A 57,671-nucleotide genomic window follows, 5' to 3' on the forward strand; every position below is an offset into this window, starting at 1 on the left:
GTGTCAAATGTCCGCCATGTGTCAAGTCCATTCCTAATACGGTGTCTCCAGGTGTCAATAGAGCATTGAAAGCTGCCATATTTGCACCAGAACCTGAGTGTGGTTGAACATTTACATATTCTGCTCCGAAAAGTTTTTTTGCCCGCTCGATAGCCAAATTTTCAATGACATCCACAAATTCACAGCCGCCATAATATCTATGTCCAGGATAGCCTTCTGCGTATTTATTCGTTAAAATACTGCCTTGCGCAGCCAGTACTGCTTCAGATACAAAGTTTTCTGAGGCAATCAATTCAATATTCTGCTCTTGACGATTACGTTCTTTTTCAATAGCATCAAATACCTCATTGTCAAAATTTTTGTTATTCATCATAAACCGACCACATCCTTCAATAGTTTTAAGTTATATTTACTTATCCGCCTAACTGTTTGGTTTTGCGGTTATTCAAAAAAATGATTGCCTGCTGCCTTTTGAAGCCGATTCATGTACGCTTCTCCTAAGCCATTTTGAGTATAAGCTTGGGCTAAAATGACCGTTGCTTGTGTTGCTTCAAAATACCTTAGTCCTGAGTATAACAATCTTGAAGCTTCATTGATATTTTTATTTTCGCCTAATGAATATACAGCAGTTACATCTGCTTGAAATTGGTGCAAAATATCTTGATTTGCTAACAGTCCAATTTTTTCGCCTTGTCTTTTGTAAGTTTCAATGGCTTTTTCCCATACTTTTTTATCACCAGCGACGATCACGACCGGTTCGTTAGGACTGTAATGGGTGTATTTCATACCCGGAGCTTTGGGTGCTTCATCACTTGATATCAAATGTTGATCGACATAAACGTTTCCAATAACCTGTTCCAAGGCTTCTTTTGTCGTTGCACCTGGTCTCAAAATGGTTGGTCTCTCCGGATCAGTAATATCTAAAACCGTTGATTCTAGCCCTACCCCTGTTTCACCATCATCCAGCACACCGGCTATTTTCCCTTTCAAATCATGGAAAACATGTTCTGCTGTTGTCGGACTAGGTTTTCCAGAAGTATTGGCACTTGGTCCAACAAGTGGTTTTCCTGACTCACGGATCAGTTGTAAGGTTAATGCGTTATCTGGCATACGCATCGCTACGCTATCTAAGCCTGCCGTAACGGTGGGTGCAAAGGCTTGCTCCTTAACTTTGAAAATCAACGTCAACGGCCCCGGCCAAAATGTTTCCATCAATTTATCCGCTATTTCAGGCACTTGCTTGACATACTGCCCTACTTCTTCGATTGCCGAAATGTGTACGATCAAAGGATTATCACTCGGTCTTCCTTTTGCTGCATACACTTTTTTTACTGCTGCTTCATTTGTAGCATCCGCTCCTAATCCATAAACGGTTTCTGTGGGGAAAGAAATCAGTTCACCTTGTTGCAGTTTAAGGGCCGCTTTGAGTACGTCTGAAGGTCGATAGATAATAGTCTCCACAATTATTCCTCCGTTCATTTCAAGAAAATTAGTTTACTTATTTAATTGTATTGAATCTTTTCAGCTGGTTTTAACGCGAATCAACCGGTCATTTCCGCTCATATCTTTTTCAATGGTCACTTCAGCCTTTGGGAAAGCTTGTTGAAATATTTCTTGAACTTTTTTTCCTTGTTTAAATCCAATTTCCAAGAAAATTTCACCACCTGGATTTAAAATAGCCGGTGTTTCCTCAGCTAATCTTTGATAAATGGCTAATCCACCATTATCAGCAAATAATGCTAGATGCGGTTCATAGTGTAAAACGCTCTCGTCCATATAGCTGATCTCATCATCTGAAATATATGGTGGATTTGAGATAATGACGTCAAATGTTTCCCCTTTTACAGGTTGAGTTAAGTCGCCTGCTAGAAAACGGACTTCTGCCTGTAATATGGCAGCATTCTCTTGGGCCACACCTAAGGCTCTAGAAGATAGATCAGTCGCAGTCACTTCAAAAAGTGGTCGTTCTTTTTTGATAGTGATCCCGATGATCCCTGATCCAGTTCCAATATCCAAAACCGTTAATTTTTGGTCTGGAGACGTTCCTTTCAAAAAATTATCAACAATTTCTTCTGTTTCCGGTCGCGGGATCAAAGTGTCTTTAGTTACTTTAAATTTGCGCTCGTAAAACCAACCATATCCCAATATTTGTTGCACAGGCATCCCAGAGCCATGGTTCGACACATCTTGCAACAGCTGGTGTTTCACATCTGAAGGCATCTCTTCATTTAAATGCATCATGATGTCTGTTTTAGTCCAGTTCAGACGCTCTTTCAATAAAAGCTCAGCAGCAGTGGGTTCTCTTTTACACGTTTCTAAAAAAGAAGAAGCCCATTTTAGGACTTCTCTATATGTTGTTTTACTCTGCATGTTGTAATTGCTCCATTTTGGCTGTTTGATCGTTCAGGATCAATGCATCAACAATTTCATCTAATTTACCAGATAAAATTTGATCTAATTTTTGGATCGTTAATCCGATACGATGATCCGTTACGCGGCTTTGTGGGAAATTATACGTACGGATACGTTCTGAACGGTCTCCCGTTCCAATAGCTGATTTGCGTTCTGCATCGTACTCACTTTGAGCTGCTTGTCGTATATGATCGTACACTCTGGCACGCAATACTTTCATTGCTTTCTCGCGGTTCCTGATTTGCGAACGTTCTTCTTGCATCGCCACAGCAATTCCTGTAGGTAAATGCGTCAACCGAACGGCAGAAGCTGTTTTATTAACGTGCTGTCCGCCGGCTCCGCTTGCGTGGTAAATATCTGTCCGAATATCTTGATCCGGCATATGCAATTCTACTTCTTCAGCTTCAGGCATAACCACTACCGTCGCAGTTGACGTATGGATACGCCCTTGCGATTCAGTTGACGGCACACGTTGAACACGGTGAGCGCCATTTTCGTACTTCAATTTAGAATAAACATTTTCTCCAGTGACCATTAAAGTAATTTCTTTATATCCACCAATTTCAGTGATATTAGCATCTAGAACTTCAGTTTTCCAACCCTGTGCATCAGCATATTTTTGATACATATTAAACAGATCGCCAGCAAATAATTGAGCTTCATCTCCACCAGCGGCTCCGCGGATCTCCATGATGATATTGCGGTCATCATTTTCATCTTTAGGCAACATCAAGACTTTCATAGCTTCTTCGATTTCTGCTTTTTCTTTCTTTAAATCACTTAATTCTTCTTTTGCCATTTCAGCCATTTCGTTATCTAACTTTTCACCAAGCATTTCTTCAGTATCAGAAATAGCTTGACCGACTTCTTTGTACCGACGATAGGTTGCAACGGTCTCACGAAGAGCGGCTTCTTCTTTAGTCAGTTTCATCAATCGTTTTGTATCAGTGACAACCTCTGGATCGCTCAGCAATTCATTTAATTCTTCATAACGTCCTTCAACGCTTTCTAATCTATCAAACATAATTATTCTCCTTTTCTTCTAAGCCTATTGCATCGTTGTGTCATTAGCTGTAGTTCTTTCACAACACCAAGAACGCTACAAATCGTCCTTCAATAGCGGATTGAAGTAATGTTTACGACATACCGGAAAATAACTTTCATTGCCCCCTATTTGGATTTGTTCGCCTGAATAGACGGGCTCACCATCGATCATACGCATGTTCATTATTGCTTTTTTATGACAATACCAACAAATTGTTTTCATTTCTTCAATCTTATCTGCGTATAGCAATAGATATTCTGACCCTTCGAACAATTCATTTTTAAAGTCATTTTTCAATCCGAATGCCATTACTGGAATTTCTAATTCGTCTACAATACGGGCTAGTTGAAGCACATGTTCTTTGGTCAAAAATTGCGATTCATCGATCAATACACATGCTGGAACATCCTTTAATGCGCTTATCGTTTCAAAAATATTCGTTTCTTCAAATATAGCAATACCTTCGCGTCTTAACCCGATTCGACTTGATACTAAACCAATCTCATCTCGATCATCTAAACCGCTTGTCATGATTGCTACCGGTTTGTTTTGTTCTTCGTAATTATATGCTACCTTCAAAATTTCAATCGTCTTTCCACTGTTCATTGCTCCGTATTTAAAAAAAAGTTGGGCCATATTGTTTTTCCTCTTTTCTCTCGTAGGAATCCACTGTCAATTATACGTTAAAATCAACCAAAAGTGAAGCCTCTCTCCCTACTTTATAATAGAAGATTTTTTCACGCTAAATAGTAGAAAAAAGATAAATTCCAACCTGATTTTACCCTTAAATGGATAAGTTAGGTAATTTTTAACAATTTCACGAGAAATATGTGCTAAAATATCTAAAGTAGCAAAAAAAGTATTTTTAGTAATTGGAGGAACCTCAATTGAGTATACGTAGTGCATTTGCCATTGCAGTAGGAAGAACAACTAGATGGGGACTTCATACTTTTCTTAAAGGTGGAAGTAGTTACCCTGGTCAGCTAACACAAAAAATGGACCCTACTGTGTTAGGTACTTTATCAAGAAATTATGATGTAGTCATTGTTACTGGAACAAATGGTAAAACTTTGACGACCGCTTTGACCTATCAAGTTTTGAAACAAAAATATCCTGAAATCATTACAAATCCCACTGGAGCAAATATGCTGCAAGGAATTATTTCAACTTTTCTTGAACATCACTCTTACACTAAAAACACTGAAAAAAAAGCGGCTGTTCTTGAAGTCGATGAAGCCAGCTTGATCCATGTTACGAAATACATTAAGCCGAAAGCTATCATCTTTACAAATGTTTTTCGTGATCAAATGGACCGTTACGGTGAAATTTACACCACTTATCAAATGATGCTGAATGGTGCCGCTTTAGCACCTAATGCTTTGATCGTCAGCAATGGTGATGCGCCTATTTTCAATTCTAAAGAGACCGTTAATAAACGCGTTTACTTTGGTTTTGACCATCTTCCAGATGGTGAATTGAAAGCTCATTACAATACCGATGGCGTATTGTGCCCACAGTGCAATAATATTTTACATTACAAATTTTTAACTTATAGTAATCTCGGAAAATACTATTGTCCGAATTGCGATTTCAAGCGTCCAGATCTAACTTATCGTTTAACCAACTTGTCTCACATGGACCACCAATCTTCTCGTTTTGAAATTGATGGTGAAGAATTTGAAATTAAGATCGGCGGACAATACAATATTTACAACGCTTTAGCCGCATACAGTGTCGGCCGTATTTTAGATGTTTCTACGGATCAAATTCGTGCCGGATTTGCCGCATCAAAACGCATTTTTGGCCGTCAAGAAGTCATTCAGATCGAAGATAAAGAAGTGACTATCAACTTGGTGAAAAATCCGGTTGGGTTAAATCAAGTATTAGAAATGATTCAACTTGATCCAGAACCGTTCTCTCTTGTTTCTATTTTAAACGCAAATTACGCTGATGGAACAGACGTTAGCTGGATCTGGGATGCGAATTATGAGATCGTTAAAGACCTTAATGTAAAAGAAGTGACTGTTGGCGGTGAACGTGTCGAAGACATCACTGCTCGCTTAGAAGTAGCTGGGATCCCTGAGGAAGAACTTCAAGTTATTCCAAGTATCCCTGAAATAATCAAGAACTTTAAAAATGCTCCAACGAAAAAAATATACGTTCTGGCTACTTATACCGCAGTCTTGCAATTGCGTAAAGAGTTAGCTAATCAAGGGTATATTGAGGGAGGTATGTAAGATGATTGAATTAAATGTTTGTCATCTTTACGGTGATCTGTTGAATACTTATGGCGATAATGGCAACTTATTAATGCTAAAACACCGTGCTAAAAAAAGAGGTATTCACTTTAATATCGAAATTATAAGTTTAAATGACCCATTTGATGCGGATAAATATGATTTAGTTTTCTTCGGTGGCGGACAGGATTATGAGCAACGGATCGTTTCTAAAGATATCCAAACTAAAAAAGAGGCCATTATTAAATACATTGAAAATGATGGTGTCACAGTCGGTATTTGTGGTGGCTTTCAATTGTTAGGACACTATTATGTTGATGCTGCCGGAAATCGTATCAATGGTATTGGCGCTTTGAACCACTATACATTGAACCAAGACAACAATCGTTTTATTGGCGATATCGTCATCAAAAATAATGAGTTCGGCGAAACGTATAAAGGATTTGAAAATCATAATGGCCGTACTTTCCTTGGCGAAGGGGTAAAACCTTTAGGTATCGTGGAAATGGGTCACGGCAACAACGGAGAAGATAAAACAGAAGGTGCTCATTACAAACAAACGTATTGCTCATACTTCCATGGACCCTTGTTAGTTCGTAACACCACATTGACGGATCGTATCCTAAAAGAAGTTGTCAAAAAACGCTTCCCTAAAGAAGCAGAAGCATTATTCGGTTAACAGAAAAGAGTTTGAAAAATGATTTTGTCATTTTTCAAACTCTTTTTTGTTTTTCTTATGTTCATGAACGATTATCTAGACAAACTACTGCTCAATCGTAGCGTGTTCGTCCACTTACTAGGCAAACTGGACGAACAATCTTTAATTCCCATCTTCTTTGTCCTCTTACCAGACAAACTAGACAAACAAACTTTAATTCCCATCTTCTTTGTCCTCTTACCAGGCAAACTGGACAAACAATCTTTAATTCTCATCTTCTTTGTCCTCTTACTACTCAATAATGAGAAAATCTCTACGAGGATGTTCCAGCCCCGTAGAGATTTTCCTGTTTTCTAGTCGAGATAAACAAGACTCTCCACATCCTGTTTTTTAGTTGAGTTGCGAGACCCAGACATCTTGTAAAAAAAGATAAATCCCGCCGAAGATGAAACATCTTCTCTGTGATTTCCTATTTTTACTTCATGTCTTTCAGGGTCTCTCCACATCCTAGTTGTTTGATGCGATGATTTTTAGTTCGCCTTCGATTGTCCATTTTTTGATATCATTTGGCAATATCAAGTGGGTTCCTTTTTTCAGTGGATACTCTCCTGCTTCAACGATCAATTTACCGTTTCCTTCTACCACGCTGACAAGAGTGTAAGGAGCTGTTGCGTTAAAATCAGCTTTACCCTTCACTTCCCATTTGTAGACGTCAAAAAATGAAGTCTTCACTAGCGTTGTGATCGTTGCCTCTTCTTGTTTTTCTATCCTTGTTTCAGGAGTCGAATCTACATGAGGGACAGTCGTTACATCCACCGATTGTTTAATGTGTAATTCTCTTAAATTTCCTTGGTCATCTTTACGGTCATAATCGTACACCCGGTAAGTCGTATCACTGGATTGTTGGGTTTCAAGAATCGTGATCCCTCCACCGATTGCATGGATCGTTCCGCTTGGGACGTAGAAAAAGTCGCCTTTTTCAACTTCTATGCGACGCAGTAGTTCATCCCATTTGCCGTCGATAATCATTTGTTCTAATTCTTCTTTTGTCTGAGCGTGGTGACCATAAATGATTTCCGCACCTTTATCAGCATCAATGACATACCAGCACTCTGTTTTACCTAATTCGCCTTCATGCTCCATACCGTATCGATCATCTGGATGAACTTGTACAGATAAATCATCAGCAGCATCCAAAATCTTGGTTAACAAAGGAAAAACTTCTCCTTCTGCGTTCCCAAATACTTCACGATGCTGATCCCATACCTCAGCTAGGGTCAGGCCTTTATATGGTCCATTTTCTACTAAACTCGGACCATTAGGGTGGGCACTTATTGCCCATGCTTCTCCCGTTTTATCACTTGGTAAATCATAGCCAAAAACCTCACGCAGTTTTTTACCACCCCAGATTTTTTCTTGTAAAACAGGTTTTAATAGTAAAGGTTCATTCATCGCTTTTACTCCTCCTAAAATCTATTTGATTCTTCATTGTTTCCTTTTCAGCTAAGTAACAGTCTACTAAACGATCACGCTGGTTAAGGTAATCCGATTTGTTGTCATTCGTTGGATGGACACGATTAGATAAAAATACAAAGGCCGTTTTCTGCAAGATATCTAATATAATAAAAGTTCCTGTAAATCCAGTATGAAACAAATAGTTTTTACTACCTTTGGTCTTTATATCCCAGCCTAACGATCGGTTTAATTTACCATTTGGTGTCCAGTCTTTTAATAATAATAGCACAGTTTTTTCATTAAGAATACGTTTTCTATTGAGTTCTCCTCTATTCAAAATCATTTGGCTAAAGGTCAAACAGTCTGTTAGCGTTGAAAATAAGCCTGCACTTCCGCAATGATTTCCAAGTATATAAGCTTTAGGGTCATGGACATCACCTCTTATCATTCCTCTTTTGGGGTCCATTTCTGTTGGAGCACATGCTTGTTTGTCTCGAGGATGATAGGACGAATCCGTTAAATTCAAAGGTCCGCTGATGCGTCCAGCAAAGACATTATCTAAACTGTCTTTTTCGATTACTTCAATAATAAAACCTAACAAGATGAACCCTATATCCGTGTAGCGAACTTCTTTTTCAAAGAGCTTTCCAACTGGCAAATGGAGAATGGCTTCTCGCAACTCACTTGCAGATAAAGTATTTCGATTTGGAATATAGCCTTCTATACCGGACGTATGAGTCAATAAATGCCTTAGGGTCACTTTTTGATCTGTGAAATCTGTCAAATAACGGCTGACCTTATCATCTGGAGCTAATTTTCCTTCCTGCCATAATTGCAAGAAGATAGTCGCTGTTAAGAACACTTTTGTTAATGAGGCAACATCATAAACCTGATTTTCTTTGATAGCTTCTCTTTTTGGTAAAATTGCAGCTGATCCTGCATGGTATTCTAGTCGTTCATTAGTTGTGATAAAACCAAAATTTGCTCCTGGTATTACTTCGTCTTCGATCAATTGCTGGATCATTTTTTTTGTTTTTGGATACATTTTATTATCCTTTCTACTGCTCTTCTTCCTAATAAATCTAGATTCGCTTCTTCATAGTTCATTATAATCGAATAGGTCATTTTCTTCTACACTGAGTTTAGCCGTTTCTTTTATCGTAAAACACAAAAAAACCGGCAAACTGCTTGCCGGTTTGACTCTTTATTAGTCGGTTGTTGTGATTTTTATGGCTATTCCATTTGTATCTTCTAAAGAAAGGGTTTGTGTTGCTTCATCTAATTGATAACTATAATTTTTTGCATCGAGTTTTTCTTTTATTTGTGCTAATTCATCAGATGATGAAACAACGATTGTAAAGTAAGCTAAGCCTCTTAAGCCTTTTTGAGCTGCCGGAATGTTTTTTCCAGCCCAGACATTGGCCGCGATCTGGTGATGGTACTCTCCTGCCGCGAAAAATTTAGCTTGAGGACCAAATTTAAATTTCAAATCAAAACCTAAAATATCGTTGTAAAATTTTTCTGTTTCTTCTAATTCTGCTACAAACAAATGAACGTGCCCCATATAGGTTCCTTTAGGCATTCCTTGAAAGGCCTGTTTAGCTTCTCCAATAACACCGTCTGCATCCATCGCCTCTGTTACTCCAACGATTTGTCCGTCTTCTCTAATATCCCACATTGATTTTGGCTTATCTCTATAAATTTCAATTCCATTTCCTTCTGGATCATCTAAATACAATGCTTCACTGTACCCATGGTCGCTTGCACCAGTCAATGGATACTTTGATGCTAAAATGTGATAAAAAATTTCTCCTAAGTCTTTACGTGTTGGCAACAAAAAGGCCATATGATACATACCAGTTGCACTTGGTTTTTCTCCGATGGTTGGAACCGGCTGTAATTCTAATATAACTTGTTTATCACCTAATGCTCCTAATTGAAGCAAATGTTCAGTTTCATTTTTAATTTCTAGTCCAATGATCGTTGTATAGAATTTTTTCATTTTCTCCATACTTTCAACATTTAATACCACTTTTCCAATGATTGTTTTCGCTGATAAAGTCATTTATTTATTCCTCTTTTCCTTTTACTTTTTATTATCATTCAACTAAAAATCCTTCTTTTTCACTTACTTTTAATAAGTATACATAGAAAGAATTTTATTTGCAAGTTTTTTTAATACTTCTAAATAAAGGGATTTGTGCTATTTTTTATATTGTCATATCTTAAATAAGCAGATTTCACTTAATTTGTGTTTTTTCGTCATACTTTTTTCATAATTGAGTACTATACTATGAATATACCAAAACAAAAACCAACTTCTTTATATTTCTTTTTTACTCCTCCAAAGTAAAAAGAAACCTTACCCTTTCCACCTTAGCGTTTCCCGCTAAGGTGGTTTTTTATGGCACAGGGACCCTAAATCGATTTAGATAGCTAAAAAAAACTGAGACAAATTAAATTGTCTCAGTTTTTTTTACTATATAATTTTGGTATTAATAGATCAGTTGATCATTCACCTGAAATTTTTGGCGGAATAGGGTTTGCTTGTAGCCTAAAATGAAGCACTGTGGGCAAATAACGCCCAAGTGTATCCTGTTTGTAAGCTGCTAAAGCAGCAACAACCATGACAACTTTCTTTTAGGTTTCAGGTGTTCCCATGGCTCTCCACAAGCAAAACCGTTATTCCAGAAGAAATTTCTTTTTAAGGTGTCCACACCATTTGACATAGAACCTTTTTAATTCAGTAGTTTAATAGATAATGTTAGCATTTGAAAATTAAGCTTACCTAAAAAAAGGATTGGTCCTTTTTTCATATCCAATAGTCGTGTCATCTCCATGACCTGGATAAACCCGCATATTATCAGGCAAAGTAAAGAGCTGCTCTTTGATCCCTTTTAGTAATGCTCCTAGATCACTGCCTGTTAAATCAGCTCTTCCAATACTTCCTTTGAATAGTGCATCACCAGAAACAACAAAATCATCAAATATAAAACTGACTCCGCCCGGTGAATGCCCTGGAGTTGGAACAACTTCAAATTGAAATCCTGCAATATCATATGTCTTGAATAATTCAAATTCGTATTCGGCAGGCTCCGTTGTAAACGGATGTCCTGAATTAATGGAAAGATTCAAAATAGGATTTCCAAGCCAAGCATGCTCTAAACCACTAACATAAACTGGAATAGAATACATTTTTCTAGCTTCTTCTAATGCACCAATATGATCATAATGTGTATGCGTCAATAAAATAGCAACAGGTACCACTTTCAATTCATCTAATGCTCTTTTTATCACTACAAATTCATCTCCAGGATCAACGATCAATGCTTTTCCTTTCTGGTAGATAACGTAACAATTTTCTGCAATTCTTCCAGTTGTGATTCTTTTGATTTCCGTCATCTGTGGGCCTCCTTTTTTATAAAAACTTCTATTATTAGTTTAGCAGATTTTAGTAAAAATAAAAGCAAAACAAGTGGCTTATTTTTAGACACCCAAGAAAAGAGGTATTGATCAACTAACCTCTTATTAGACAAATTGACTGTTGTAAAGATCGGCATAGAAGCCGTTTTGAGCCATCAACTCATCATGAGTCCCTGTTTCAATTACATCTCCCTGATCCATCACAACAATATTATCCGCCTCGCGAATAGTTGAAAGACGGTGAGCCACGACAAAACTAGTTCTGTTTTTCAGCAGCTTTCTCATCGCTTTTTGAATCAGTACTTCAGTCCGCGTATCAACACTCGACGTGGCTTCATCTAGGATCAAAATTTCTGGATCAGCTAAAAAAGCCCGAGCAATCGTGATCAATTGTCTTTGACCTGATGAAATGTTGCTCGCTTCTTCATTAAGCATAGTCTCATACCCCTTTGGCAGTTTACGCACGAATTCATCTACGTGCGCTGCTTTAGCTGAATTGTAAACACGTTCGTCATCTTGACCATATTCAGCACTACCATAACGAATATTATCAAGAATCGTCCCATTGAATAGCCAGGTATCTTGCAAAACCATCGCAAAACGCGACCGCACTTCTTCTCTTGTAAAATCTCGCGTATCAACTCCATCAATTTTGATGCTTCCGCCACTCACATCATAAAAGCGCTCCAGCAGATTGATCAAAGTGGACTTTCCTGCCCCTGTTGGGCCAACAATGGCGACCATTTGTCCTTCTTCAACGTTTAAATTAAAGTCTTTCATCAATAGTGGCTCATCTTTACCCCCATAGCCAAATTGAACATGCTCAAATTGGACTTTGTAAGGCGAATGTTCCACAGGCTTTATAGATGAAGTTTCATTAGTCATCTCAGCTTCATCTAGCACCTCAAAAACACGTTCAGCTGATGCGATCGTTGCTTGGATCATATTGATCAGATTGGCCATTTCGCGAATAGGCTGATTGAATTGGTTTGTATATTGCAACATAGCTTGAACATTCCCTAAGGTCACTACGCCATTTGCAACAAAAACCCCACCTACTGTAGCAACACCTAGGTAGCCTAAGTTCCGAATAAAAACCATCAATGGCATGATGATACCCGATAAGAACTGAGCTTTTCGTGAAGCTTGGAAGAGTTGATCATTTTTTTCTTCAAACTTTAGGATTTCATGCTCTTCTTGATTGTAGGTTTTTACGACAATGTGTCCGGCATAAGTCTCTTCAACTTGATCATTTAACAGCCCTAACCTTTTTTGCTGAGCTGCAAATAATTTTTGTGATCTTGGAGCAATTAAACCAATCGCTACAGCGCTTACGGGAACAGTGATCAACGTGACTAAGGTCAACGTTCCATTGATAGTGAGCATCATATAGAGGACAGCAAAAAAGGTGACCACACTATTGATAAATTGTGTGAGGGTTTGCTGCAATGTATTGGCGATTTGATCCATGTCATTTACAGCGCGAGACATGATATCTCCGTTTGAATGCGTGTCATAGTAGTGCATTGGAACGCGGTTCATTTTATCTTTTAAGTCATTTCGCAAATCATATACCGTTCTTTGCGCCACACGAGTCATTGTGAATTGTTGAAAGTAGCTGAAAATGGCTGAAAATACATAAAAGATCGCAACAGTTGTCAAAATACTTGTGATCAATTCAAAATCAATGGGTAACAGCTCAACTTCTTGCCCTGCTTGACGCAATCGCATACCTTCCATTACACCTCTGAAAATTTCAGTTGTCGCTGCTCCTAAAATCTTTGGCGTTCGAGTTTGTAAAACGATCGCACTAACGGCTAAGAGTAATATTATTATGAGCGCCAAAGAACGAGTAGACATATAACCAAGCAATCTGATCAATGTCTTCCAAAAATTTTTCGGTTTGATTGCGCGAACTGGTTTAGTTGGATCAGGATTGTTTTTGCTCATGACATCTCCTCCTCACTCATTTGAGATCTCATTATTTCTTGGTATGTTTTATTTGTCAGCTTTAATTCCTCATGTGTTCCTTTGCCGACCAATTTCCCTTCTTCTAAAACAAGTATCGTGTCGGCTTGTATGACCGAACTAATTCTTTGAGCAATAATCAAGACCACTGAATTTCTCGTTTCTGGAAGCAAAGCTTTCCTTAAAGCTGCATCCGTTTTAAAATCAAGTGCGGAAAAAGAATCGTCAAAGATCAATATATCGGCTTTTGCGACTAATGCTCTAGCGATATTTAATCGTTGCTTTTGCCCACCAGAGAAATTCCCTCCACCTTGTTCAACTACCGCATCTAAGCCTTTAGGCAACTCCAATACAAAGTCCGCTGCTTGAGCAATTTTTAACGCATGCCACATTTCTGCATCTGTTGCATCTGGTTTTCCGTATTGTAAATTTTCACGAATCGTTCCTGTGAAAAGCAATGCTTTTTGCGGCGCATATCCTATAAGACTGCGCAATGCTGTCTGCTCCATTTTCCGGATATCAACACCATTGATCTTGATACTTCCTGATTCAATATCATAAAAACGTGTGATCAGATTTGCGATAGTTGATTTACCAGAACCTGTTCCTCCAATGATTGCGACCACTTCACCTTTTAAACCTTTAAAATTGATTCCTTCTAACGCTAATTTTTCTGCTCCTGAATAACGGAAATTCACATTTTCAAATGCTAGCACTCCCATCGTCTGTTTTTCAATAGCAATTGGCTTTTTTGGATCTTGTATTTTACTTTCCATCGCTAAAACTTCATTGATGCGTGCTGCTGAGACTTGTCCTCGCGGAATAAAAATAAAGACCATCGCCAACATCATGACGCTTATTAAGATTTGCATTGCATAGGTCATAAAAGTAACTAAATTCCCAACTTCCATATCCCCAGTGCTGATATAGGCTCCACCAAACCAAATAATAGCAATATTCGTTACACTGACGATCAAAGTCATTGTTGGAAACAATAAGCTCAAAATCGTTTGAGCTTTAATAGATGTTTCAGCAAACGATTTGTTAGCTTCATCAAACCGTCTCGTTTCAGACTCATTCCGATTAAATGCGCGAATGACCCGGATACCTGTCAGTCCTTCGCGAAAGACTAGATTTAAGTTGTCTGTTTTCTTTTGCAATGATTTGAAATATGGGACTGAGAAATACATAATAAGTCCTATAAAAACAACCAATACTGGGATGACATACATGAAAATCTGGGCTAATTTTGGTTCACGACTGTAGGCTAGTGCTCCTGCCCCTACTAGCATGATAGGAGCCATGATCATCAATCTCAACATGATCATTGTAACCAATTGAATTTGTTCTACATCATTAGTTGTTCTTGTAAGTAAAGAAGATGTTCCTACTTTGTCCATTTCATCATTTGAGAAATAGGAAACTTTCCGGTAAAGTTCACTACGCAGTTTTTTTCCTAACCGTTGTGATTGTTGTGCGGCCAAATAAACATTTACGAGCGCAGCAAGGATACTAAGCAATGAAAATCCCAACATTTTAACGCCTACAGAAATAATATACTCCACGTTCCCAGTCGATACACCATTGTCAATAATATCGGCGGTCAAAGTTGGAAGATACAAGTCTCCAATAACTTGAATGAACATAAATAGCACCGCTCCAAAAACAGCCCAAATGTTCAATTTTTTTATTAACTTAAACATGTCGTCTCCTCCTCAAGTTATTGATTAGAACTGAATTTCACTCGTAAATTATTTCGTCAAATTTTAGTTATTTTGATTTAGGGTTTTTATTGTCAGCATATCCGTTTATATTCTTTCTGATAACGCTTCTTTTATCTTTTAATAAGTTGAATAAGTTTATTTTCATTATATCCTGTTCTTTTTCAAATATCAGCTCTTTGCATCTAGACCTTCTCTTTTAATAACATTTTGTTACTTGCTGTTTAAGATCAACTTTAGTAGACTACTAAAGAGATGATAAAGAAAAGGCTCTCAAAAAAAAAAGTGAAAGAAGGAGTTTATTTATGCCAAAACTATTAGTTGTTCGTGCTCATCCACTAGATAGCAAGACTTCTCGTTCGATGCAAGTAACTGATGCTTTCGTAAAATCATATATTGAAAATCACCCTACAGATAGTATTGAAGACATCAATTTATATGATTTAGCTATCCCCGATATTGATCGTGATTTATTGCAAGCTTGGTCAGAACTTAGTAGTGGAACTGCTTTTGATGAATTATCTGAAACTAAACAACAAAAACTCACATTATTTAATGGATACACAAATGGCTTTTTGAATGCTGATAAAATTATTATTGCTAATCCTTTATGGAATTTAAATGTTCCTACTCGTTTAAAAGCATGGGTCGATACAGTCACCGTTGCTGGAAAAACATTTAAATACAACGAAAAAGGTGAATCAATTGGACTTGCTGGAGATAAGAAAGTTCTTCACATTCAAGCAAATGGCGGAGTTTATGGTGGAAAAGACCCTGCTAATCAATATTTGAAAACTATTTTAACCTATATCGGTGTCACTGATTTCCAAGAATTATTTGTTGAAGGTATGGATCATACACCTGATAAAGCAGCAGATATTATGGCTGTGGGAATCGAAAAAGCAACTGCCTTAGGAAAAACATTTTAATCAGTCCATTTTAATACTAAAAAAAAGCCAGCACCGGTTTAATGAATTACTACCTTTAAACTAGACACTTAAAAAAACGATATTATGCAGTCCATAGAAGATGATCCCGATAAGCAACGGGGGTCATCTTCTTTAATTTTTTTTGATAACGACTATGATTGTAAAACGAAATATATTCTTCTACAGAATTCCACAAACCCTGAAGGTTTTCATGTCTTTCTGAGAGGACTACGTCCTTCATATGACCAAAAAAGGACTCCATTGGGGCATTATCCCAGCAGTTACCTCTTCTAGACATGGATTGTATAAATCCCATTTTTTCAACATTACTTTGATATGTAGGATTAGTGTAGTGGAAGCCTTGATCAGAATGCAAGTATCTTTCTGTATCAGGCATATCACTTGTGATACATTCTAATTTTTCTAAAGTTTGATAAACCAAATTCATCTTTAAAGAAGTAGCGAAGTGGTGGGCAACGATCTCTCCTGTTGCACCATCCTTAACGGCAGAGAGGTAGGCCATTTGGCTATTACCGTAAGGTAAATATGTAATATCAGTAAGCAATACTTTATAAGGCGTTCCTCTATCAAAATCACGATTAACAAGATTCTTCTTGGTTTTGTGTTCTTGTGTTGCCTTCATCATTTTCTTGTAAGGTTTAGCTTTTCTAATGGGCGACATGATACCGTAGATTCGAAGGATTCTTCGAATTTTTTTATGGTTCATTACGATATCATATTCAGCTTCTAATGCCATCTTTATTTCTTCTACACCACATTTGTTTTTCTCAATGTATACTTGATAAAGCAATTCGAAATCATTGCTGTCCTGTTCGTACCTCTTATAACGTGTGGCCTCATTGTTCTTCCAATAATAATAACCACTACGACTAACTTCGGCAATTTCACACAAAGACTTAACCATGCCTTTAAGACTATATTCTCTTATGATTGAATTGATTAATTCATACCGCTCACGGGTTTTCAGAACGTTTCCTTTTTCGTTTTTCACGCTCCTTCCTTGAAATTCTAATTTTTTTACTAACTCCAAATTGCCTTCCAGATAAGCTATACGTGCTTTTGCTTCTTCCAACTGCTCCTCGATAGATCCCATTTTTTCGCCTTCTGATCGTGTACCTTTCCCGCGAGTCTCAGTATGGAAACCTTCTTGTCCTCTTATTGCCATACTATTTTTCCAACGACCCACACATTTATGAGCTTTTCCTTTGCCTAGAAGATTTTCAGGCAGACCAGCGTTTTCAAATATGACCGTTGAGGTCATTCCGCTCTTACTTTCCTTTACTGCTTTAATTTTAAAAACAGGTGAGTAGGTAATGCTTTTTGAAGATGCTGATTTTACATTAGGATTCTTTTGCAATATCTCTATTTCATATTCTGTATATAATTTTTTGCTCATCAAAGAAACCTCCACTTAGAAACAATTCTATTAAAGTATAACGAAAATAAAATAAAAAAATAACCCAAAAACTAAAAACACTCTTTTTTTTGAGTGTCTAGTTTTCGGGTAGGGTATCATAAAACCGGTACTGGCTTTTTTTTAGTATTAAATCAGTCTTCCAATTTTTTATTTTCAGCTATGACTGGCGAAGGAGCAGGATTTTCATCACTTTCATATAAACCGGTATGTGTTTTATACCATCTGAAAAAGTGGCTAACAATGACTTTCATGATAGCATATCCGGGAATACCCAGAATAACGCCTGGAATCCCGAAGATTTTCCCAGCAGATAGTAAGACCGTGATGATCGTCAAAGGATGCACTTCTAAATTGTTTCCTAAAATTTGTGGCTGAATGAATCTTCCTTCAATCGTTTGTTCGATAGCGAATACGATCAGCACTTTGATCAGCATACTTGGAGAATCCACCAAGGCAAACACAACGGCTGGAATCGTAGCAAAAAATGAACCCAGGTAAGGAATTAAATTCAAGAAACCTGCTAGCACGCCTAGTGTTACGGCGTATTGTAATCCGATGACTCCAAATCCTATCCAAAACATTAGCCCAACAAAAAAAGCTACCACTAATTGACCACGTATATATTGGCTTATTTGTGAATTGATTTCGCTCAACAATTGATAAGTTACATCTCTCATTTTTGAAGGTACCATTTTCATCAAATGATACGGGAGATTTTTACCGTCTTTTAATAAGTAAAAAAGAATAAATGGCATGGTAACGATCGCAATCACAATATTTGTCACTGCACCAACGACACTTCCAATACTAGCAAAAGTTGAATTTAAAACACCGTCTGCTTGTTCTGAAACATTGGATAATAAATTAGTGTTGAAATCAGACAATTGTGATTGAAATTCAGAAATCACATCATTCCTTAATAAACTATCTATTTGAAAAACAATATTTTCCAAATAAATAGGCCAATTTTCAATAATACTGCTTGTTTGCTCTTGGATGATTGGGATCAATATGGCGATGCCCCAAATAATCAAGGCTCCAATAACAATAAAAATCCAAGCGATTCCTAGTAAACGTGGAATTTTCTTTCGCTCCATCCAATCTACTAATGGATTAACCAAGTAATACAAGATCCCGGCAAAAATAACTGGTAAACCAATAATGCTTAAAAAATCTCCTATTGGTGAAAACAAGTAAGAAATTTTTGAAAATACTAGTAGATTCAGGAAAATCAAGAGGGAAATCAATAAAATAGAAACAACTTTATTGTCCAAAATCCATTTCCAAAACCAGGTCACTTTCTCTCTGGTTTTTCCTTTTAGCTTTTCTTCACCCATACCTTCACCCCTCTGATCCTATAAAATCTACCATTAATCATCGTAGCTTATTTTAGTACCGACTACTACTTCTGGCAATTCATGTGGCGACAAATAGATGCTGCTCTCAATCTGATCATCTTTTATAACTTCTGAAAAAGACAGTGTGACATGACCAATTGTATTTAAGTTTTCATTCACTAAACTTCCAACTGTTTTGATCGTGTATACTTTTTCATCAAAAGAAATCGTATGACCCGGTTCTAATTTTATATTTCCTGCCTCTTTTTCGAAAGATTGAATAATGGCCACAGTACGAATATCCTTTGTAGCTTTTTCTCCAAATAAAATAATCATAGGATCTTTTTTTCTAATAGCATCTTCTCCGACTGCCGTTACTGTTCCGATCAACATAATGCTCATTCCTTTCTTATTTCAAATTCCTTTACTCTTATTTATTTTACCATATACTTGCTTTTAAAGGGTATTAAATGCTAGCTTACATCAGCTATCTATTTGAACTCAAAAAAAGCTGACTATTCCTTTAAAAAAACACTCATACTGTTTGCTACCTGTTGGATAGACTGGTATGATAAATTGAGATAAACTATCCAATAATGGAGGTGAATTTTATGGATTCTACTAGTAATGAGCAACTTTTAAAAATAGACCAAGCTGAAAAACAAATCAAAAAACTTCGTCATCCTTCATTTATCTTAAAGAAACAAGAGGATGATTTACTTGTAACTGTAACTCTAACGAAAGATTTTCCAACTGAATTCAAAGAATTTTTCATTTTACATAGAGAAACTGGAGAAAAGTATCCGTTTAAAGCAATTGATGCTAATGGAGAGTATTCGTTCTCAGTTGATATACGTTCGTTTATTAAAAAGCATGTTCCTGCAGATCCAAAGGAACATTTCGAATTTCATTTTACTCTTCGTTATTTAATAGATGGTCAAGAAATTGAAAAAGATGAACCTTTGTCGCTTGATCGTTTTAATCATTATGAATCATACGGTTTGACAGAAGTTCAAGACAGTGACCATCACCTATATCCCTATTTTAGCAGAAAGTCTCAAGGGTTTTGTTTTACAGTCAATATCCCCGTGAGAAGTGTCCGCTATATTCAGGATTCAAAAATAGATTCAATTAATTTAAAAAAACACATCTTAACTCTTGCAGGTACACTTGTTACAAAAGCCATTCAAATCAATCGAATCGATACCATTATGGTTGGGAGAAAATTTGGCCATCGTCAAATCATTCATTCAGATCATCAATTGACTAATGCAGAAGATAGAACGCATTTAAATTATTATGACTACCAAATTAATTTAGATTTAGCTGAATGTGCACGTGAACTTTTTTTCAGCAATTCTAATGATGAAGATTTCGATTTATACTTTGAATTGTACCTAAATGGATTTTTTGACCCTACTATTATTCACGTCTCCAATCCCAATGATGCAAATGCAAAGAATGATTACCATCACTTTTCTTACTCTTTCGGGAAAACGACCTTGCTATTAGCCCCTAATTTTACCGGTCAATCAAATAGTTTCATTCTTTCGGTAACGAATTTTGAAAAGGAAACATTTGAATATATGAAAGAGCTCTTTCTTGTTGCTCCAATTTTGCGGCCTTTTTACAGCAAACGAGAAATCTGGGTCATTGGCGAAACACCTATGGAAGCTAAAAATAATAGTTGGGCTTTTTTCCGCTATGTGAGACAATGCCATCCAGAAAAAGAGATCTACTATGTCATTGATCGAAAGTCACCTGATTATGCTAAAGCAGCTGACCTAGACGAAGATCATCTTTTGATTTTCAAATCAAAAAAATACATTTGGACATTGTTGATGGCTCAACTGCTGATCACAACGGAAAAACCTTATACTATCATGCCAACACGAAACCCTCTGTGGCTAGCTGAATTAGCTGCTAAAAAGGTTGTTTTACTACAGAATGTTCTGGGATCACAAAATATGAAAACGATGTTAGAATACAACACTAAGCTTTTCAAAGCGGATCTAATGTTTGTTAGCTCTAAAACAGAAAAACGTTATGCGATCGAAACCTTAAACTTTCCAGAAGCTAAACTTTCCATTACAGGTTTGCCGCGTTTTGATGAACTTTTAAAAGATGGACCCGATTCAGCTATGAAGCAACAATTACTGATTTTCCCAATGGAAAATGAGTCTGGTTTACATTATCAATCTGATACTATTGATCAAATGGCTTTGTCTTTTATTTCGTTGCTGAAAAACCCAGCATTTTCAGATTTTGTTCAGCAATACCAACTTGAGGTCGTAACTGCTCTACCCTCTTCGATGATTCATTATATTGAAGCCTTTACTGATGCAAATTGTACGTTAGTCCTTCAAAGTCAAGAAGACATTCTACAATTGATTAAAGACAGCAAAGTTTTGATAACGGATGCCGATCCAATTGCTTTTGATTTTAGTTTTCTTTTAAAACCGGTTTTATTTTATCAGCCAGAAATTAGAAATCTTCCCTTAGAAGAACTGTTTAATTCCAACTTTACTTATTTAAATGAATTGCCAGGTGAAGTAACAACTTCTGAAGAAAATCTGCTTCACTTGCTACAACAAATAGGCATAAATCAATTTAAAATCACTCGTAAGAATCAGCAAAAAGCAGATGCACTGCTTTACTATCATGATACCCAATCCAATCAACGAATCTATGAAGCTATTTCAAACCTTCTTCATTGATTTTAAAAAGTGTCTTTCATTAAGCGATGCTATACTTTAAAATGAAACTGTTACACCATACTAAGGAGGCTTTACAATGAAAGAAACGATGTATTTAGGAACATATACTAGAGGAAACAGCGAAGGTATCTATGAAATTGTATTAGACACCAAAACCAAACGATTAGAAGAAGCCAAGCTGGTAGCAAAAATTGGTAATCCTACGTATCTTGCGTTATCAAATGGAAAAGATATCCTTTACGCTGTAAGTAAAACAGAATCAGGTGGCGGACTTGCCGCTTTCAAGAAAAAACCGGCAACTACTTATAAAAATACAACGACCTTTTTTGAAAAAACGAGCGAATTGATTGTAGAGAATGCTGCACCACCTTGCTACGTTGCCTATGATGCAGACCGCTCACTTGTTTACACAACCAGTTATCATGATGGGTTTGTCTCTGTCTATAAAACAGACAGCAAAGGAAACCTAACTTTAACAGATGTTAAGCAGCATGTAGGTTCAAGTGTTCATGAAAACCAAACAAAACCTCATGCACATTACCTTGATCTGACACCGGATCGTCATTACGTGGTTGCTTGTGATCTAGGAACAGACACCATTTATACTTACAAGGTTTCCGAAGATGGAAAATTAGATCTAGCTGTTACTTATAAAGCTAGTCCTGGTACCGGTCCTCGTCATTTAGTTTTCCATCCAAATGGTAAGTTTGCCTACCTTGTTGGAGAATTATCTAGCGAAATTATCGTGTTAGCTTACAATGCTGCTGAGGGTTCATTTGAAACGGTCCAAGCTGTTTCTTCCATTCCTGAAGGTCATACTGCTTTTAATAGCGGGTCGGCCGTGCGCATCACTGAAGACGGAAAGTTCTTATACTCGTCTAATCGCGGTCACAACTCGATCGCTGTGTATGCTATCAATGAATCAGGAAATTCACTTGAACGCATTCAACTAATTGCTTCTGAAGGGAATACTCCTCGTGACTTTGCACTAGACCCTACTGAACAATTTATAATAGTTGGTCATCAAGATTCAGATAAACTGACTTTATTTGAGAGAGATGCTGAAACAGGGCTTTTGTCTTTGCTTCAAAAAGATGTTTACGCTCCCGAGTGTGTTTGCGTTACTTTCTAATAAATTTTGGATAAGTAATTAGATTAAACCTGTCGACACTAAAAATGATAGACTAAAAACTAATACAGACTTGATATCAGGTTTGTATTAGTTTTTTTATTTTACTTCAAATTAAGTTATCTCTAATTAAACTTATTTATTGTAAGCTTTTAAACGTTGTGTTATAGTTTATTTAAAGCTTCTCATTCAGCAATAATCATTTGTCGAAAGGAGGATTTCTCAAGTGATCAAAAATGTTCATCATATTTCGGCTTTCACCAAGTCTGCTAAAGATAATCATTTTTTTTATACGACTATTCTTGGTTTGCGTTTCGTTAAAAATTCTGTCAATCAAGAAAACACGGCTATTCGTCATCTTTTCTATGGCGACTATCAAGGAAATCCCGGAACTCTGCTGACTTTCTTTGAATTAAAGACTGTCGGTAGTGCCTATAATGAAAATAATTATTTTTCAACTGTCACACTAAAAATTCCCAAAGGTACTTTACCTTATTGGAAAGCTCGTTTAGCCTACTTTTCGATTCAAACGACATTGGATAAGGAACAACATCGTTTGTCTTTTAAAGATTCGGATCAATTTGATCTGGCATTGATAGAAGTTGATGATGTGATCCTTGCTGCAAATGCGACTAAACATTCAGACATCCCAGCTGCGAACCAAATTATTGGTATATTTGATATTTTACTTAAAGTTGAACGACCGGATGAAACAGTCTCCTTTTTGACTGAATTTTTAGACCTGCCGTTGACCAGTCGAACGTATCAAGTCCAAGACACTCAGCAAGGTGTCTTTACAACCATTGATTTTAGCCGAAAAACACCTTTATCTCGGATGGGCAGAGGATCCATTGATCATATTGCATATACTGTCGCATCAACTGATGATCTTGAACGGTTGTATCAAAAGGCTTTACAATTACAGCTGCCGATCGATCAATATATTGAAAGAGGCTACTTTAAAAGTTTATATGTGAGAGAACCAAACGGGTTACAAATCGAGATAGCCACAGCAACACCTGGTTTTACGCTAGATGAATCAATTGAAGAATTAGGAAACACACTTGCAATACCAGACTTTCTAGAAAATAAACGAGCAGCAATCGAAGCTCAATTGGAGGATTTTTAAAATGAACGGATTAAAAGGGATCCATCACGTAACGGCTATCACAAGTAGCGCAGAAAAAATTTATGACTTCTTTACAACTGTTTTGAGTCTTCGCTTAGTTAAGAAAACGGTGAATCAAGATGATATCCAAACCTATCACCTTTTCTTTGCAGATGATAAAGGCAGTGCTGGAACAGATATGACTTTCTTTGATTTTCCTGGTATCCCAAAAGGGTCAAAAGGTACAAATGATATTTCTAAAACATCTTTCCGCGTACCAAACGATGCTGCTTTAACATACTGGGTAAAACGATTTGATAAATACAATGTATCTCATAAAGAAATTACAGAACAATTTGGCGTTAAGGTTTTGGCTTTCCATGATTTTGATGATCAACAGTATCAATTGATCTCGGATGAACACAATACTGGAGTAGCTTCTGGTACCCCTTGGCATAAAGGTCCCGTTCCAGATGAATTTGCTATTACTGGTCTAGGCCCTATCTTTTTACGTGTAAAAAACTTTGATTCTATGAAAGAAATATTAGAAAAAGTTCTCTTGTTTAAAGAAATCGCTAAAGAAAATCAGGTTCATCAATTTGAAGTTGGCGAAGGTGGAAATGGCGCGCAAGTGATAGTCGAACATAGTGATCTACTTCCTGATGCTCAACAAGGCTACGGAAATGTTCATCATGTTGCCTTCCGTGTAGAAAATCGCGCTGTTCTAGAGGAATGGATCCAACGAATCACTCAATTTGGTTTGCCGAATTCTGGTTATGTCGATCGTTTTTATTTTGAATCTCTTTATGCTCGCGTATCTCCAGGTATCCTATTTGAATTTGCAACGGATGGTCCTGGTTTTATTGATGATGAAGAGAACTACGAAATATTAGGGGAAACATTAGCCTTACCACCGAAATTTAGAGATCAACGTGCCGAGATCGAAAAATTGGTTCGTCCAATCGATACCGTTCGTAGTACTAAATTAGTTGAAAAAGAGTATTTGGACTAAAATAGAGCTGTAAATCACTTTGTGACTTATGTTTAAAATCAAACTTTAGGAAGTGGCCAATCATGTTTCACTATAAAGCAGAACAATTAAATAAAAAACAACAATACAAATTTATCAGCGGGAGCGTGATCCCACGTCCAATCGCATGGGTAACCTCATTATCAAAAGATGGTTCAGTAGTAAATGCGGCTCCTTTCAGCTTTTTCAGTGCTGCTTCAAATGAACTGCCTTTGCTGACTGTTGCTATTTTGAGAAATGATGGCATGATCAAAGATACAGCTCGCAACATCCTTGACCAAAAAGAAGCAGTCATCCATATCGTCGATCAAGCTGTGGTTGAAGAAATGAATCAGACTTCTGCTCCTTTACCTCCTGATCAAAGCGAACTTGATCAAACACAGTTGACATTGGTAGACAGCCTCAGCGTGAAGGTTCCTTCTATTGCAGAAGCTAAAATTCGTTTTGAGGGTGTCCTCCATCAATATGTACCGATTAAAGATGAAAACGACAAGATCATAACGGATTTCTTTTTCATTCGTGTAACGGATTTCTTTTTTGATGAAACGATTTTTGATCAAGAAAAAGAATATATTTTAACGGATAAATTAAACCCTGTTGCACGACTTGCAGGTAATCAATACGCTACATTAGATGAAGAATTCATGATCGTTCGTCCTAGTTAAATTAAAAAGAGCTGCTCAAGAATAATTCTTGAACGGCTCTTTTATTTATTGTTTTAAAACAATATATCTATTAGTTAGGTTTGCACCAGACTATTTAAGCTATACAAATACACCCCAAAAGCTAGATTTTACTCTAGCTTTCGAAGTGCATGTCAAAAACAGCTTCAATTCTCTAAATATTTATTATAAGTACGTTTATGATTTTGCTGTAAGAGTTCCAATCTCTGATGAAACAGAAGCTTGTCCTTTGCCGCTTAGAGAGAAATCAGCCACTTTATCCATGTTTGTAAATACGACTACCATAGCGTTGTTTTTTCCAGCAGCTTCAAGAGCAGCTAGGTCAACTGTAGAAACAAGTGTTTCAGGTGTTAATTGATCTCCTTCAGCTACAGCATTAGTGAAAGGTCCACCATTTAATTCAACCGTATCTAGTCCCATGTGCAATAAAACTTCTACTCCATTTGGAAGTTCTATTCCAATTGCATGTTTAGTTGGGAAAACACTGACAACTTTACCAGTTACTGGAGAATAAATCTTTCCATCTGTTGGAATGACTGCATATCCGTCTCCCATCATTTTTTGTGAAAAGACTGGATCTGCTACTTCTTCAATCGAAATAACGGTTCCATTTGCAGGTGAAAATAATTTTACCTCAGTATCTGCTTCTATTTTGTTCCCTTTTTTCAAAAAATCAAACATTCCCATTTCAATTCCTACCTTCTATAGTTTATGGGCTGCTTCTCATTCAATCAACCGCAAGCAGCTTGCCCTTAATGATAACATAAATAAACTCTTAAAGAGAATATAAAAAGCAAGCTGCTTGATCAGCTTTTGTATTTTATTCACTTTTTTTGAAAGTTAAATACACTGTATTTATTTCCAACTCTTCACTATTTGGCCCTATCATTAAATCAAATTCTCCTGATTCAACTGATACTGATAAATCCTGATGTGTATACTCGAAGTCTAGCTTATTTAAATTAAAGGCAACAATAGTTGATTCACTAGGCTCTAGCGAAACTTTTTTAAATCTTTTCAGTTCCTTGATTGGGCGGACTACTTTCCCTACCTTATCCCTGATATACAGTTGGACTACTTCAGTACCTGCTAACTTCCCACTATTCGTAATCATCACTTCTATCCTGACTTCATCTTCTTGGCTTTTTGGAGATCTAGTCAAGGTAACTTCCATTGGACTATACTTGAAATACGTATAACTTAAGCCATAACCAAAAGGAAAAAGTGGACTATTATCAACATCCAGATACCTTGAGAGAAACTTATCTTCTTGGTTTAGCGCTGTTAAGGGGCGCCCAGTATTGTCCTGGTTATAGTAAAGAGGAACTTGCCCAACCGCTCTTGGAAAAGACATGGTCAATTTACCACTTGGATTTTTTTTTCCATACAATAAATTAGCCACTGCCGAACCAGCTTCGGTTCCTGGAAACCAAGCTTCTAGGATACTGTCTACATCTTGAATAATATCCGTTAAATCTAAAGGCCTGCCATTGAAAAGAGTCGCTACTATAGGCTTATCTAATGTACGCAGTTTTTTGATCAATTGAATCTGTTCGGACGGCAATTTAATGTTGCTTCTGCTCGCTCCTTCACCGCTCATATAAGAAGATTCGCCAACGACAGCCACAATAATATCAACATCAGCCAGATCTGCCAGCCAGTCTGCTTTTATTTCTTTTTGCGCATCAGCGATTGTTTTCAATACGATCGATTCTTTTGGTATATGCTGCAGGAGACCTTCGTATAATGAAACACTTTCATTTTGTTGGCCTTTCCAAGACCATGCACCTAGCACATCTTTTGCTTGTCCTTCAGGTACGATCAGAGCTACTTTTTGATGGATACTTAAGGGCAAAATTTGTTCTTTATTTTTCAATAAAACCATTGATTCTTCAGCCATTCCCCTGGCTTTTTCTCGATGCTCCTGACTAAACACTATCGCCTTTTCCTCTGCACTATTTGCCCCACGATAAGGATCTTCAAATAAACCTAAATCATTTTTCAAAGTTAAGACTCGCCATACGGCTTCATCGATCAGCGTTTCGGCGATTTCCCCTTCATCGATCAACTCGTTCAAATAATTTAAATAGGCACCTGTCATCATCTCTATGTCCACACCAGCTTCGATTGCTAATTTACCGGCTTCTTTTAAATTCTCGGCGATGCCATGGGGGATCATTTCACCGACTGCTGCCCAATCAGAAATAAGGACTCCTTCAAAACCGAATTCTTTTCGAAGAATATCGCGCATCAACCGCTTATTCGCTGTAGCAGGAACGCCGTCAAGTGAATTAAAAGCGGTCATAACTAATTTACTGCCTTCATCGATCCCCGCTTGATAAGCTGGCAGATACATGTCTCTTAAGGTTCTTTCAGACAATTCGACTGTGTTGTATTCTCGCCCAGCTACTGGTGCACCATATCCAGCAAAGTGTTTGATACAAGCCGCTATACTAAACTTATCGGTCGCCAAATTTTTTCCTTGGTACCCTTTAACAAAAGCACGTGCATATAGTTGATTCAAATAAGGATCTTCACCTGTAGATTCCATTACTCTTCCCCAACGAGCATCACGCACTAGATCGACCATTGGTGCAAAGGTTACATGTAATCCTGAAACGGCTGCTTCTTTTGCAGCAATTGCGGCACTCTCTTCAATCAAATTAGGATCCCATGCACAAGCCATACCTAACGAGATTGGAAAAATAGTGCGGTACCCATGAATCACATCCGCCATAAATAATAGCGGTATGCCTAAGCGACTTTTAGCCAAATGCTCTTTTTGGATCGCTATCAACGTTTGAGCGCCAGAGATCCCAAGCACTGATCCAATAGTAGCCATTTTTCCAGCTGATAGATTCATTTCATGCATCGGACCAGTATTTTCACTGTCCTCTTCTTTATAAAATTCACCCGCTAATTGAACCATTTGACCAATTTTTTCTTCTATCGTCATGTTGCTCAGCAATTGTTTAAGTTGATTTGAATTCATATAATCCTCCTCATCACATCTCTATTTTTTCTCGAATCAAAAATAGTCTTTTTTTACTGATTTTGAACAGTTTATTCATTAAACCGCTTTCTTAATGCCACTGTAGCATCATTTTTTTTGTTTCTCAAATGATACCATCTAGAAAATATGCTATAGTTGACCAGTGTTACATAGAAAGGACGATAAAATAGATGAAAAAAATTAGTAAAGGTCTTTTTCTTTCCATTATCATTGCTCTGATTGCCACACTATTAGGAAACTTTTTCCCAATTATTGGCAGTGCTGTATTTGCTATTATTTTAGGGCTCGTCATAAACAACACCCTAAGGATCCCTGCTGATTTTCAGCCAGGTATTAAATTTTCTTCAAAGAAAATTCTACAAGCTTCAATTGTATTGCTTGGATTTAGTTTATCTATCCAAGATATCAAATCAACCGGGTTATCATCCTTAAGCGTTACGATCGTCACGATCACGGTTGCTTTTATTAGTGCTTTGTTGATTGGGAAATGGTTAAAAATACCAACAAACACTAAAGTTTTGATTGGTGTCGGAACAGCCATTTGTGGAGGTTCCGCGATTGCTGCCGTTTCACCGATCGTTGAGGCAGATGATGATGAAATTGCTCTATCCATTTCAACGATTTTTTTATTTAATATTGTAGCTGTCTTTCTCTTTCCTTTTTTAGGCCACTTGATGAACTTATCTGATGCTGGGTTTGGATTATGGGCTGGGACAGCGATCAACGATACTTCTTCTGTTGTTGCCGCTGGTTACAGCTATAGTGAAGCAGCTGGAGATCATGCGACGATCGTAAAATTGACCAGAGCAACTTTGATCATTCCGATTTCTTTGATCATAGCTGGAATTCAAGTTTATAAAAAAAAGCACTTAGCTGAAAAAGTTTCTTTGAAACAAATTTTCCCTTGGTTTATTTTATGGTTTTTAGTGGCTTCTTTAGTCAGTAGTTCAGGTATCCTTCCTGAGGCTTTTATAGCAGCAGCCAAATGGCTCTCGCGTTTCATGATCGCCATGGCATTAGGCTCGATTGGGCTATCAGCTAACTTAATAGCCTTACTAAAGACCGGAAAAAAACCAGTTCTGCTTGGGTTGGCTACATGGTTCCTTGTAGCTGTCAGCAGTTTACTTGTCCAGTTTTTCCAAGGACAACTTTGATTTTTACTACTAAAAACAGCCCATCACTTATGACATAATCTAAAGAAACACTTAATTTTCGTTAAATAGTATAGGATAACTAGTGGGATTTAGGTATACTTAGGTTTGTGCTTTTTAATTTTACGTTTTGATTTGAGAGGAGAACAACATGATTTTTATTGAATTATTAAAGGCCGTATTTTTAGGGGTCGTCGAAGGAATCACCGAATGGCTGCCCATTAGTAGTACTGGACACATGATTTTGGTAGAAGAATTTATCCAATTAAATGCTTCTGCTGAATTTAAAGAAATGTTTTTTGTAGTCATCCAATTAGGTGCTATTTTAGCTGTTGTCTTACTTTATTTTAACAAGTTGAACCCATTTTCACCAAAAAAATCCACTCAAGAGAAGAAAGATACAATGTCGATCTGGTACAAAGTACTTGTTGGGGTTCTTCCAGCAGCTGTTTTAGGCTTACTTTTTGATGACTGGTTGAACGAACATCTATACAATTATTGGACAGTTGCTATTATGTTGATCGTTTACGGAATTTTATTTATTATTATTGAAAATCGTAATAAAGGAAAAGAAAGTTCAATCAATTCATTTAAGGATTTGACCTATAATACAGCCTTTTTAATCGGGATGTTCCAAGTCCTTTCCTTGATCCCTGGTACTTCTCGTTCAGGAGCAACGATTCTAGGTGCTATTTTGATTGGTACTTCTCGTTTCATTGCTACAGAATATTCTTTCTTCCTATCTATTCCTGTCATGTTTGGCGCAAGTTTCCTTAAGCTGGTTAAATTTGGTTTCGAATTTACGGGAATGGAAGTCGCTATTCTTTTAACTGGTATGCTAGTTGCATTCGTTGTTTCGGTTATCGCGATCAAGTTCTTGATGGGCTACATTAAACATAATGACTTTAAAGCTTTTGGCTGGTACAGAATTATTTTAGGTATCCTTGTGCTCGGTTATTTCGTTCTTTTTGGTTAAAAATATTAGCTGAGACAAGCAAGTTATCCTACTAGAAAACTCGTTTCCACTTTTGATGATTTATTTCATCAAAAGTGGGGATGAGTTTTTTAATTGACTAGTTTATCAGCTGCTCTCATGTGAAAACAGCTCAAAAAAAAATCTTACTCTTCCATTGAATGGAAAAGTAAGATTAGAAACTAGTATGCAGTTAAGAATCATCCAAGACTTTTTGATATCGAAATGATTATATTAGAATTGAGTTGAACAAAGAAATTTTTTCGCTGTATTCTCACTTTACAAAAAATGCTTCATATAAGGCTTTCACTGCCAAATCTTCATATTTTGCTTGAATCCCAAATATAACGCTAACTTCTGAAGCCCCTTGGTTGATCATGTCAATATTGATATGATTTTCAGAAAGAGCTGTTGCTGCTTTAGACATCGTGTACATTTTCTCACGCATGCCCTCCCCGACGATCATGATCAACGCAATATTATGTTCAACAGTCACGCTATCTGCACACAACTCTTCTTTTAATTGAATCAACAATGAGTGTTCTTCTTCGGTCGTCATTTGATTCGTCTGTAAAATAATCGTTAAGTTATCGATTCCTGATGGCATATGTTCATAACTGATTCCTCTTGCCTCCAGTATCTCCAATACTTTGCGCCCAAAACCGATCTCACGGTTCATTAAATACTTATCAATATAAATACTGCTAAAGCCGCTTGAACTGGCAATACCGATCACACCTTGTTCAGTCAATTGGCGTTCTTTCATGATGCGGGTCCCCGGAGCAGATGGATTATTTGTATTTTTGATTTGAACTGGAATACCTGATTTAAATGCCGGCTGTAAAGCTTCATCATGTAAGACTGAAAAACCGCCATATGAAAGCTCACGTATTTCACGGTAAGTCAGTTCTTTGATACCAATAGGATTTTCAACTACATGAGGGTTAGCCGCAAATATGGCATCTACATCTGTGAAATTTTCATATAGATCTGCTTGGATCCCATTTGCCAAAATAGCGCCAGTGATATCTGAACCACCTCTTGAGAAAGTACACACTTTCCCATCTTTTGTATACCCAAAAAAACCAGGAAAAATGATAACTTCTTCGCTATCGCGTAATTTAGCTAACTGCTCATAACTCTCAGGTAAAACTTGAGCATTTCCTGGTTCGTTGGTTACCATCAATCCAGCTTCTTTAGGATCCATATACCGAGCTGGTACACCTTCTTGGTTAAAATAAGCAGCTACTAATTTTGCATTATTATCTTCTCCACTTGCTTTAAATGCATCTAAATAATAATTGGGTTCATTTTTATTGCCTTTGACTAAGGAATCTAAGTTGCTTCTTATCTCATCGATGATTTCTGTTCCTAAGCCTAATTCCTCTGCAATATTTTGGTATCGGTCAATGATTTTTTCTAGTACGGCACTAAAGTCATGGCCGACAAGAGCTTTCATACCAAAACCAATCAACAGATCTGTCACTTTTTCGTCCTCCGCTGAACGCTTACCAGGAGCTGATACTACAACTATTTTGCGTGCCGCATCTTCTTTTACAAGTTGGATAACTTTTTTCAACTGACTTCCTGAAGCTAAGGAGCTTCCACCAAATTTAATCACGTTCATCAGAGTAACACCCTTTATCATTTTTATTTGATTTCATTTTATAACTATACTATTTTAGAAATTGACGTATTCTTATATTTTGGACTGTTCTTTATTGAGAATCAAGTCTTTCTGTTTATTTAAGCAAAAATGTAGCAACATTTCGTTTATTTTATCTAATTTTTTTTTTAGTAATCTATTTAACATCATTTTGACATCAAAATAATACTTTAGTCCCTATTTAATTCATTAAAATAGGCTTATAATATAGTTGTTATCGTTTTTGCAATTCTTAACTATTATATCGCACTTATTCTATTACTTATTATGGGAGAAATCAAATATGAAAATGTATAAATATATCCACTATCTTTTAGGATTTTCCGTTATTGCTCAGTTACTGGGGAAATCTGTTTCAAATAGAAAAAAGTGTTTAGCTAAAAAAAGTTCTCTTCAGCAACCTATATCCTCTTTTGTTGGAACTTGGAGCAGTCAAGAACATAAAACACGCTGGCTTTTAAAAATAACACAAGATGGCGATCTTCACATTAATAATCATCTTATTAAAGGAAGCCTCACATCTATTTCAGATCAGCAGCTGGTCTTCACTGATCACTACGGGTATAAATTGATTGCTAAACGCCATGAAAACAATACATTGTCATTTTATGACGAGGCCGATGAAAAGAACTATTTATTTGTTTTATCAGAGTAAAATCGATCCATGATTTCAACCTCATGGATTGGTTTTACTTTTTCTATTCTCTTAGTATTTGCTATTGAAAAAAAATCTTGTAGACGTTATGGTATACTCAGTAATCAAATTATTTTCCACTGTCTAGAAAGGAGTACTGCACTTGTTTCAATACCTTCTAATCGGGTTGATCGTCTTTTATGTGATGGGTAATTTATTGGCTTTACGTCATTTTGGTGCCTATGATTTTGAAAGTCAATTTGTCCGTATCTTTCTTGTAAATGATCGAAGGATCATAAAAAATATCAAAGAAAAGCCGACTGTTCCATTAATAAAAAAATTAAAACAAATCTTTAGCCTTCAACTGATTGCAAAAATTTTGATTTATTCTCTATTTGTTCATTTTTATCTTGGAAATAATACATCTGTGAGTGTTTTTGTTTTAGCATCTTTATTCGTCTGTAATATTCTTTTTGACCTCCATACGAATAGAATCGTTAATGCAGCAAATAAACTTTAAATAAATTTAAAACAAGGAAAGAGCTCTAAAACGAGGATGTAAATCTTCGTTCAGAGCTCTTTCTTATTTTGTACTGCCTATAGTTTCACCAAGAGCTGTATAGTTCTTATTCAGCTTCGATGTAAGCATCTTTGTAGCTGTATTTAGCTCCAACTTGGTAGTTGTAGATATCTTTAACATTTTCTTTTTGCAATGTTGCTGCAGCTCTTTGGTATAGAGGAGCTACGCCAGCTTCATCTAGCAAGATTTTTTCAGCATCAAGCAAGTTTGTCCAACGTGCTTCAACGTCTGTTGCATTTTCACCTTTTGATAGAGCAATTAATTCATCAAATTCTTTATTGCTGTAGCTAGAACGGTTATATGGGCTTTCAGTCGTCATTAGATCAATGAAGTTTACTGGATCAGCAAAGTCTGCTCCCCATCCGCCTAAAGCTAGATCGTAATCTTGATTTGTTTGTAATTCCAAACGAGCTTTAAATGGAACATTTTTCAATGTGATCTCCACACCAGGTAAATTAGTTTCGATCTGATCCTTCATGTAAGCTCCAACTTTTTTATTTGTCTCATCATCATCACCAAGTAATTCTAATGTTACAGTATCTGTTCCTAATTCAGATTTAGCTGCTTCCCAATATTCGTTAGCTGCATCTGCATCAAAAGATAGGTAATCGCCTGATTCTGCACGGAAATCATCTCCAGTTGTTGGATTTGATGCTAATCCAGCAGGAACAAGCCCACCTACTGTTTGAGAACCATTTGCTAAGATTTCGCTGACCAATAATTCATGATCATAAGAAGAAGCAATCGCTTTACGTAAGTTTTCATTAGCTAACGGTGTTTCTTCTTCATCTCTTTCTTGATTCAATTGAAGATAAGAAGTTCTCGCTTCTGTTTCAACAGTGTAATCTGCATTATCTTTATATTGTTTAGCAAATTCACCGGTTAAATTGACCCGATCGATTTGACCAGAATCATATAGATTTAGCGCTGTTGACGTTTCTTTAATAACTTCAACATTGATTTCTTCTAAAGCAACATTTTCTGCATCCCAATAATCTTTATTCTTTTCATATGTCCAATTTAAGTTTGTTCCGTCCCAATTACTAAATGTGAATGGTCCGTTAAAAATCATTGTTTCTGCTGAAGTACCATATTTAGCTCCTTGTTCTTCTACAAATGCCTCATTTTGAGGGAAGAATGTAGGAAATGCCATTAAAGAGATAAAGTAAGGTACTGGTTTTTCCATTGTAACTTTTAATTCGTAATCACTTACGGCTTCTACGCCTAATGTTTCAGGATCAGCACCATCAGAAATAATTGCTGTCGCATTTTTGATTCCTTCGAATAGATAAGAATAAGAAGCCGCTGTTTCAGGATCAGCTACTCTTTTCCAAGCATATACAAAATCCTTGGCTGTCACAGGGTCTCCATTTGACCAAGTAGTACCTTCACGCAATTTAAATGTGTATTCCAAACCATCTTCACTAACAGTTGCTTCTTCTTGGGCCAAAGCAGGAACTGGCTGACTATCTTTGTCAAGGCGATATAAACCTTCATTTATATTATTAAACACGGTGAAACTTACAGTATCAGTTGCTATTGCAGTGTCCCCTGTAGGTAATTCAGCAATTTCAACTAAATTAAGTACTTGCTCTTCTGCTAAATTTCCTTCACCTGAATTTGAACTACTTGTTTCACTATCTGCTTCATTTCCACAAGCTGCTAATAAACCTGCTGTCAATAATAATGCACCTGATTTCCACCACTTCGTTTTTCCCATGTTAAATCCCCCTGTTTTCTTATCTTATTTTAATCTATCTCTAATCAAATTAGAACTTGATAATAAATATACACATTTTTATTATTATTTGCAAGTTTTTTTTAAAAGTTTTTTCCTCATTAACTAACTTTAACTAACTTTTATTGACATCTAAACATCTTTACCTTTATGCTTATCATTAGTAAGTATCAATTAAGGAGTGTTGCAGGATGAAAATAGAAGTATGGTCAGATTTTGTTTGCCCGTTTTGTTACATCGGTAAACGTCATTTAGAAGCAGCCCTTAAGGACCGTTCAGATGTAGAAGTTGAGTTTCATAGTTATGAACTAGATCCCTCAGCTCCTGAGAAGGTTGACGGTAAAATGGAAGATTATTTTGCCGAGTATAAAGGAATGAGCGTAGAACAAGCCCAATCTATGATCCTACAAGTTACTCAAATGGCTAATAACGTTGATTTAGATTACGATTACGACGCTATTCAACATGGGAACACCTTAAAACCTCATCGTTTATTTCAATTTGCCAAAGAACAAGGCAAAGGTAATGAATTTATGGAACTAGCTAAGAAAGCCTACTTTATTGAAGGTAAATGGTTAAATGACGATGACTTTTTAGTTCATTTGGCTACCTCTGTTGGTTTAGATGAAACTCGTGTTCGAGACGTGTTGGCTTCTGAGGCTTATTTAGATGCTGTACGTTTGGACCAAGCACAAGCTGCTGAAATTGGCATTCAAGGCGTTCCCTTCTTCGTTATTGATAAGCAATATGGCCTTAGTGGCGCTCAGCCTATTGAAATATTTGAACAGGTATTTGCGGATATCGACGCTAAAAAAATATGATTGCATAAAAAATGACAGGAACCTTTGCAATAGGGGGTTCCTGTCATTTTTTATAATACTTGCTTGATAGATAAATAAAGTTGCTTAACAAATACTACTGGTGTGGCAAAGAAATTTATTTTGGAATAACGGGTTTGCTTGTGGAGAGCCATGGAAGCTTTACATGGCTACAGGCAATCCCTATTCCGTCAGAATTTCCAAGTAGTGCTCCAAATGATAGTGAGCGTACAAAAAAAGAGAGGGGAAATAACCCCCCCTCTCTTTTATCGTTTATTGAACTCGTTAAATGATCGTAATAGCGATCATTGTAAGCAAGAAAAGAAACGATACTACATGCATAGCTTTTTTTACTTTGAAAAATTCTCCCTTTGCTAATTTAAAAATAGGATATGCTACAAAACCAAATGCTAATCCATCAACAATACTTGAAGTTAAAGGAATCATCACTAGAATTAGAAAAGCTGGGAACCATTCACTGAAATCATCAAAAGGAATGTGTTTTAGATTTTCCATCATAATTGCACCAGTAATAACGATAACTGGTGCTAATGCTGCATTAGGAATATAAGATAACAGTGGCGTGAACAACAACGAAAGTAAAAATAATACTCCAGCCGTTACAGCCGTTAGCCCTGTCTTACCTCCAGCTTTGATGCCAGATGCACTTTCAGCTGCTGCTACAGTTGGACTTGTTCCAAACAAAGCAGATACCATAGTCATAATTCCACTAACTTTAAAAGCACTTTTAAAACGTGTCTTATCTTCTAACATACCTTCAAAAAGACCTATCGCTTCAAAAATCAAGATCATCGTTAGTGAGAATACAGCTAATAAAAAAGGTACGCTAAAGAGTGTTGAAAAATCAAAATCCCCTATAAGTGCTGGAAATTCAGAAAGATTGCTTAATGAAAATGAAGAAGCACTAACTTCATGAACACGAGTTATCAACGAGATAATAGTAATAACTACAATTCCAATAAAAAAACTGCCGGGTACATTTCTTAAATACAGCACACCAGATAGTAAAATCCCGATAACAGCTAATAATACCAACGGTTGAGATAAATCTCCTAAAGCGATAAAAGAACTGTCTCCTCCATCAACAAGAATACCACCATTTTCTAACCCGATCACAACTAGAAAAAGACCGATTCCGGCTGTGATTCCATGTTTCAATGACTCCGGAATAGCATCTGCTAACAATTTACTGATAGAAGTATAAGCAATACCTGTAAAAATCACTCCCGAGACAAAGATCACTGCTAATGCTTGCTGCCAGGAAAGACCCAACGAATCAACGATCGTATACGTAAAGAACGCATTTATTCCCATACCTGGTACTAGGACTATAGGTGCTTTCCCCCACAATCCCATCATTATACTGCCGATAGCTGAAATAATGATCGTACTAAAAACACTTAGTTCAGCAGGAATACCTGCATCTGCCAATATTAAAGGATTAACGACAATGATATAAGACAATGCGAAAAATGATGTAGCACCTGCAATCATTTCTTGCTTAATGCTTGTTTGCTTTTCTTTCAATTTAAAAAAATTCAAATTCTTTTCTCCTTTTCGATGTGTTTTTTAAACACAAGTAATCTGGAGACATGGGCTTGCATTCTTTATAAAGCTTGCATAGCAAAAAAGAAAGATTTCTTTCTTTACACGCCCCAACACTCTATTATATCATCTATAGTATAAAAAGTCATGGATTTCATGCTACCCTTAGCAGGTCTAAAAGCAACTTTTTTTTTAACAGAAATCTCGTATGATCGATTTAACTGACTGCTTCTTAAGAAATAATATAGAATCAAAAAAAGCTAACAGTTCATCAGTCAGATCTGACTGATAAACTGTTAGCTTTTAGTTTTCTAAATAATATGGATCATGGTTTCTTGATCTATTTCTTTTTTTAAAAGAACCATCCCATTTCCTTCTATTTGGATATGCTCTATTTGATTCTCATTTAAAAAGGATGGAATGTTAAGATCATACTGCTCTGGAATAGCTGAAGTTTCTAGATGGATTTTTTCATTGGACGTATTTAAAAGGGCAATTACAAATTCTTCCTTGCTTACCAACCTAATAATACCCATTAATCCACCTTGCGAAAAGGGATAAAAATCGCCTTCTCTTAGGCTGCCTTCTTTATTACGGATAGCGCTCATTTTTTTTGCAAACATTTGAATCTCATTATTTTCTCTTCCCCATGGATACATTCTACGATTATCCGGATCTTCATTTCCTTCCAGGCCCGCTTCATCTCCATAATAAAGACAAGGAACTCCCGGCAGAACAAATAATAAAGCCATCGCTTGCTTTAATTTTGATACATTGCGGTCTAGTATTGTTAAAATCCGTTTAGAATCATGTGTTCCTATATTATTAAAATTACTTTTGAATGCTTCGGCAGGATAATTTTCTTTCAAATTCATCCATTTTTCAGCAGCTTCTTGTGGAGTGATCGTGTTTTGGAGCAAGCCTATAATAATCTCACGAAAAGGGTAATTCATCGCTCCATGCAACATACCACCTTCAATATAATGGCGACGCTTATTATAAGAAATTTTATTCGAAACGTCCTCCCATACTTCTCCAATTAATACAGAATTTGGGACCGTTTCGTCCAATGCTGATCGGATGCCTTTTAATACATCATCCGACAACTCATCCGCTACATCTAGACGCCATCCGCCTATACCTAACTTTGACCACTTTCGTATAACGCTATTTTTGCCTTCATAAATAAAAGAACGGACTTCTGGATTTTCTGTATTCAACTTTGGTAAATCTCTAACGCCCCACCATGACTCATAAAATTCCGGGAATTTTTTAAAAGTATACCAATTAGAATAAATACTTTCATTAGACTGGTAAGCACCCTTTTCATTATAAGTTCCAAATAAATTAAAATAGCGGCTGTCTGCACCAGAATGGTTAAATACGCCATCCAAAAGAATATGCATACCATTTTTTTCAGCTTTTTGAATAAGCTCTTTAAATGTTTCTTCATCTCCAAACATAGGATCGATTTTCATAAAATCACCTGTATCGTATTTATGGTTGCTGCGCGCTTCAAATATAGGACTAAGGTATAAAATCGTTATACCTAATGCCTTTAAATAAGGCAGCTTTTGGATGATTCCTTTTAAATTTCCACCATAAAATTCCCAACGAATGACTTCTCCATCTTTATTTTTGATGTACATGGGCAAATCTTCTTGATGGGCATAAAGAAACGAATTTCTTTTAGGATTCAATACAGTTCCATCTTCATTACCATTGCAGAAACGATCAACAAAAATATGATAGGCTACTCCTTCGCGATACCATTTAGGTGAAGGGTCTTCGTAAAGATAACTGGTTAATTGATAAGGTTTCACTTGGTGTTCATCTTCGTAAATTTGTCCTTCTCCACCCTTGAATCGTTTATTATTTCCATAATAAACGATTCTTGTTTGGTGTTCTTTTTGAAGCGTTAGTTTAAAGAAATAATAATACAATCCTTGACCTTCTGTTAATTGAATCGTTACTTGGTGTTGAGAGAGTCCGTCTGGACGCATTTTGACTTCGAATGTATCTCCAAAATCTTTTTGTACAACAAGACAAACTGGTTCAACGACCGGGCATTCGCAAGTAAGGGTAAAGGTTACTTCTTCATTGACCGATACTGCTCCAAAAGGTTTTTTGTATTCTGTTAACCAAGAATTGTAATAAATCGTTTCCGTCATTTTGTTTCCTCAGTTCTATTGTAGTTCCAGTTTCTCATTTGACTTTATACTGGCTGATTTCCTTTTAAAAAAACTTTATCTTTTGTAGGCCTCTCTTTAACATTCCATATTTCCTCTGCATAGCGCATGATCGTGAAGTCCGCTGAAAATGGTCCAGAGCTTGCGATATTGATCAATGCTTTTTGATTCCACAACGGTTTATCTTGGTATAAGATATCTGCTCTTTCTTGTGCTGCAACAAAACTTTCGAAATCTTGCAAGACATAGTATTCATCGTTGTATTGAACCAATGAGTCATAGATCACTCTGCCCTCTACTTCGATATCCGGAATAGTACCATTTATCAGACACTCCAATATTCTATTTAAACGTGGGTTGTTTTTTAGGACTGTCTTAGAAGAATAATGTCCTTCTCTATTCATTCGATTCACTTCATCGTTCGTCATCCCAAACAAGAAAATGTTGTCTTCCCCTACTAGATCCTTGATTTCAATATTTGCACCATCTAAGGTTGCCATGGTCAAGGCACCATTCAGCATCAATTTCATATTGCTTGTTCCAGAAGCTTCTTTACCTGCTAATGATATTTGTTCGCTAATATCTGCAGCTGGGATGATCAACTCTGCCAACGAGACTCCATAATTTTCGACAAAAACGATTTTTATTTTATTTCCTACATCTGGATCATTGTTTACCAATTCAGCTAATGCATTGATAAATTTTATGATTTGTTTTGCATAAATATAACTAGGTGCTGCTTTAGCCCCAAAAATAAAGACTCTTGGCTGTAATTCGATTTTAGGATCATCTTTGATCTTCAAATAACGATCCAAAATATGCAGTGCATTTAACAATTGGCGTTTATAAGCATGCAATCTTTTGATTTGTACATCAAATAAAGCTGTAGGATCAAGTTCAATGGCATATTTTTCTTTCGCATATGCGGCAAATCGTTTTTTATTTTCCAGCTTTATATCGGACAACAGGTTAAGCGTTTCTTCATCTTTTGAGTAAGCTTTAAATTGTCTTAGTTCTGCTGGACTTGTCTTCCATTCTTTACCGATTTTAGTATCAATCAACTGTGTCAGCTTTTCATTAGCCAAATGTAGCCACCTTCGTTGCGTGATACCATTTGTTTTATTGTTGAATTTAGAGGGATACATTTCATAAAAATCATGCAGTATTTCTTCCTTCAAAATATCTGTGTGCAGCTGGGCAACACCATTTACACTGTGGCTTCCGATGATTGCTAAGTTGGCCATTTTGATATTGCCATCTGAAATAATCGTTGTCCTATAAGTCAGTTCTTCTCCATATAGAGGGATTTTTTTATCTATATGGCGTTGATTGATAGCCTCAATAATTTGATAAATACGCGGAATCAACTCTTGTACCATATGAACAGGCCATTTCTCCATCGCTTCTTGCATAATGGTGTGATTAGTATAACTAATAGATTTCTTTGTAATATCCCACGCTTTTTCCCAACTCAATCCTTCTTCATCTAGCAATATACGCATCAATTCAGGAATACATAAAGCTGGGTGTGTATCATTTACATGAATGGCAATTTTATTAGGAAACTCACTCCATGGCAACTGCTGCTTTTTGAAAAAACGAATAATGCTTTGGATTCCTGCAGACGTAAAGAAATACTCTTGGCGCAATCGAAGCAGCTGTCCTTCATAGTTGGAATCATCCGGATAAAGGACTTCCGTAATTTGATTCACTAATACTCGTTCAGCACTTGTTTTGAAGTTTATTTCTTCTTCAGGAGGAATCTCGGCCGACCATAAGCGAAGATTATTAACGACATCATTTTCGTAACCGATCATTCCTGTATCGTAAGGTACAGCAAGAATATTTTGAGTGTTCGAATAAATAGGACGCAACTTATTCTCCCCATCTTCTTTCAAGTAGACTTCACCGCCAAAACGAATCATAACGGCTTTGTTTTCTTTTCTAACTTCCCAAATATTCCCGTTACGCAGCCAGTTATCAGGCAGCTCAACTTGGTACCCGTCTACAAATCTTTGTTGAAACAGCCCATATCGGTAGCGAATACCATTTCCATTTCCAGGTATGGCAAGGGAAGCAATTGAATCCATAAAGCAAGAGGCCAAACGTCCTAGACCACCATTGCCTAAAGCAGGATCTACTTCTGATTGAACGATTGCATCAAAATCCAAGCCCATTTCAGTGATTCCGTCTCGAACGGTATCTAAAATACCTAAATTCAACAAATTGCTTTTCAACATACGTCCCGGTAAAAATTCCATGGAAAAATAGTAGACTTGCTTAACTTGTTCGTCTATATAAAGCTGATTCGTTTGTTTCCAATTATCAGAAGAATAAAATTTTATAAAATTTGCTAAAGCGGCATATTGTTGCTCTGAAGAAGAATCTTTTATATTTGAAGCATGCTGGCTTTCAAATACTTTCTTAAATTCTTTTTTAAATATATTAGTTGTTAATGTCATTTTTTTCTCCCCGTATTCTTCTTTGATTTAAATTAAAGGCAATCAACGCTATGCGGCAAAAGAAACTCCAACAGCCAAAATAAGAATAGTTGCCTATCATTATGTGCCCGTCGAAGTTCTCCATTATGCTTTAAGTACTGCTGTATAGACTCTTATATATTCCTTAGTTGATTTTTCCCAACTAAAATCTTTTGCCATAGCTTGCTCTACCAATGACATCCATACCTTTGGTTCATCGTAGTACACAGTTAATGCACGATCAATGGTTTCAACCATTACAGATGAACGGAAATCATAAAAGCTGAACCCTGTTCCTTCGCCCGTTAGCGGATTGAAAGGTTCTACCGTATCTTTTAATCCGCCCGTTTCATGGACGATCGGTAGTGTACCATAGCGAAGAGAGTTCAATTGAGAAAGCCCACAAGGTTCAAAGGCAGAAGGCATAATAAATAGATCACTCCCAGCGTAAATATGCTGAGCTAAGGCCACATCAAAATCAACGATAACTTTGAAATTTTTCGGGTATTTCCATGTGAAATACTTGAAACTATCTTCATATTCTTTTTCTCCTGTACCTAATATGAGAATTTGAATATTACGGTGCATTAATTCTTCTACCTGCTCTCTTAATAAATCACAGCCTTTTTGAGTAGTCAATCGACTAACCATTGACATCAAAGCAATCTCCTTATTTACAGGCAAGCCAACTCGTTCTTGCAAAGCTATTTTATTGAGTGCTTTTCCTGCTAATTTTTTAGCAGAGAAATGTGCTGGAATCAAATCATCCGTTTCAGGATCAAAGACATCATAATCGATCCCATTTAAAATACCACTTAATTTATAGTTGTTATACCGCAATACACCATCTAAATTTTCACCAAATTGAGGTGTTTGTATTTCTTGTGCGTATGTTGGACTAACCGTAGTGACTTGATCCGCATAAAAAATACCACCTTTTAAACAATTGATTTGGTCATAATATTTCAAACCATGATCATGAACGGCATTGTATCCAATGCCATATAAATCAGATAATACGAATTGATCATATACACCTTGAAATTGCAAATTATGGATCGTTAAGATCGTTTTGATCGATTGATAACTGTCTATCCATTGGTATTTATCTTTTAGTAGGACTGGAATAATAGAAGTATGCCAATCATTTACATGCAATATATCTGGAATGAATGCTATTTTTTCTAACATTTCACAAATTGCTTGCGAGAAAAAAGCAAACCGTTCGCCATCATCTTCAAAACCATAAATACTTGGACGGTCAAAGTAGTAAAGATTGTCAACAAAGTAATAGACAACGTTATCTTTTTCCAATTTTTTAATGCCGCAATATTGGCTTCTCCAGCCAACTTTCACTTCAAACTGAACAACATCTTCTAATTGATCTTTGTATTTTTGAGGCATCGTACTGTACAAGGGCAATACCACACGTACATCTACACCTTGCTTCTTTAACTCTTTTGGTAAAGCACCTGCGACATCACCTAATCCGCCGGTCTTAAAAAAAGGGGCACATTCTGCCGCAGCAAATAATACTTTCATTTTTCAACTCCCTTTTCAACATTGATTTCACGATTTTTTTCAACTACCAATGGATTTTTCTTGGTCCCTTTTAATTTAACTCCTGGACCAATTTTTACGCCTTTATCTAAAATAACGTAATCTAATTCTGCCCCCTCAGCAATTTTACTGCCTTGCATGATCAAGGAATGTCTGACGATCGCTGTTTTTTCAATGGTCACTTTACGGAAAACGATCGAGTCCTCAACTATGCCATCTATTACACAATCACTGGCGAACTGAGAATTAGTAATAACCGCTTCTTTTGAATAATAAGTTGGTGCTCCATTTTTCACTTTTGTAATGACCGGTTGGCTACGATAGAATAGCGCATTGTAATTGTCTTCATCAAGTAGATCCATATTTGCTTCATAATAACTTGAAATTGTTTCAATATTTTTCAAATAGCCAGTATATTCATAGCCATGTACCGTGTTTTTTTTCAAACTATGTTTAATTAAAACATTGATATCTCCTTTTATTCTATTATTCGCTGCTTCGTTTGTTAATTCGATAAATTTATCCGTTTTCATAATTGCAATTCCCATTCCAACAGCCAATTTTGTTTCTTTTTTTGGAATTTCGCATGCAGGAAGTAAATCAGCTAATTTACTTTCTCCTTCTACTTCAAAAGTTAAACAATTAGCAATCGAATCCGGTAAGCAAAATTCTCTTGTAACATTTTTATAGACCACAGTAATATCAGCTTCGTTTGCGATATGGCTTCTTAAAACAGCCTTTAAATCTACATTGCAAAGCATTTTACTGCCCATAACAACAACATACTCTTTTTTAGAATGTCGAACAAAATCAATCTGATCTTGGTAGTAGCTGCTGATTTGGTCTGGTTCTAATTTTTCTAAAGCTTCTTTGAACTCAGCTCCTGCGTGAATGAACAATCCGCCACCAACTGTCGACTCCATCCCCCAAGGGTATCCACTTCGTACATGATCCAATAAAGCTCTAGCGCTACCTCTTACAAATAATGCAACCGAATTGACCTCTGCACTATACAAACTGGAAAGAGGAAAATCAATCAGCCTATACCGTGAGCCAAATGGCAATGCTGCTAATGCTCTTCTCTTTGTTAAAGGCATTAATTTTGACTCTGATTCATCTAGATTCACTACTGCGCATAACTGTTCATTAGTCTTCATCTTTTAACCCTCCTACCTCTTCTGCATAGCCAACAACAGTAATATTTTTTGGATCCCCGATAAGTTGCGCTCCATCATGGATTTTTGCATTTTCTCCAATAATGGCACAATTAATGGTTACGTTCTCGCCTATCGTCACATTGGCCATGATCAAACTATCTTTAATAGTAGAATTTTTACCTATTTTAACGTTGGGTGATACAATTGAATGCTTGACTTCACCTGCAACATAACAGCCATCTACGATCATAGAATCCGAAACATTTGAGGTTTTAGTTAAAAATTGAGGTGGAGCAGAATAATTTCGTGTGTAGATTCTCCATGAAGAATCTCTTATATTCAATGCATGATTTGGATCTAAAAATTCCATATTTGCTTCCCAAAGACTTTCAATCGTTCCTACATCTTTCCAATAATCTTTGAATGCATAAGCAAATACATTTTCGCTGTTTCTCAAATATGCTGGAATAACGTCTTTCCCAAAATCTTCCATCGTCCGATTTTTAGCATAATTATCAATAAGATAACTTTTTAGCATTGGCCAATCAAAAATGTAGATCCCCATTGAAGCTAAATTACTTTTAGGTTCTGCAGGTTTTTCTTCAAATTCGATGATTCGATCTGTCTGATCCGTATTCATGATCCCAAAGCGTGGAGCTTCTTCAAGTGGAACTGGAATGACCCCTACTGTTAGAGCTGCCTTTTTTTCTTTATGAAATTCGATCATATTTTGATAGTCCATTTTATAAATATGGTCTCCAGATAGTACTAATAAGTATTCAGGTTCATAGCGGTTAATAAAATCGATATTTTGATAGATCGCATGTGCGGTTCCATTAAACCATTTTTCACCATCGACACTTGAATAAGGTTGTAATATAGTCGCACCACCATCATGCGTATTCAGCCCCCAGTTTTCCCCATTTCCAACATGGGTATTTAATTCAAGTGGCTGATATTGAGTCACTACGCCGACATTTTTTATACCAGAATTAGCACAGTTACTTAACGCAAAATCAATGATCCTATACTTACCACCAAAAGGGACAGCTGGTTTAGCTATATCTCTGGTCAACTTTCCAAGCCTTGTTCCTTGTCCTCCTGCTAAAATCATAGCTAATGTCTCTATTTTTTTCATTATACTATCGGAAGAATCGTCTTGCCATCCTTCCTCTACCCTCCTTTTTATCGTTTAATTTTTTGGCACTCCAAAAATTCTTTTTGGTCTTAAAATCAAAACGCTCATTGCCGGTACAATCAATTCAATTGTATAATCTTGTTGGTCGGTAGTTTCTTTTACCGTTTTCAAAGGACCTTGATCCTTAACCCATACTCCGCCGTACTCACTCATTTCAGTATTTAAACATTCTTCATATAACCCTTCAAATGGTACTCCAATCTTATACCCTTTACGTTCAACTGGAACAAAATTACAAATGACAACCACGAAGTCACGCGGTTTTTTCCCTTTACGAATGAACGTTAAAACTGTTTCAGCATCATCTACATCCAAGATTTGGATCCCTTCTGCTTGGTGATCTACTTCCCACAATGCTCGTTCTGTTTTGTATATTTGATTTAAAGACTCCATAAAATGTAAGTGTTTGGCATTCATCTCATCATCCAAACTTCGCCATTCTAATCCTTCATGAATACGCCACTCTAAGAATTGACCAAAATCGTTTCCCATAAAATTTAATTTCTTCCCCGGATGAACCATCATATAAGCTTCTAGTGTGCGTAAACTGGCGAATTGATTGTACCGATCACCTGGCATTTTATGCATCAATGATTTCTTTCCGTGGACAACTTCATCATGAGAAAACGGTAAAATAAAGTTTTCATTGAATGTGTACATGAAAGAAAAGGTAATTAAATTAAAATTATTTTTTCGGAATAATGGATCCATTTCAAAAAATTTCAATGTGTCATTCATCCAACCCATATTCCATTTGTAATTAAAACCCAATCCTCCCATGTGAACCGGTTTCGTGACTTTTGACCATGCCGTACTTTCTTCAGCGATCATCAATAAGTCTGGATGCCGTTCAAATACTTTTTTATTTAGTTTTTTTATAAACTCAACGCCTACTTTGTTGTGGTTGCTGCCATCTTCATTAGGTGTCCATTCGCCAATATCGTAATCTAGATACAACATACTGGATACGGCATCCACCCTTAAACCGTCTAAATGGAATTGTTCGATCCAATAAAGAGCATTGGAAATCAGAAAGCTCTGGACCTGGTTTTTACCTAAATCAAAGTTCATTGTGCCCCAGCGATTATTTTCTGCTTTATTCTTATCTGCATACTCGTATTGCGGTGTTCCGTCAAAATAGACCATCCCGTAATCATTGCGGTTAAAGTGACCTGGAACCCAATCCATCAATACTCCGATATTTGCAAGGTGAGCCGCTTCAACAAAATCTTGAAACTCTTCCATTGTGCCAAATTTTGAAGATAATGCATAGTAACCAGTCAATTGGTATCCCCAAGATGCATCTAAGGGATGTTCCATCAGAGGCATGAATTCAATGTGCGTGTAACCCATTTTTTTTACATAAGGAATCAATTCGTCTTTTAATTCAGGAATGGTGTACCAGGTACCATCTTCGTGGTGTTTCCATGAGCTGAGGTGTACTTCATAGATATTGAGCGGGCGTTCATAAATAGAAAAGCGTTTTTTATTTGCCGTCCATAAACCATCTTTCCATTTTTTTTTCGGCAAATCTTTTACGATCGAAGCATCATTAGGTCTGACTTCAAATTCTAGCGCATAAGGATCAATTTTTAATTTTACCGTTCCATCAGATCGTTCTATCCGGTATTTATAACATTGTCCTTCCACAGCCTGCTCACTGAACACTGTCCAACAACCTGTCTTGCCTATTCTTTCCATTTCAATTCCTATATGCCAATCTGAAAAATCTCCTACTAAACCAACATTCTTTGCATTAGGAGCCCACACAGTAAAACGAAAACCAACTTTCCCTTCATAATTTTCCTGTTTACATCCCATAATTAGATAACTATCGAAATGCTCTCCTGTATTAAATAAATACAGCTCTTCTTCAAGATCATCTTTTATTTTTTCATTTATTGATTGATTCATCACTTGGTTCACTCCTAACTAAAAAGTTATGTACTTAAAAAAAAGCCATCATTCTATCATCTTATTTTCATTCTACAACGTAATGGCTTAATAATCGACCTAAATTTTCATTTTTTAAAATTTAAATGTTATTTAATTATATCTGTAGTATACCACTAAAAAAAGACAGCGTTTACTTTTCTGTTAAAATATCTTTTTCAAATAAAAAAAAAGATGAAAATTAAATAATTTTTATCTTTTTTCAAAATAAAAACACTTAATTGTTTTTATTTTTTATTATTTGAACTTCTTTATTATTTTTTGATACACTGAGTAATCAACAAATACTCAGCTAAACCAATTCAATATTTTATAGCAAATCTTATAATTTATAATTTTTTTATCAATAACAATTAGATGATTTGAAATTACCTAAAAAAAGGCTTATGTGCTATCAGAATAATTAATTTTAGTTGGTTTTTTTGTTTCTTTAGAATATATTTTACTAAATCACTAAAAAAGCTGGCAAATTTGGGCTTAGAAGTGCGTAATAGTATTACAAATGGTAAAATAGAAGTAACTAAGATCAACTCATCCTTAGTTTAGATAAACAAAGTAACTTACATTAAGGAGGTGAATATATTGGAAATACTATTATTAACTGTTGGCTTTATTGGTTTAGTGATAGCGGCACTAACGCCTCAATCTACTCTAGGAGGACTTTTGGCATTAGCAAGTTTTGGAGGTTATTTTTATTTGAATAGTCTCGAAAATTGGATTCCAATTATTATTTTTATTTTAGGAATTTGTTTGCTTATCTTTGAAGTTTTTGTACCAGACTTTGGCGTAGCAGGCATCATTGGTTTTCTTTTAATTATTGGCGGTATCTATTTAACCAATAATAATTTTGGATTAGCCTTACGTGATTTAAGTATTGCAGTGGTGGCTTCTTCATTCTTAGTCATCATGCTTGTACGAAGAGGCTATTCGCTAGCTCATTTTGAAAAACTTGTCCTGAAAAAGAATTTAGACAAAAAAAGTGGTTTTTCAAGTAACAGTGACGCTTCCGTTTATTTAGGACAAATTGGAACAACGACCACGCCTCTTAGGCCGTCTGGAAAAGTACGCTTTGAAGATGCAGAACTAGATGTCATCAGCACTGGTGAACATATAGATACTGCTGTTTTAGTTGTAGTTACAAAGGTAGAAGGATATAAAATTATGGTTAGGAGAGTGGATCAAACATGACAACAGTTACAGATATCACAACAAATTGGATAGGATTTTTATTCATAGCTATTATCGTTATCATCGTTATCAGCTTATTTTTCCGTTTTGTCCCCGTTGGATTATGGGTCACAGCGTATTTTTCAGGAGTTAAAGTCAGTATAGGAACACTTGTAGGAATGCGTCTAAGACGAGTAGCTCCACAAGATATCATCCGTCCGTTGATCAAAGCCACAAAAGCTGGTTTAGATATTGATATCAACGAGTTAGAAGCCCATTATTTAGCCGGTGGTGACATCAATCAAGTAATTGACGCTTTGATTGCTGCACAACGTGCAAACATTGATTTAGTTTTCAAACAAGCTGCTGCGATCGATTTAGCTGGTAGAAATGTTTTTGAAGCTGTCCAAGTCAGCGTTAATCCAAAGGTTATTGAAACACCTGTCATTGCTGCTATGGCAATGAACGGTATCGAAGTTAAAGCACGTGCTAAAGTAACTGTTCGTGCAAATATCGAACGCTTAGTTGGTGGTGCTGGTGAAGAAACAATCATCGCTCGTGTTGGCGAAGGTATCGTAACTACTGTTGGTAGTGCAGCAAAACATACAGATGTTTTAGAAAATCCAGACTCTATCTCAAAAATGGTTCTAAAAAAAGGCTTAGACTCTGGTACTGCTTTTGAAATTCTTTCAATTGATATTGCTGATATCGATGTCGGCCGTAATATTGGTGCCAGCTTACAAATGGAACAAGCTCAAGCCGATAAAAATATTGCACAAGCTAAAGCTGAAGAAAGACGTTCAATGGCGATTGCTCAAGAACAAGAAATGATAGCTGAAGTTCAAAAAATGCGAGCTCGCGTTGTAGAAGCTGAAGCTGAAGTACCTTTAGCCTTAGCTGAAGCGTTCAGATCTGGTAATATAGGTGTAATGGATTATTACAACATGAAAAATATTAATGCCGATACTAAAATGAGAAACTCTATTTCTGGTTCTACAGAGAGAGAAAGTGATGAATAATGGATCCACTATTAACCCTTATTATTTTATTTCTTGTAGGGACTACACTCTTTTCTTTTATCGCAACTATTTATCGTTTCTTCATTTCATTAGTTGTAAACTCGTCTCCTCCGAGAAGTAATCAAAGACAAGGTTCTCAAAGATCAGATTTAAAAAATAGAGAGTCTGTTTCCTTAAAGGATGCTTTTTATGCTAATGAAGCAACCAGACAAAGTTCCAGAAAGAACTCGGCTGTTGATCCTTCACAAAAAAGAAATCAGCAGACACGTTCAAATCAATTGTCCAGTCGTGCGCAACAAGACGCAGCACGTAGAAGAGCCGAAAATTTGCAGCAAAACCTAAAAAGACAGCCTGAGAATGATCGCTATTCTTCCGCTTCTTATAAAAATGCCCCTAGACAGGAAGCTACTCAAACACAACTTAGGGGAAAAGATCTGACTACTTTAGTCCCGATTGAAAAAGTAACTTCTACAAAACAGGTTGCTAAACAGTCTAAAACTAAAAAAAATCAGTTCCAAAGAGACTTTGTAAAAGGAATGATCTACAAACAAATTTTAGATGAACCTCGTAGCTTAAGAAAAAATAAATAAACCATCAAGAAAGTTCCTTAACTGGAACTTTCTTGATGGTTTTTTATTTTCCGTTAAATGATGTGAATAGTTCAAATGGCCATTAATTGCCCACATTTCTTCCATTCAAGCTACAAGCAACTTTTTCCCTCTATAAATTTCGAGTGATAAATTCAATTAATTTATCACTCCTAAAAATTATAAGCCGCTTTTTTAAGGACTAGTTCCCTACTTTATCTTTTCTTCATCGTACTCTAGTGCCTTAAATCCTTGAACTCCAGAACTTACTCGAACAACATTTTCAACATTGTAAACGAAGATTTTTCCATCACCAACTGTTCCGGTGTACAAAGCTTGTCTAGCAGTTTCAATAATTAGAGAGACTGGAATTTTGCTCACAACTATTTCTAATCGAATTTTTGGCAATAGATTGGCTTCTATTTCTACCCCTCTGTAATAAGCAGTTTGTCCCTTTTGCATGCCATATCCTTGTACTTTTGTTACTGTCATGCCTGTAATACCAATAGTATTTAAAGCTTTTTTCAAATCTTCAAATTTAGTCTCATTCGTTATGATATCTACTTTCATTAATGTAGTATCTTCCTCTTCTTTAGGTGCATCAGATGCACTAGCATGAACGGACCGCTGTTGAAATTCAACAGTTGGATTGCTAATAGGAATAGGATCCATACCTGCAAAAGCTAAGCCAGGTCCTTCATTTTCAAATTTCACCCCTTGAAATACAGGTTTTTGTCCAAAAGGAACCGTAACGAAGTCTCCGTAACTCGATTCTAAACCATGCTCAGAAATATCCATACCAACAATTTCTTCTTCTGGTGTTACCCGTAATCCAATAGTTCTATCAACAAGTTTAAAAGTAATGATCATAGTTACAGATACCCAAATAATTACTGAAACTACCCCTAATACTTGAATGCCCAAGAGATTAAAACCACCGCCATAAAATAAACCTTCATCAGTTGCAAAAATCCCCACTAAAATGGTCCCTAAAGCGCCAGATATCCCATGAACTCCAAATGCTCCAACTGGATCATCAATTTTAGCTTTCTTTTCAACAAATTCGATTCCATAAACTAAAGCAATAGCAGAAAGGGCCCCGATAGCTACAGCTCCAAAAGGTGAAACAATTGCACATCCTGCAGTAATTCCTACTAAACCAGCTAATGAGCCATTTAGCGTCATAGAAATGTCCGGTTTTCCGTATTTCGTCCACGTTATTATCATAGCCGCCAATGTAGCAGCTGCTGCTGATAAATTCGTGTTTAAAAGAATCTTTCCTATGAGAGTCAACGATTCATCTCCGGTCGCTGAAACCGTTGAAGCTCCATTAAATCCAAACCAAGCAAACCAAAGAATGAAAACCCCTAACGCTCCTAACGTTAAACTATGACCTGGGATCGCTTTTACTTTTCCTTCTTTATCATATTTTCCAATTCTTGCTCCAACAATCTTCGCTCCAATTAAAGCTGTTACTCCTCCGACCATATGAACAGCTGTTGAACCAGCAAAATCGACAAACCCCAATTGGGCTAACCATCCTCCACCCCAAATCCAATGTCCAGAAATAGGATAAACGATAGTAGATATAATCAAAGTATAAACTAAGTATGCACTAAATTTTGTTCTTTCCGCCATCGCTCCAGAGACAATCGTGGCAGCAGTTGCTGCAAAAACCGTTTGAAACATTAAAAATACATATCCTGGTATTGTCGTATCGTAATTCCCTTGTACAAACAAGTCAGGTGTTCCAATTAGACCTGCTATACTGGGACCAAACATTATCCCAAACCCAATGATCCAATACATTAGAGAACCGAGTACAAAGTCCATTAAATTTTTCATAATGATATTACCTGCATTTTTTGCTCTAGTAAAGCCTGTCTCAACCATTGCAAAACCAGCTTGCATAAAAAAGACTAAAACAGTTCCTACGATTACCCACAGCGTGTCCACAGATGAAAACATATTGTTGCCTCCTTTTTATTATGTTATAAAATCTAACATTTAAAAAAGAGGCAAACAAGCAATTCACTTGAAAAAGTAAAAATAACTTAAAAAACCTAACAATTCGTGTTATGTTTTCTAACATGAATTGTCGGTTTTTTTGTTTTTACTCTTCATTTAGTTTGTAATTGTACAATGCTCCGATAATATTCCCATTATTTCCAAATTTACTTTCCATGATGGTCGGCATCACAAAAAGATTTTCTCCTAATTCCTCTTCATATACTTTTGTTACATTTTTATTGATCAGTTGGATCAATAATGGATTCCCACTGATCCCGCCACTGATAATGATTCTTTCTGAATCTAAAATCATCTGCAGATTAAACAATTGAATAGCTAGTGTATAGCAATACTCGTTTAAACAAATTGCCGCTTTTTTATTGCCAGCTTCAATCAATTCATACATCATATACCCATCCACAGACGCTAACGGAACATCACATTGATCAGCTATCTTTTGAAACAACTTTTTTATGCCATTTTGGAAGCCAAACATATAGTCAGCATCCTTGCTTCTAGCAGCATTCGTTTTAATAAAAGAAAATTCTCCTGCTGAATAATGGTGGCCCTTCAGTAATTCTCCATTTACAATTATTCCTCCCCCAATGCCGGTTCCTAGAGTAAGCATGATACCCTGTTGAATATTTTTTAAATTCCCTTTCCATAATTCACCAAGCGTAGCTGCTTTCCCATCATTTTCTACATGGATAGTCGTTTGACACCTTGTTTCTAACATTTCAACCATATTCATTTTTTTAATGTACTTTAATGATCCGCCATGGACCGCATAACCTGTTTTGGAGTGAATGATCCCAGGCATACTAACAGCCATACCCTCAATTTGATCAGCATATTCATCGTAAATATCTCCCATCATATCTAAAAAAAGGGTCAATGATTCCATAGGTGTTTCCCTAGTTTTAATTGTCCCTAATTCACCATCGTCATCTATTAATCCATAATTTGTTTCTGTTCCCCCAATATCAATGCCTAAATAAACCATTATTTTCCCTCCTTTATATGCAATACTGTTTATTCAATAGTTTTAGTCTACCACTATTGCTTAATGAATAGAACGTTTACATTGGCAGCTATTTAACAACTAGTGTTGGTATTTCAAAAAGAAATTTCTTCTAGAATCAGTGTTCCACTAAATCTACCAGCACTAAACGTGATAAATTCACATTAACTATCTTTCGCTTTATTTCATTAAACAATCGTTATGTAATACTATTCTATCTTTTTGTCACACAACTAACATCATATTTGCTTCTTAACTATGCTATACTTTTTGAGTACGTAAAAAGGCAAGAGAATCCTATGGGGGTAGACAATTGAAAAAGAGAGTAGTAACAGGAATTATGGCTACGATGTTATTTGCTAGTCCATTTTTGCCAACTATCGCTCAAGCGGATACTTTGGAAGAAATGGAACAACAAAAAAACGAACTTGATTCACAATCATCAGAACTTAATAATAAAATTGAAAAACAAGATAGCACTTTAAATGATTTAGAATCAGAAAAAAGTATTTTAGAATCTGACATTACCACCTTGCAAACTCAAATTGACGAAACGGTATTAAAATTACATGATCAAGAACAGAAATTAGAAGAGTCTAAAGCAAAAGTTGAACAATTAAAAAAAGAAATCGAACTATTAAAAGAATTAATTGATCAACGGACAGGTAAGCTTGAAAATCAAGCTCGCTCTGTACAGACTGATGGCAATGCTTCTAATTTAATAGGTCTTCTTATAACTGCTGAAAGTTTTACAGATTTAGTAGGCCGTATAGGTGTCGTCAACCAATTGGTTACCGCTAATAAAGATATTGTTACCGAACAAGCAACTGATCAAAAAGCTTTAGAAACTAATGAAGTAAAAGCGCAAGCTGAAAAAGTGGCTATTGAAGACACAAAAAATGACATTGAATTATCAAAAAATAATTTAGTCGCTCAAAAAGCTGAAATGGATGATAAAATTGTCCAAGTTGCTATCCAATACGATATGACTGAAGAAGAAAAAAATACTTTTGTTAAAGAGCAACAAGTGATTGCTACTCAAACAAGCACATTATCAGAAACTATGCAAAAAGAACGTCAACGAATTATTGAAGAAGAACAAGCAAGACAATTAGCTGTTCAGGAAGCTGCCGCTGTTAAAGCCGCTGCTGCTGAAGAAGCTAGGTTAGTTGCTGTAGCATCTCAAGAAAAAGCTGAACAAGAAGAAACCGCTAGACAAGAAAGAACTGCTAAAAAAGAAAAAACTGCTGAACAAGAAGAAGCCGCTGAACAAGAAGAAGCCGCTGAACAAGAAGAAGCTGCTAAAAAAGCACAAACTGCTAAAAAAGAAGCTGAACAGGCTGCCGAACAAAAAGCAACAATTGCCAGTTCTTATATTAAGAAATCAACTAGCACTAATAAGTCGACTAGTTCATCAAGTAAGTCGACTAGCTCTACTAAGTCTAGCAGTACAACTAGTCCTTCAACACAACCAACTGTTACACAAAAACCAAAACCAGAACCTGTAGCACCCTCATCTAATTCCAATTTTATTCGTCCTAGTGGTGGTTATATGACTTCTGCATATGGTTATCGTGTCCATCCTATTACAGGTGATTATAAACTACACGGCGGTACTGACTTTGGTGGCGGCGGAGCAATCGTTGCTTCTAAAAGTGGTTCAGTAGTCATTGCTGGATACCATTCAGATTGGGGTTACTATGTGAAGATCGACCACGGCAACGGATTACAAACACTTTATGCCCACATGGTTGCAGGAAGTTTACTTGTTACTCCAGGACAACAGGTCTCTCAAGGACAACAAATCGGTACAATGGGAACAACTGGCTCTTCCACTGGCGTACATTTACACTTTGAAATGTACAAAAACGGAAGCCGGGTCGACCCAGCGTCTTATTTATAAAATTAATACTTGTATAAAAAAAGGCAGATCATTCATTTAAATGAATGATCTGTCTTTTTTGGTTCTGTCTATGTGTCATTTGACAACTGTTATTGGTGTAAAAACATCGAATGATCAATGAATTGCAGCTGCTTTTATTTATCATAGTACCTGCCAATAAATTTTCTTAATAGCGGAAATAAAATCGGTGCTAGTATCAGATAAAACCCAATATTACCTGCCGCATGCAAGGTGTCAAAAGGAATTCCAGAAGCGTAATACACCAAAAAATTTTGAATGCCAAAAAATGGCGCTTGTACTAGCGAAATTAAAAAACCATACAAATACCCTGTAAATCCGGCATATAAGAGCATGAATCCAAAAGGAATCTTTTTGAAAAAAGGTTTGATGAGCAATCCCGTAACCAAAACGATTCCACAAAATGAAACGATTTGAGCAATCGTCCATACACCCATTCCAAGTGTTATATTGGATAGGATAATCGACAATACAGCTACGATCAACCCATCCATTATTCCCAATGTTAGTGTTAAAATAATTAAGATAACCGTTACAGGTTGGATATTTGGTAAAAATTGTAGCAACTGCCGGCTGACTTGACAGAGTGCTGTCATAAAGGCAAGTAAGGTGATTCTTTGAATGGATAGTTTTCCATTCAGCTTATTTCCAAGCATTTAAAAACCACTTCACTTGATCTCCATCTTCCACTTCATATTCAGCTGCGCCCACAGTTGGCTCTTCATTGTTCACCTCATACATCCAATATTTCTCTGCTTCTTCGTCTTGCTCTATCCCTTCAATAGAAACAATAAAGCCATCTTCTTCAACCACTTTATACTGTTCACTCAATAAATCTAATACCGTAGTCCCCGCTTCTACTTCCAATTCTTTTGTTTTGCCTTCAATTTCTTCTTCATCCTGCTCCAATGAAATAGCGACAGAAAGCATTTCTTTCGTTTGACTTTCAACTAAGCTGCTGCTTTCTGAAGAAACGGCTTCCTGCGTGCCCATGTCCCCACAAGCTGCTAAACTAAGAGCTGTTACTAAAATAAGTCCAATTTTAAAAATTTTCATTCTATTCATTCCTCCATCAATTATAATCCTATGATTTTTACCAGATTCTCTGTGTATAAAATTGCACAAAAATAATTCCTTTACCAATGTTTCCATTCCTTAAACCACTATATATCAGTTCTCTTTATTTTTCAACCACAACATGTTGTGGTTGAAAAATAAAAACGAATCAAGTCAATTGACTCGATCCATTTTTTTCCTATTCATATTGATCAGTCTAAACCATACCTGTTACTTGAATCATCGTGGTGTTCCAAATAGCTGGACAACATAAAGATTTTCTCCATTATAATGGACTCCAATACCTACCTCTTCAAAATCCTTCTTCACCATATTTTCATAATGACCTGGACTCTCTTTTAGTCCCTTAAACAACCATTCAGCCATCTCTTTTTCAGCCAAGTAATAAGTTCCCATTGCCAGGTTCTCTCCTGCTAACTGATACGAGTAATCTACATCAGGTTCTTCTAAAACTGTAAAGGTAGCTCTACCGTCCGGACGCGTATGAGAAAAGGATTCTTCTGTTTCAATTGCTCTAATATTAGCTGCTTTTTTCAATTGATCATTAGAACTGACTGGTGAAACACCCACTTCTTTTCTCAAATTATTCAAAAGTTCTAAGACCCGGTTCTCCACGACTGCAACATCAATTTCATCTGTATCCGTTAAATCATTCGTACTGATAATTGTTGAACTTTCGCTCGTCGCTTGTTCTTGTTCTTGTTCTTGTTCTTGTTCGCTAGTATTTGGAACTTCTTCTACAATTACCCTTTCGTTACTTGGCAATTTATCCACAAATTGAGAAATAGTATCACTAATTTTTGTTCCTTCTAGAATCGTCGAACTTCCAAGCCAGTAGCCAAAACTAATCAATATGACCAACATTAAACTATATGAGAAAAATTTTCTCATCCCATCAAACCT

Annotated in this window: 47 protein-coding genes (1 of these 47 running past the window's edge); 17 read left to right on the top strand and 30 right to left on the bottom strand. The window is 36.4% G+C overall.

Annotated features, from left to right (window positions below; genetic code table 11):
- The 5 genes from glyA to BR50_RS02160 form a co-directional block, all read right to left on the bottom strand.
- On the bottom strand, nucleotides 1-373 hold the 5' end (the start) of the coding sequence (glyA, locus tag BR50_RS02140) for a serine hydroxymethyltransferase (protein ID WP_178377454.1). 872 nt of this gene lie to the left of the window's left edge; the window shows 373 of its 1,245 coding nt (coding positions 1-373); the start codon lies at nucleotides 371-373; the stop codon falls past the left edge of the window.
- Between the two features lie 68 nt (nucleotides 374-441).
- Nucleotides 442-1,461 (bottom strand): L-threonylcarbamoyladenylate synthase, encoded by a 1,020-nt coding sequence (locus BR50_RS02145; protein ID WP_034545757.1) that lies wholly within the window; start codon nucleotides 1,459-1,461, stop codon nucleotides 442-444.
- 60 nt (nucleotides 1,462-1,521) lie between these two features.
- Nucleotides 1,522-2,370 carry a peptide chain release factor N(5)-glutamine methyltransferase gene (prmC, locus tag BR50_RS02150; RefSeq protein ID WP_034545760.1) on the bottom strand — a complete coding sequence of 283 codons (849 nt, stop codon included), beginning with the start codon at nucleotides 2,368-2,370 and terminating at the stop codon, nucleotides 1,522-1,524.
- Nucleotides 2,360-3,436, bottom strand: a complete 1,077-nt coding sequence (prfA, locus tag BR50_RS02155) for a peptide chain release factor 1 (protein ID WP_034545763.1) — start codon at nucleotides 3,434-3,436, stop codon at nucleotides 2,360-2,362. The genes prmC and prfA overlap by 11 nt, the downstream gene beginning before the upstream one ends.
- Before the next feature lie 75 nt (nucleotides 3,437-3,511).
- Nucleotides 3,512-4,093 (bottom strand): thymidine kinase, encoded by a 582-nt coding sequence (locus tag BR50_RS02160; protein ID WP_034545765.1) that lies wholly within the window; start codon nucleotides 4,091-4,093, stop codon nucleotides 3,512-3,514.
- Between the two features lie 251 nt (nucleotides 4,094-4,344).
- Between BR50_RS02160 and BR50_RS02165 the strand changes: the two genes are divergently transcribed.
- Together BR50_RS02165 and BR50_RS02170 are read left to right on the top strand one after the other, a co-directional pair.
- Entirely contained in the window at nucleotides 4,345-5,694 is a 1,350-nt protein-coding gene (locus BR50_RS02165; protein WP_034545767.1) for a Mur ligase family protein, read from the top strand.
- A gap of 1 nt (nucleotide 5,695) precedes the next feature.
- Entirely contained in the window at nucleotides 5,696-6,373 is a 678-nt protein-coding gene (locus BR50_RS02170) for a type 1 glutamine amidotransferase (RefSeq protein ID WP_034545769.1), read from the top strand.
- A 486-nt stretch (nucleotides 6,374-6,859) separates the two neighbouring features.
- Here BR50_RS02170 and manA read toward each other — a convergent pair whose 3' ends face one another.
- The 6 genes from manA to BR50_RS02205 form a co-directional block, all read right to left on the bottom strand.
- Nucleotides 6,860-7,804 (bottom strand): mannose-6-phosphate isomerase, class I, encoded by a 945-nt coding sequence (gene manA, locus BR50_RS02180; protein WP_034545773.1) that lies wholly within the window; start codon nucleotides 7,802-7,804, stop codon nucleotides 6,860-6,862.
- Nucleotides 7,797-8,852, bottom strand: coding sequence for a serine hydrolase domain-containing protein (locus BR50_RS02185; RefSeq protein WP_034545776.1), 1,056 nt, complete (start codon nucleotides 8,850-8,852; stop codon nucleotides 7,797-7,799). Before BR50_RS02185 ends, manA begins: the two co-directional genes overlap by 8 nt.
- Nucleotides 8,853-9,014: 162 nt before the next feature.
- Entirely contained in the window at nucleotides 9,015-9,872 is an 858-nt protein-coding gene (locus BR50_RS02190) for a VOC family protein (protein ID WP_034545780.1), read from the bottom strand.
- A 719-nt stretch (nucleotides 9,873-10,591) separates the two neighbouring features.
- The gene (locus BR50_RS02195; RefSeq protein ID WP_034545783.1) at nucleotides 10,592-11,209 is read right to left on the bottom strand and encodes an MBL fold metallo-hydrolase; all 618 of its coding nucleotides are present in this window, start codon (nucleotides 11,207-11,209) and stop codon (nucleotides 10,592-10,594) included.
- Between the two features lie 126 nt (nucleotides 11,210-11,335).
- Nucleotides 11,336-13,180: an ABC transporter ATP-binding protein gene (locus tag BR50_RS02200; protein WP_034545786.1), complete on the bottom strand. Its 1,845-nt coding sequence runs from the start codon at nucleotides 13,178-13,180 to the stop codon at nucleotides 11,336-11,338.
- A complete protein-coding gene (locus BR50_RS02205) occupies nucleotides 13,177-14,901 on the bottom strand; it encodes an ABC transporter ATP-binding protein (protein ID WP_034545789.1) in 1,725 nt (574 codons plus the stop codon). The genes BR50_RS02200 and BR50_RS02205 overlap by 4 nt, the downstream gene beginning before the upstream one ends.
- A gap of 323 nt (nucleotides 14,902-15,224) precedes the next feature.
- On the opposite strand from BR50_RS02205, the gene BR50_RS02210 reads away from it, so the two are divergent.
- A complete protein-coding gene (locus tag BR50_RS02210) occupies nucleotides 15,225-15,848 on the top strand; it encodes an NAD(P)H-dependent oxidoreductase (protein WP_034545792.1) in 624 nt (207 codons plus the stop codon).
- A gap of 82 nt (nucleotides 15,849-15,930) precedes the next feature.
- On the opposite strand, the gene BR50_RS12530 is transcribed toward BR50_RS02210, so the two are convergent.
- The 3 genes from BR50_RS12530 to BR50_RS02225 form a co-directional block, all read right to left on the bottom strand.
- Nucleotides 15,931-17,265: an IS3 family transposase gene (locus BR50_RS12530; protein WP_034545794.1), complete on the bottom strand. Its 1,335-nt coding sequence runs from the start codon at nucleotides 17,263-17,265 to the stop codon at nucleotides 15,931-15,933.
- Between the two features lie 152 nt (nucleotides 17,266-17,417).
- On the bottom strand, nucleotides 17,418-18,623 hold the full coding sequence (locus BR50_RS02220) for an AI-2E family transporter (protein ID WP_034545796.1): 1,206 nt from the start codon (nucleotides 18,621-18,623) through the stop codon (nucleotides 17,418-17,420).
- Between the two features lie 33 nt (nucleotides 18,624-18,656).
- Complete coding sequence (locus tag BR50_RS02225; protein ID WP_034545798.1) at nucleotides 18,657-19,016, bottom strand: PTS glucitol/sorbitol transporter subunit IIA; 360 nt, start codon at nucleotides 19,014-19,016, stop codon at nucleotides 18,657-18,659.
- A gap of 218 nt (nucleotides 19,017-19,234) precedes the next feature.
- On the opposite strand from BR50_RS02225, the gene BR50_RS02230 reads away from it, so the two are divergent.
- The 5 genes from BR50_RS02230 (at nucleotide 19,235) to BR50_RS02250 (ending at nucleotide 25,272) form a co-directional block, all read left to right on the top strand.
- Nucleotides 19,235-21,340, top strand: coding sequence for a CDP-glycerol--glycerophosphate glycerophosphotransferase (locus tag BR50_RS02230; RefSeq protein ID WP_034545800.1), 2,106 nt, complete (start codon nucleotides 19,235-19,237; stop codon nucleotides 21,338-21,340).
- A gap of 76 nt (nucleotides 21,341-21,416) precedes the next feature.
- Complete coding sequence (locus BR50_RS02235; RefSeq protein WP_034545802.1) at nucleotides 21,417-22,472, top strand: lactonase family protein; 1,056 nt, start codon at nucleotides 21,417-21,419, stop codon at nucleotides 22,470-22,472.
- Nucleotides 22,473-22,695: 223 nt separating this feature from the next.
- Nucleotides 22,696-23,598, top strand: a complete 903-nt coding sequence (locus BR50_RS02240) for a VOC family protein (protein ID WP_034545804.1) — start codon at nucleotides 22,696-22,698, stop codon at nucleotides 23,596-23,598.
- A gap of 1 nt (nucleotide 23,599) precedes the next feature.
- Entirely contained in the window at nucleotides 23,600-24,589 is a 990-nt protein-coding gene (locus BR50_RS02245) for a ring-cleaving dioxygenase (RefSeq protein ID WP_034545806.1), read from the top strand.
- A 62-nt stretch (nucleotides 24,590-24,651) separates the two neighbouring features.
- Nucleotides 24,652-25,272: a flavin reductase family protein gene (locus BR50_RS02250; RefSeq protein ID WP_034545810.1), complete on the top strand. Its 621-nt coding sequence runs from the start codon at nucleotides 24,652-24,654 to the stop codon at nucleotides 25,270-25,272.
- A gap of 195 nt (nucleotides 25,273-25,467) precedes the next feature.
- On the opposite strand, the gene BR50_RS02255 is transcribed toward BR50_RS02250, so the two are convergent.
- Together BR50_RS02255 and BR50_RS02260 are read right to left on the bottom strand one after the other, a co-directional pair.
- Complete coding sequence (locus tag BR50_RS02255; protein ID WP_034548888.1) at nucleotides 25,468-25,971, bottom strand: PTS sugar transporter subunit IIA; 504 nt, start codon at nucleotides 25,969-25,971, stop codon at nucleotides 25,468-25,470.
- Between the two features lie 139 nt (nucleotides 25,972-26,110).
- Nucleotides 26,111-28,282, bottom strand: a complete 2,172-nt coding sequence (locus tag BR50_RS02260; protein ID WP_034545813.1) for a glycoside hydrolase family 3 N-terminal domain-containing protein — start codon at nucleotides 28,280-28,282, stop codon at nucleotides 26,111-26,113.
- Nucleotides 28,283-28,473: 191 nt separating this feature from the next.
- On the opposite strand from BR50_RS02260, the gene BR50_RS02265 reads away from it, so the two are divergent.
- Together BR50_RS02265 and BR50_RS02270 are read left to right on the top strand one after the other, a co-directional pair.
- Nucleotides 28,474-29,457 carry a YeiH family protein gene (locus BR50_RS02265; protein WP_034545816.1) on the top strand — a complete coding sequence of 328 codons (984 nt, stop codon included), beginning with the start codon at nucleotides 28,474-28,476 and terminating at the stop codon, nucleotides 29,455-29,457.
- Nucleotides 29,458-29,605: 148 nt separating this feature from the next.
- Nucleotides 29,606-30,430, top strand: a complete 825-nt coding sequence (locus BR50_RS02270; RefSeq protein WP_034545819.1) for an undecaprenyl-diphosphate phosphatase — start codon at nucleotides 29,606-29,608, stop codon at nucleotides 30,428-30,430.
- Nucleotides 30,431-30,701: 271 nt separating this feature from the next.
- On the opposite strand, the gene BR50_RS02275 is transcribed toward BR50_RS02270, so the two are convergent.
- Nucleotides 30,702-32,054, bottom strand: coding sequence for an aspartate kinase (locus BR50_RS02275; RefSeq protein WP_034545822.1), 1,353 nt, complete (start codon nucleotides 32,052-32,054; stop codon nucleotides 30,702-30,704).
- A gap of 322 nt (nucleotides 32,055-32,376) precedes the next feature.
- On the opposite strand from BR50_RS02275, the gene BR50_RS02280 reads away from it, so the two are divergent.
- Together BR50_RS02280 and BR50_RS02285 are read left to right on the top strand one after the other, a co-directional pair.
- Nucleotides 32,377-32,748, top strand: a complete 372-nt coding sequence (locus tag BR50_RS02280) for a DUF4828 domain-containing protein (protein WP_034545824.1) — start codon at nucleotides 32,377-32,379, stop codon at nucleotides 32,746-32,748.
- A 142-nt stretch (nucleotides 32,749-32,890) separates the two neighbouring features.
- Nucleotides 32,891-33,247 carry a hypothetical protein gene (locus tag BR50_RS02285; protein ID WP_034545826.1) on the top strand — a complete coding sequence of 119 codons (357 nt, stop codon included), beginning with the start codon at nucleotides 32,891-32,893 and terminating at the stop codon, nucleotides 33,245-33,247.
- Nucleotides 33,248-33,353: 106 nt separating this feature from the next.
- Here the strand turns inward: BR50_RS02285 and BR50_RS02290 are convergent, their stop codons facing one another.
- Complete coding sequence (locus BR50_RS02290; protein ID WP_034545829.1) at nucleotides 33,354-35,027, bottom strand: peptide ABC transporter substrate-binding protein; 1,674 nt, start codon at nucleotides 35,025-35,027, stop codon at nucleotides 33,354-33,356.
- A gap of 209 nt (nucleotides 35,028-35,236) precedes the next feature.
- Here BR50_RS02290 and BR50_RS02295 point away from each other — a divergent pair, with 209 nt between their 5' ends.
- Nucleotides 35,237-35,866, top strand: a complete 630-nt coding sequence (locus BR50_RS02295) for a DsbA family oxidoreductase (protein ID WP_034545832.1) — start codon at nucleotides 35,237-35,239, stop codon at nucleotides 35,864-35,866.
- Between the two features lie 282 nt (nucleotides 35,867-36,148).
- On the opposite strand, the gene BR50_RS02300 is transcribed toward BR50_RS02295, so the two are convergent.
- The 7 genes from BR50_RS02300 to glgB form a co-directional block, all read right to left on the bottom strand.
- Nucleotides 36,149-37,426, bottom strand: a complete 1,278-nt coding sequence (locus tag BR50_RS02300) for an NCS2 family permease (RefSeq protein ID WP_034545835.1) — start codon at nucleotides 37,424-37,426, stop codon at nucleotides 36,149-36,151.
- Nucleotides 37,427-37,740: 314 nt separating this feature from the next.
- A complete protein-coding gene (locus tag BR50_RS02305) occupies nucleotides 37,741-39,600 on the bottom strand; it encodes a glycoside hydrolase family 13 protein (protein WP_034545837.1) in 1,860 nt (619 codons plus the stop codon).
- Between the two features lie 44 nt (nucleotides 39,601-39,644).
- Nucleotides 39,645-42,080, bottom strand: coding sequence for a glycogen/starch/alpha-glucan phosphorylase (locus tag BR50_RS02310; protein ID WP_034545839.1), 2,436 nt, complete (start codon nucleotides 42,078-42,080; stop codon nucleotides 39,645-39,647).
- A gap of 123 nt (nucleotides 42,081-42,203) precedes the next feature.
- Complete coding sequence (glgA, locus tag BR50_RS02315; protein ID WP_034545841.1) at nucleotides 42,204-43,640, bottom strand: glycogen synthase GlgA; 1,437 nt, start codon at nucleotides 43,638-43,640, stop codon at nucleotides 42,204-42,206.
- Complete coding sequence (glgD, locus tag BR50_RS02320; protein ID WP_034545844.1) at nucleotides 43,637-44,815, bottom strand: glucose-1-phosphate adenylyltransferase subunit GlgD; 1,179 nt, start codon at nucleotides 44,813-44,815, stop codon at nucleotides 43,637-43,639. Before glgD ends, glgA begins: the two co-directional genes overlap by 4 nt.
- Nucleotides 44,805-45,953 (bottom strand): glucose-1-phosphate adenylyltransferase, encoded by a 1,149-nt coding sequence (locus BR50_RS02325; protein WP_034545847.1) that lies wholly within the window; start codon nucleotides 45,951-45,953, stop codon nucleotides 44,805-44,807. The genes glgD and BR50_RS02325 overlap by 11 nt, the downstream gene beginning before the upstream one ends.
- A 54-nt stretch (nucleotides 45,954-46,007) precedes the next feature.
- Complete coding sequence (gene glgB, locus BR50_RS02330) at nucleotides 46,008-47,927, bottom strand: 1,4-alpha-glucan branching protein GlgB (protein WP_074200273.1); 1,920 nt, start codon at nucleotides 47,925-47,927, stop codon at nucleotides 46,008-46,010.
- A gap of 612 nt (nucleotides 47,928-48,539) precedes the next feature.
- Here glgB and BR50_RS02335 point away from each other — a divergent pair.
- The 3 genes from BR50_RS02335 to BR50_RS02345 are packed head-to-tail and all read left to right on the top strand — an operon-like array spanning nucleotide 48,540 to nucleotide 50,742.
- A complete protein-coding gene (locus BR50_RS02335; protein ID WP_245792814.1) occupies nucleotides 48,540-49,154 on the top strand; it encodes an NfeD family protein in 615 nt (204 codons plus the stop codon).
- Nucleotides 49,151-50,152 (top strand): flotillin-like protein FloA, encoded by a 1,002-nt coding sequence (floA, locus tag BR50_RS02340; protein WP_034545853.1) that lies wholly within the window; start codon nucleotides 49,151-49,153, stop codon nucleotides 50,150-50,152. Before BR50_RS02335 ends, floA begins: the two co-directional genes overlap by 4 nt.
- The gene (locus BR50_RS02345; protein ID WP_034545856.1) at nucleotides 50,152-50,742 is read left to right on the top strand and encodes a hypothetical protein; all 591 of its coding nucleotides are present in this window, start codon (nucleotides 50,152-50,154) and stop codon (nucleotides 50,740-50,742) included. Before floA ends, BR50_RS02345 begins: the two co-directional genes overlap by 1 nt.
- 207 nt (nucleotides 50,743-50,949) lie before the next feature.
- On the opposite strand, the gene BR50_RS02350 is transcribed toward BR50_RS02345, so the two are convergent.
- Nucleotides 50,950-52,707, bottom strand: a complete 1,758-nt coding sequence (locus BR50_RS02350; protein WP_034545859.1) for an ammonium transporter — start codon at nucleotides 52,705-52,707, stop codon at nucleotides 50,950-50,952.
- Between the two features lie 145 nt (nucleotides 52,708-52,852).
- Complete coding sequence (locus BR50_RS02355; RefSeq protein WP_034545861.1) at nucleotides 52,853-53,752, bottom strand: ROK family protein; 900 nt, start codon at nucleotides 53,750-53,752, stop codon at nucleotides 52,853-52,855.
- Nucleotides 53,753-54,083: 331 nt separating this feature from the next.
- Here BR50_RS02355 and BR50_RS02360 point away from each other — a divergent pair, with 331 nt between their 5' ends.
- Nucleotides 54,084-55,673, top strand: a complete 1,590-nt coding sequence (locus tag BR50_RS02360; RefSeq protein ID WP_034545863.1) for a M23 family metallopeptidase — start codon at nucleotides 54,084-54,086, stop codon at nucleotides 55,671-55,673.
- Between the two features lie 134 nt (nucleotides 55,674-55,807).
- Here the strand turns inward: BR50_RS02360 and BR50_RS02365 are convergent, their stop codons facing one another.
- From BR50_RS02365 to BR50_RS02375, 3 genes are all read right to left on the bottom strand, one after another.
- The gene (locus BR50_RS02365; protein WP_034545865.1) at nucleotides 55,808-56,347 is read right to left on the bottom strand and encodes a metal ABC transporter permease; all 540 of its coding nucleotides are present in this window, start codon (nucleotides 56,345-56,347) and stop codon (nucleotides 55,808-55,810) included.
- Nucleotides 56,334-56,747: a DUF4430 domain-containing protein gene (locus BR50_RS02370; protein WP_034545868.1), complete on the bottom strand. Its 414-nt coding sequence runs from the start codon at nucleotides 56,745-56,747 to the stop codon at nucleotides 56,334-56,336. Before BR50_RS02370 ends, BR50_RS02365 begins: the two co-directional genes overlap by 14 nt.
- A gap of 240 nt (nucleotides 56,748-56,987) precedes the next feature.
- Entirely contained in the window at nucleotides 56,988-57,659 is a 672-nt protein-coding gene (locus tag BR50_RS02375; RefSeq protein WP_034545870.1) for a CAP domain-containing protein, read from the bottom strand.
- Between the last annotated feature and the right edge of the window lie 12 nt (nucleotides 57,660-57,671).

It is taken from the genome of Carnobacterium alterfunditum DSM 5972, assembly GCF_000744115.1.
Taxonomy (GTDB): Bacteria; Bacillota; Bacilli; order Lactobacillales; family Carnobacteriaceae; genus Carnobacterium_B; species Carnobacterium_B alterfunditum.

Bases quoted from the DNA above. Each gene is read 5' to 3' on its own strand.
- prmC (WP_034545760.1), bottom strand. From the start codon at position 2,370: ATGCAGAGTAAAACAACATATAGAGAAGTCCTAAAATGGGCTTCTTCT.
- prfA (WP_034545763.1), bottom strand. From the start codon at position 3,436: ATGTTTGATAGATTAGAAAGCGTTGAAGGACGTTATGAAGAATTAAAT.
- BR50_RS02160 (WP_034545765.1), bottom strand. From the start codon at position 4,093: ATGGCCCAACTTTTTTTTAAATACGGAGCAATGAACAGTGGAAAGACG.
- BR50_RS02170 (WP_034545769.1), top strand. From the start codon at position 5,696: ATGATTGAATTAAATGTTTGTCATCTTTACGGTGATCTGTTGAATACT.
- manA (WP_034545773.1), bottom strand. From the start codon at position 7,804: ATGAATGAACCTTTACTATTAAAACCTGTTTTACAAGAAAAAATCTGG.
- BR50_RS02185 (WP_034545776.1), bottom strand. From the start codon at position 8,852: ATGTATCCAAAAACAAAAAAAATGATCCAGCAATTGATCGAAGACGAA.
- BR50_RS02190 (WP_034545780.1), bottom strand. From the start codon at position 9,872: ATGACTTTATCAGCGAAAACAATCATTGGAAAAGTGGTATTAAATGTT.
- BR50_RS02195 (WP_034545783.1), bottom strand. From the start codon at position 11,209: ATGACGGAAATCAAAAGAATCACAACTGGAAGAATTGCAGAAAATTGT.
- BR50_RS02200 (WP_034545786.1), bottom strand. From the start codon at position 13,180: ATGAGCAAAAACAATCCTGATCCAACTAAACCAGTTCGCGCAATCAAA.
- BR50_RS02205 (WP_034545789.1), bottom strand. From the start codon at position 14,901: ATGTTTAAGTTAATAAAAAAATTGAACATTTGGGCTGTTTTTGGAGCG.
- BR50_RS02210 (WP_034545792.1), top strand. From the start codon at position 15,225: ATGCCAAAACTATTAGTTGTTCGTGCTCATCCACTAGATAGCAAGACT.
- BR50_RS12530 (WP_034545794.1), bottom strand. From the start codon at position 17,265: ATGAGCAAAAAATTATATACAGAATATGAAATAGAGATATTGCAAAAG.
- BR50_RS02220 (WP_034545796.1), bottom strand. From the start codon at position 18,623: ATGGGTGAAGAAAAGCTAAAAGGAAAAACCAGAGAGAAAGTGACCTGG.
- BR50_RS02225 (WP_034545798.1), bottom strand. From the start codon at position 19,016: ATGTTGATCGGAACAGTAACGGCAGTCGGAGAAGATGCTATTAGAAAA.
- BR50_RS02230 (WP_034545800.1), top strand. From the start codon at position 19,235: ATGGATTCTACTAGTAATGAGCAACTTTTAAAAATAGACCAAGCTGAA.
- BR50_RS02235 (WP_034545802.1), top strand. From the start codon at position 21,417: ATGAAAGAAACGATGTATTTAGGAACATATACTAGAGGAAACAGCGAA.
- BR50_RS02245 (WP_034545806.1), top strand. From the start codon at position 23,600: ATGAACGGATTAAAAGGGATCCATCACGTAACGGCTATCACAAGTAGC.
- BR50_RS02250 (WP_034545810.1), top strand. From the start codon at position 24,652: ATGTTTCACTATAAAGCAGAACAATTAAATAAAAAACAACAATACAAA.
- BR50_RS02255 (WP_034548888.1), bottom strand. From the start codon at position 25,971: ATGTTTGATTTTTTGAAAAAAGGGAACAAAATAGAAGCAGATACTGAG.
- BR50_RS02260 (WP_034545813.1), bottom strand. From the start codon at position 28,282: ATGAATTCAAATCAACTTAAACAATTGCTGAGCAACATGACGATAGAA.
- BR50_RS02265 (WP_034545816.1), top strand. From the start codon at position 28,474: ATGAAAAAAATTAGTAAAGGTCTTTTTCTTTCCATTATCATTGCTCTG.
- BR50_RS02270 (WP_034545819.1), top strand. From the start codon at position 29,606: ATGATTTTTATTGAATTATTAAAGGCCGTATTTTTAGGGGTCGTCGAA.
- BR50_RS02275 (WP_034545822.1), bottom strand. From the start codon at position 32,054: ATGAACGTGATTAAATTTGGTGGAAGCTCCTTAGCTTCAGGAAGTCAG.
- BR50_RS02280 (WP_034545824.1), top strand. From the start codon at position 32,377: ATGAAAATGTATAAATATATCCACTATCTTTTAGGATTTTCCGTTATT.
- BR50_RS02290 (WP_034545829.1), bottom strand. From the start codon at position 35,027: ATGGGAAAAACGAAGTGGTGGAAATCAGGTGCATTATTATTGACAGCA.
- BR50_RS02295 (WP_034545832.1), top strand. From the start codon at position 35,237: ATGAAAATAGAAGTATGGTCAGATTTTGTTTGCCCGTTTTGTTACATC.
- BR50_RS02305 (WP_034545837.1), bottom strand. From the start codon at position 39,600: ATGACGGAAACGATTTATTACAATTCTTGGTTAACAGAATACAAAAAA.
- BR50_RS02310 (WP_034545839.1), bottom strand. From the start codon at position 42,080: ATGACATTAACAACTAATATATTTAAAAAAGAATTTAAGAAAGTATTT.
- glgA (WP_034545841.1), bottom strand. From the start codon at position 43,640: ATGAAAGTATTATTTGCTGCGGCAGAATGTGCCCCTTTTTTTAAGACC.
- glgD (WP_034545844.1), bottom strand. From the start codon at position 44,815: ATGAAGACTAATGAACAGTTATGCGCAGTAGTGAATCTAGATGAATCA.
- BR50_RS02325 (WP_034545847.1), bottom strand. From the start codon at position 45,953: ATGAAAAAAATAGAGACATTAGCTATGATTTTAGCAGGAGGACAAGGA.
- glgB (WP_074200273.1), bottom strand. From the start codon at position 47,927: ATGAATCAATCAATAAATGAAAAAATAAAAGATGATCTTGAAGAAGAG.
- floA (WP_034545853.1), top strand. From the start codon at position 49,151: ATGACAACAGTTACAGATATCACAACAAATTGGATAGGATTTTTATTC.
- BR50_RS02345 (WP_034545856.1), top strand. From the start codon at position 50,152: ATGGATCCACTATTAACCCTTATTATTTTATTTCTTGTAGGGACTACA.
- BR50_RS02350 (WP_034545859.1), bottom strand. From the start codon at position 52,707: ATGTTTTCATCTGTGGACACGCTGTGGGTAATCGTAGGAACTGTTTTA.
- BR50_RS02355 (WP_034545861.1), bottom strand. From the start codon at position 53,752: ATGGTTTATTTAGGCATTGATATTGGGGGAACAGAAACAAATTATGGA.
- BR50_RS02365 (WP_034545865.1), bottom strand. From the start codon at position 56,347: ATGCTTGGAAATAAGCTGAATGGAAAACTATCCATTCAAAGAATCACC.
- BR50_RS02370 (WP_034545868.1), bottom strand. From the start codon at position 56,747: ATGAAAATTTTTAAAATTGGACTTATTTTAGTAACAGCTCTTAGTTTA.
- BR50_RS02375 (WP_034545870.1), bottom strand. From the start codon at position 57,659: ATGAGAAAATTTTTCTCATATAGTTTAATGTTGGTCATATTGATTAGT.